The sequence below is a fragment of the Hominimerdicola alba genome, assembly GCF_900109655.1.
In the GTDB taxonomy this organism is placed as follows: Bacteria; Bacillota; Clostridia; order Oscillospirales; family Ruminococcaceae; genus Hominimerdicola; species Hominimerdicola alba_B.
This window is the reverse complement of sequence record NZ_FOAT01000015.1, coordinates 57,672-98,446: the sequence shown is the minus strand read 5'-3', so window position 1 is coordinate 98,446 and position 40,775 is coordinate 57,672. Positions and strand designations below refer to the sequence as shown.

Annotated in this window: 35 protein-coding genes (1 of these 35 only partly in view); 18 read left to right on the top strand and 17 right to left on the bottom strand. The window is 46.3% G+C overall.

Annotated elements, in window-relative coordinates:
• Positions 1 to 168 precede the first annotated feature (168 nt).
• The 10 genes from BMY75_RS14365 to BMY75_RS14320 all read right to left on the bottom strand — a co-directional run bounded on the left by BMY75_RS14365 (position 169) and on the right by BMY75_RS14320 (position 8,861).
• Entirely contained in the window at positions 169 to 1,629 is a 1,461-nt protein-coding gene (locus BMY75_RS14365; RefSeq protein ID WP_074835062.1) for a relaxase/mobilization nuclease domain-containing protein, read from the bottom strand.
• On the bottom strand, positions 1,629 to 1,973 hold the full coding sequence (locus tag BMY75_RS14360; protein ID WP_074835060.1) for a plasmid mobilization protein: 345 nt from the start codon (positions 1,971 to 1,973) through the stop codon (positions 1,629 to 1,631). Before BMY75_RS14360 ends, BMY75_RS14365 begins: the two co-directional genes overlap by 1 nt.
• A 771-nt stretch (positions 1,974 to 2,744) precedes the next feature.
• On the bottom strand, positions 2,745 to 3,608 hold the full coding sequence (locus tag BMY75_RS14355) for a sensor histidine kinase (protein ID WP_074835058.1): 864 nt from the start codon (positions 3,606 to 3,608) through the stop codon (positions 2,745 to 2,747).
• Positions 3,609 to 3,621: 13 nt separating this feature from the next.
• Complete coding sequence (locus BMY75_RS18510) at positions 3,622 to 4,020, bottom strand: hypothetical protein (protein WP_242940247.1); 399 nt, start codon at positions 4,018 to 4,020, stop codon at positions 3,622 to 3,624.
• Between the two features lie 493 nt (positions 4,021 to 4,513).
• Positions 4,514 to 5,428, bottom strand: coding sequence for an ATP-binding cassette domain-containing protein (locus tag BMY75_RS14345; RefSeq protein WP_074835051.1), 915 nt, complete (start codon positions 5,426 to 5,428; stop codon positions 4,514 to 4,516).
• 78 nt (positions 5,429 to 5,506) lie between these two features.
• The gene (locus tag BMY75_RS14340) at positions 5,507 to 6,175 is read right to left on the bottom strand and encodes a response regulator transcription factor (protein WP_074835048.1); all 669 of its coding nucleotides are present in this window, start codon (positions 6,173 to 6,175) and stop codon (positions 5,507 to 5,509) included.
• A 205-nt stretch (positions 6,176 to 6,380) separates the two neighbouring features.
• Positions 6,381 to 6,812, bottom strand: a complete 432-nt coding sequence (locus BMY75_RS14335; RefSeq protein WP_074835045.1) for an SMI1/KNR4 family protein — start codon at positions 6,810 to 6,812, stop codon at positions 6,381 to 6,383.
• Positions 6,813 to 6,829: 17 nt separating this feature from the next.
• Positions 6,830 to 6,946, bottom strand: coding sequence for an HNH endonuclease (locus BMY75_RS18840; RefSeq protein ID WP_081350571.1), 117 nt, complete (start codon positions 6,944 to 6,946; stop codon positions 6,830 to 6,832).
• A gap of 342 nt (positions 6,947 to 7,288) precedes the next feature.
• Positions 7,289 to 8,026, bottom strand: a complete 738-nt coding sequence (locus BMY75_RS14325; RefSeq protein ID WP_074835042.1) for an ABC transporter ATP-binding protein — start codon at positions 8,024 to 8,026, stop codon at positions 7,289 to 7,291.
• Between the two features lie 55 nt (positions 8,027 to 8,081).
• Positions 8,082 to 8,861, bottom strand: a complete 780-nt coding sequence (locus BMY75_RS14320) for an ABC transporter permease (RefSeq protein WP_074835039.1) — start codon at positions 8,859 to 8,861, stop codon at positions 8,082 to 8,084.
• Positions 8,862 to 9,366: 505 nt separating this feature from the next.
• On the opposite strand from BMY75_RS14320, the gene BMY75_RS14315 reads away from it, so the two are divergent.
• The 5 genes from BMY75_RS14315 (at position 9,367) to nagA (ending at position 14,881) form a co-directional block, all read left to right on the top strand.
• Entirely contained in the window at positions 9,367 to 10,599 is a 1,233-nt protein-coding gene (locus BMY75_RS14315; protein WP_074835037.1) for an RtcB family protein, read from the top strand.
• Positions 10,600 to 10,608: 9 nt separating this feature from the next.
• A complete protein-coding gene (locus tag BMY75_RS18080; protein ID WP_170844314.1) occupies positions 10,609 to 10,776 on the top strand; it encodes a hypothetical protein in 168 nt (55 codons plus the stop codon).
• A gap of 271 nt (positions 10,777 to 11,047) precedes the next feature.
• Complete coding sequence (locus BMY75_RS14310) at positions 11,048 to 12,721, top strand: DUF7832 domain-containing protein (protein ID WP_074835034.1); 1,674 nt, start codon at positions 11,048 to 11,050, stop codon at positions 12,719 to 12,721.
• Complete coding sequence (locus tag BMY75_RS14305) at positions 12,718 to 13,734, top strand: ATP-grasp domain-containing protein (protein ID WP_074835031.1); 1,017 nt, start codon at positions 12,718 to 12,720, stop codon at positions 13,732 to 13,734. The genes BMY75_RS14310 and BMY75_RS14305 overlap by 4 nt, the downstream gene beginning before the upstream one ends.
• Positions 13,735 to 13,747: 13 nt before the next feature.
• Positions 13,748 to 14,881, top strand: a complete 1,134-nt coding sequence (nagA, locus tag BMY75_RS14300) for an N-acetylglucosamine-6-phosphate deacetylase (RefSeq protein WP_074835029.1) — start codon at positions 13,748 to 13,750, stop codon at positions 14,879 to 14,881.
• A 99-nt stretch (positions 14,882 to 14,980) separates the two neighbouring features.
• Here nagA and BMY75_RS14295 read toward each other — a convergent pair whose 3' ends face one another.
• Entirely contained in the window at positions 14,981 to 15,226 is a 246-nt protein-coding gene (locus tag BMY75_RS14295) for an AbrB/MazE/SpoVT family DNA-binding domain-containing protein (protein ID WP_024857349.1), read from the bottom strand.
• A 301-nt stretch (positions 15,227 to 15,527) separates the two neighbouring features.
• Here BMY75_RS14295 and BMY75_RS14290 point away from each other — a divergent pair, with 301 nt between their 5' ends.
• Entirely contained in the window at positions 15,528 to 16,088 is a 561-nt protein-coding gene (locus tag BMY75_RS14290; protein ID WP_074835026.1) for a nucleoside recognition domain-containing protein, read from the top strand.
• Positions 16,089 to 16,607, top strand: coding sequence for a nucleoside recognition domain-containing protein (locus BMY75_RS14285; protein ID WP_074835024.1), 519 nt, complete (start codon positions 16,089 to 16,091; stop codon positions 16,605 to 16,607).
• Here BMY75_RS14285 and BMY75_RS14280 read toward each other — a convergent pair.
• The 3 genes from BMY75_RS14280 to BMY75_RS14270 are packed head-to-tail and all read right to left on the bottom strand — an operon-like array spanning position 16,600 to position 21,078.
• A complete protein-coding gene (locus tag BMY75_RS14280; protein ID WP_074835021.1) occupies positions 16,600 to 19,374 on the bottom strand; it encodes an SbcC/MukB-like Walker B domain-containing protein in 2,775 nt (924 codons plus the stop codon). The genes BMY75_RS14285 and BMY75_RS14280 overlap by 8 nt on opposite strands.
• Entirely contained in the window at positions 19,371 to 20,504 is a 1,134-nt protein-coding gene (locus BMY75_RS14275) for an exonuclease SbcCD subunit D (RefSeq protein WP_074835018.1), read from the bottom strand. Before BMY75_RS14275 ends, BMY75_RS14280 begins: the two co-directional genes overlap by 4 nt.
• 28 nt (positions 20,505 to 20,532) lie before the next feature.
• Positions 20,533 to 21,078: a hypothetical protein gene (locus tag BMY75_RS14270; protein ID WP_074835015.1), complete on the bottom strand. Its 546-nt coding sequence runs from the start codon at positions 21,076 to 21,078 to the stop codon at positions 20,533 to 20,535.
• A 221-nt stretch (positions 21,079 to 21,299) separates the two neighbouring features.
• Here BMY75_RS14270 and BMY75_RS18075 point away from each other — a divergent pair, with 221 nt between their 5' ends.
• The 4 genes from BMY75_RS18075 to ilvB all read left to right on the top strand — a co-directional run bounded on the left by BMY75_RS18075 (position 21,300) and on the right by ilvB (position 26,521).
• Positions 21,300 to 21,455, top strand: coding sequence for a hypothetical protein (locus BMY75_RS18075; RefSeq protein WP_170844313.1), 156 nt, complete (start codon positions 21,300 to 21,302; stop codon positions 21,453 to 21,455).
• Between the two features lie 629 nt (positions 21,456 to 22,084).
• The gene (ymfI, locus tag BMY75_RS14265; protein WP_074835076.1) at positions 22,085 to 22,825 is read left to right on the top strand and encodes an elongation factor P 5-aminopentanone reductase; all 741 of its coding nucleotides are present in this window, start codon (positions 22,085 to 22,087) and stop codon (positions 22,823 to 22,825) included.
• 267 nt (positions 22,826 to 23,092) lie between these two features.
• Positions 23,093 to 24,685 carry an LCP family protein gene (locus BMY75_RS14260; RefSeq protein WP_074835012.1) on the top strand — a complete coding sequence of 531 codons (1,593 nt, stop codon included), beginning with the start codon at positions 23,093 to 23,095 and terminating at the stop codon, positions 24,683 to 24,685.
• Between the two features lie 138 nt (positions 24,686 to 24,823).
• On the top strand, positions 24,824 to 26,521 hold the full coding sequence (gene ilvB, locus BMY75_RS14255) for a biosynthetic-type acetolactate synthase large subunit (protein WP_074835010.1): 1,698 nt from the start codon (positions 24,824 to 24,826) through the stop codon (positions 26,519 to 26,521).
• A 102-nt stretch (positions 26,522 to 26,623) separates the two neighbouring features.
• On the opposite strand, the gene BMY75_RS14250 is transcribed toward ilvB, so the two are convergent.
• From BMY75_RS14250 to BMY75_RS14240, 3 genes are all read right to left on the bottom strand, one after another.
• The gene (locus BMY75_RS14250) at positions 26,624 to 27,268 is read right to left on the bottom strand and encodes a potassium channel family protein (protein ID WP_074835008.1); all 645 of its coding nucleotides are present in this window, start codon (positions 27,266 to 27,268) and stop codon (positions 26,624 to 26,626) included.
• 79 nt (positions 27,269 to 27,347) lie between these two features.
• Positions 27,348 to 28,136 (bottom strand): hypothetical protein, encoded by a 789-nt coding sequence (locus BMY75_RS14245; protein ID WP_139199832.1) that lies wholly within the window; start codon positions 28,134 to 28,136, stop codon positions 27,348 to 27,350.
• A 17-nt stretch (positions 28,137 to 28,153) separates the two neighbouring features.
• Positions 28,154 to 29,551, bottom strand: coding sequence for a TrkH family potassium uptake protein (locus tag BMY75_RS14240; RefSeq protein WP_081350570.1), 1,398 nt, complete (start codon positions 29,549 to 29,551; stop codon positions 28,154 to 28,156).
• A gap of 316 nt (positions 29,552 to 29,867) precedes the next feature.
• Here BMY75_RS14240 and BMY75_RS14235 point away from each other — a divergent pair, with 316 nt between their 5' ends.
• From BMY75_RS14235 to BMY75_RS14205, 7 genes are all read left to right on the top strand, one after another.
• Positions 29,868 to 30,914 (top strand): substrate-binding domain-containing protein, encoded by a 1,047-nt coding sequence (locus tag BMY75_RS14235; protein ID WP_074835003.1) that lies wholly within the window; start codon positions 29,868 to 29,870, stop codon positions 30,912 to 30,914.
• A gap of 1 nt (position 30,915) precedes the next feature.
• The gene (locus tag BMY75_RS14230) at positions 30,916 to 32,424 is read left to right on the top strand and encodes a sensor domain-containing diguanylate cyclase (RefSeq protein ID WP_074835000.1); all 1,509 of its coding nucleotides are present in this window, start codon (positions 30,916 to 30,918) and stop codon (positions 32,422 to 32,424) included.
• Positions 32,425 to 32,590: 166 nt separating this feature from the next.
• The gene (locus BMY75_RS14225; RefSeq protein WP_074834997.1) at positions 32,591 to 38,341 is read left to right on the top strand and encodes a DUF3320 domain-containing protein; all 5,751 of its coding nucleotides are present in this window, start codon (positions 32,591 to 32,593) and stop codon (positions 38,339 to 38,341) included.
• Positions 38,328 to 38,810 carry a signal peptidase I gene (lepB, locus tag BMY75_RS14220; RefSeq protein ID WP_074834994.1) on the top strand — a complete coding sequence of 161 codons (483 nt, stop codon included), beginning with the start codon at positions 38,328 to 38,330 and terminating at the stop codon, positions 38,808 to 38,810. The genes BMY75_RS14225 and lepB overlap by 14 nt, the downstream gene beginning before the upstream one ends.
• A gap of 128 nt (positions 38,811 to 38,938) precedes the next feature.
• Positions 38,939 to 39,730: a transporter substrate-binding domain-containing protein gene (locus BMY75_RS14215; RefSeq protein ID WP_074834991.1), complete on the top strand. Its 792-nt coding sequence runs from the start codon at positions 38,939 to 38,941 to the stop codon at positions 39,728 to 39,730.
• Positions 39,731 to 39,796: 66 nt separating this feature from the next.
• Entirely contained in the window at positions 39,797 to 40,486 is a 690-nt protein-coding gene (locus BMY75_RS14210; protein WP_074834989.1) for an amino acid ABC transporter permease, read from the top strand.
• Positions 40,473 to 40,775, top strand: partial view of an amino acid ABC transporter ATP-binding protein gene (locus tag BMY75_RS14205; protein WP_074834986.1) — the 5' portion only. Its footprint extends 426 nt past the window's final position; the window shows 303 of its 729 coding nt (coding positions 1-303); the start codon lies at positions 40,473 to 40,475; its stop codon lies beyond the right edge, outside the window. The genes BMY75_RS14210 and BMY75_RS14205 overlap by 14 nt, the downstream gene beginning before the upstream one ends.

Below are 40,775 nucleotides of genomic sequence, written 5' to 3'. Positions count from 1 at the left end.
CATTCGAGGTCGAAGTAGGTTTTGACAATGTAGGTCGTATGACCGATCTTGTACTCCCTCACCGAATTCAGCTCATAGCGCGGGTTCTTCTGTTCTTCTTTTGTAAATGTTGTCTCTGTATTTCTATTCAAATAATGTTACCTCCAAGTTCTGATTGTTATATATCCATTATCTGCGTGGTTTAGTCATCTTAGGCTCCGATTTCTTCTCCACCGCAGGCTTCTCAAATCCAATGATCTGTTTGAATCCCATAGTGTCCACAAAGTATGCAGTCCCACCAACTTTGATTATCATACCAACAGCGATATTCCTGTTGGTGTTGCATATGCTCTCTAGTTTTTGAACAACACTCTCGCCTTCGGCATCGAACCAACTTCCGCTGTAAGACATCGTATAATTATCAATGGTCGGCGGTCGCTTTAATTCTGCAAGGGCAGCGTAGTTGTCATCGTTCGGAAGATATATTTCATACTTCTGCTCCTGCAAGTGCCGCAGCTTGTCCTTCTCCTGCTCGGACATTCTTGCCTTGACCTCGGTCACCATGCGGCTGATGTAGTCACCCGATGACGATTCATTGTATGTATCTGCGATGGATTGGTAATCACGCTCTTGTTGACGGAACATTAAAAGCATATCGCTGTACTGCTCGATTTGGAACGCTTCGATCTCACCAGCCTTGATACTATTTTCTATTTCAGATATCTTCTTCCGCACGGCGGTCAGTTTTCCCTCGACATCACCTATTGAAGTGATCTGCTCGGAGTTGATAATATTCAGTTGTTGACTAAGATTCTCCCAATCGTCCTGTACCTCTTTGGCGAATTTCAGCTTGCGGGTTTCATAGCTGTACTCCTGCATCACATCGTCGATTATCTCATCAAGTGACTTGGGTGGCTTACGGTTTGCGATACTTTTTTCAATTCTTCTCGCAAGTCGAGATTCCTCGTACCTTGCTCCAAGAGTTTTAAGGCGGACGGCTCGTCCTTGTTCAGGGGCTTTCACAGATATGAACTTGCCGCGCTTGATAGTGTATCCTTGTCCCTCAAGAGTTGATAGCAGGTCATCGAGCGAAGATGCTGATTCAGCCAACATATCAATGCGAACTCTTATGCGTTCTTTCCAAGAATCCCCAAGCTTGCGGTGAAGCCATTCTCCATATGACATCGAGTTCGGTTCGTGGTCGGGCTGAGAACGAAGCTGTTCCATAATACCGATACCATGCTCCCGGCAGATGCCGTCCGAAGCATTGCGGATATCCCAGAGCGTTTTCCACTTGCTGTTGAACTTTTTTCCCGACAGACTGTAAGGGCATAGTAACACATGGTTATGAATATGGTCTTTGTCTGTGTGGGTGCATACCATAGCTTGATAATCCTCACCGAAAGCCTTGCGCACCCATTCCATACCGATAGCGTGAGCTTCATCAGCAGAACATTCCCCATGCGCAAATGACTGAATGAGATGAAATGCTTTAACGGGCTTATTACCTTTGGTCGGCGGCTTGGCGTTGAGCTTTTTGCGCGAGTATCTTTCGTAGGTCATAGTGAGCTGCTGCATGGCGGTGTCAACGTCCGTTTCGAGGTTCAGCCCGGTAACGAGTGTTCGCTCTGCCGTTTTTTCGGGGTTCATTATGTAGAGCAGCCTAGCGCGGAGTGAATTGTGGATAGGTAGGCTCTTGATGTATGGCGTAGTTCGTCCCTCCATTTCATAAGGCTGTTCAGATCTTCCTGTGTGATACATTCGGTGATGTTTGCGCGGTGCGCGATCTGGTTCACATTATTCCCGACACGCCCGAGAGCAGCCAGCAGGTCACTTGACATTTTCGCATCGACATTCACGATCTTACCATGCAATGCCATGTACTTGATGTATGTAGCAGTCTTCATGCCGCACTCAGCCGCTTTTCGCTCGACTTCTTTCCACTCGTCAATTGTGAACGATAGCTGTTTGTACTTCCTGTTTTCTAACTTGATAATATCGACCTCCTCGATGATGTTGTAAAGATTGTGCGGTACTAAAAGGGTCAGGGTTCCCTTTTAGCCAATTCTGCGGGTTTCAGAATTGAAAAATATCAGGTGACAAAGCATATGCTTTGTCAATGCTTGCAAGTTCATAAATGCATATCCATTCGTCCTGCTGTCCTCGGCAGGGAGACACTATAATTTCGATAATTACGATACACCGATGTGCTGCGCCTGCGACATTATTGCAAAAATATAACTTGTCGTTGAACGTGCTCCTTCTATAAAACAGTTGCTCGGATACGGCGAAGTATATCTGAACAGGTAGCTCGATGAAGCTGGCGAGCCTTCCAAACGAAATACCAAAGGGTGCAAATCAGATCATCGAGTTATTTATAGAATATGCTTCCCCCTTTCAAATGTATATCACATCAGCAGCTCGCTCAGATGGGCTGGTGCGAACTAATCAGGAAACTGATATGCCTTGCATTTTTGTTACCCATTATCCTCCTCTCTAATATATAATATAGCACGTTTGTTTGCTCTGTGCCATATATTTCAAAATCCGAATTTTTTCTTGATAAGGGGTCTGAAATTTCATATATGAAGTGGATAGCGAAAAACAATAATCAGCATAAGGGCTTTGCAGGTACGAAGAGCCGTTTGCTTTGCTAACAGGCAAACGAAAATGCCCCTCAGAGCCGCCCGTAATTATTATTGGGAAAATTTTATCCGTTGAGATAGAAAGACGGCACAGAGAGTGTTCTCTATGCCGTTGCAGTATCATAGTGTGATTTTTATTGTCAGCCGACTGTTATCATAATCTGCCGTTATCGTCCCGCCCATACGCTCCACAAGCGTCCGTGCGATAGATAGTCCAAGTCCTGTGGAATGGTGTGCAGCTTCAACTGTATAAAATCGGTCAAAGAGCTGTTCCACCTGAACGGAGGACAGCTCTTTTGCTGTATTTGCGAATGTTATCTTGCCGTCTTCTGAAAGCGTGATCTCAAGATCGCCGTCACTGTATTTCACAGCATTATTCAGCAGGTTGGAGAATACTCTTGTGAGATCGGACTTATTTATTTTTCTTATAACACGAGCATCGGAAATATTTATATTCGGTGTGATGCCCTTTTCTGTCAGCACAGGATAAAAACTGCCGATACTCTCTGCAAGCACCTGATTGACATATACTTCCTCTGTCACTGTTTCAACATCTTCCGATACTATCACAGAGTAGCGGAAAAGCTCCTCGGTCAGCTGTTTCATACTTTCGGTGCGTTCTTCGATCGCGCTGAGATATTCCTTTATCTCAGATATATCATCGGTCTTGCGTATCATATAAAGATTTCCGATAATTGCTGTCAGCGGTGTGCGTATATCGTGTGACATATTCGTTATCGCAGTTTTAAGCTCTGTATTGCCCTGATGATATTGCAGATACTCCTTTCGCAGATCATTTAGCTGCCGATTCATCTGTATCGCCAGTTCACGCATACGGCGGTCATGACTTGTGATAGTGATCGGTGTATTGGTATCAGTTGTAAGTCTGTCCTGAATTACCTCGGCGATCTCTTTTGCGGATCTTCGCATGATCAGTATTTTACATACAAGCAGAATGTTCAGAATGACAAGACAGACTATCATAAATATGACTTCCTTATTTCAGATTCTTTTTCTTAAAGATCACCGCACCGCAGAGCGTAATGAGTACTGCTGCTATACACATTGATATTTCGGATCTCACCATTTCCGAATAATGATCTTTCTCATATCCATGCAATTCTTCAAAGCTATTTGTACAATAGCAGTATGACATAAATGAATTTACGGATACATTTGGGTTACAGTCGTATATCACCGTTACGACGCTTCGCTGAATACCACGGAGATAGTTAGGGTTATCTTCCTGCGTTATTTTTACTATATCCTCCATATCCTCGATGCCGGTCACATCTCCTGCTACCATAAAATAATCCCCGTTAGCCTGATGATATTTGGTGAGAAATTCAGGTTCGTTGAGCACATCTACAGTGGTATAGCCGATAAAATTGACCATGAAGATCAATATTCCTCCGATAATAGCGGATGCGGTTCGGTTCGCAGTGATGAAGCATACAAACACGAGCATAATACTGATAGAAATGTAAGCTGTAAATATCAGCGCCAGTGAAAGTATCATATGTGCCATTTTTTGAAAATAAACAATATGATAAGCAGCCAAAGGAATGGCTGTAAGACAAAACATGACGGTTGAGATCAGGGCTGTTATAAGCAATTCGGAAAGATAAACGGTATGTTTTTTGTGTCCCGTATATATCTTATTCCTTATAACACCCGCACTGAATTCCGTGCCGGTACTCATAATGCATAAAACTGCATTTGCAATAATACTGAAAATGAAGTATATGTCATCGGGACAAAAGATACCATCACTATCACTGACATCTACTGATGTAAAAACATACATGAGTCCGCAAATAAGTGATGCAGCAAAGCATATATAAGTCAGAGGGCGTTTCACGTACCTGTGGATCCCTGCATTGATCAGGTCAAGCATTTACAACACCTCCCACCAGTGACAGATAGAAGCTTTCGAGGCTTTCATCATGTTCCTCAAACGAAAGCACCTCGCAGTTTTCCTTTGCAAGGGCAAGGGTGAGATGAGTGATGTTGGGTTTTGCGTAGATATCGGCATGGGTATCATCGATAACACTGTATTCCAGCCCCATATTGTCAAGAACTTTAGCCAGTATCGCTGTACTGCTGACAGTTACTCGCATACACTTTCGACATAAAGCATCTAATTCATCGGCACTCATCTCTCTGATGATCTTCCCCCCGTCGATAAATCCGTAGTGTGTGGCTAGTTTTGAAAGCTCATCAAGGATATGGGATGAGATAAGCACTGTAATATTTTTCTCACGATTGAGCTTCAGTATAAGCTCTCTTATCTCCACGATACCCTGTGGGTCAAGACCGTTTACAGGTTCATCAAGCACAAGCAGATCCGGGCTTCCGCAAAGCGCAACTGCTATCCCCAGCCTCTGACGCATACCGAGGGAAAAATTCTTCGCTTTTTTCTTTCCGGTTTGTTCAAGTCCGACCATTTTCAAAATATCGTCAAGTCCGTCAAAGTTGGGAAGTCCAAGTGTGCGGTACTGCAGTCTGAGATTATCCTTCGCTGACATATCAGGATATATGGAAGGCGTTTCCACCACAGCACCAATACGTCTGCGGGCTTTTGTTATCTTGCTGTCAGTATGTTTTGTACCGTAGAGAGTGTACTCACCGCCTGAAGGTTCCTGCAATCCGCAGATCAGACGTATAAGTGTTGTTTTTCCTGCGCCGTTCTTTCCCACGAATCCGTATATAGCACCCTTCGGCACATTCATTGTCAGACCGTTCAATACCTTGTATCGTCGGTAAGATTTGCACAGACCAGTTGTTTTCAGAACATATTCCATAGGTATCACCTTTCCTTTCTGAAAACAGTATATAATAAAATGGTTAAGAAAACAGTAAAGATAATAGTAAAGAAAAAGTTAAGATTTCGCAGTCAGCATGAAACCTATTCCCCATACCGAAGATATGTAATCTCTGCCCGTGATGGCTTTCAGCTTTTTACGGAGATTGTAGATATGTATCTTCAGTGAATCTTCCGTACAGTCGGGGGTATCCATGCTGATACGGTCTAATATCGTCAGCTTTGCGACCACCTGTTCGTGATTGGTCATCAGCAGTTTCATTATGGCGAATTCCGTCCTTGTGAGCTTTTGTTCCTTGTCACACGCGCTGATCATATGCTTGTCTGTATCAAGAGTAATATCATGATATCTGATGAGAGCATTGTCGGCAGACCTCTCGTTTTTGCGAAGCTGGACGGTTATCCGCGCAAGAAGTTCCTGCATATCAAAGGGCTTTGTGATATAATCTGCTGCACCGCCTATAAGCAATTCGACCTTGTTGGTCACATCGGCTTTTGCACTGACAACTATCACGGGGATATCCTTTATCTGCGGAAGAAGCTCTTCGCCTGATAATCCGGGGAGCATCAGATCAAGTAATATCAGATCGGGCTTACTGTGAGATAAAAGCATAAGCGCCTCAGTACCCGAATAGGCTTGTGATACTTCGTAACCCTCAGCTTTCAGAGCTTTTGAAACAATATCATTTATATGTGCATCGTCATCTATGATCAATATATTCGGCATAAGTCCACCTCGTCTCTTTTTATTATAACATTTAATGATTTGGATTTCAAGTAGTGGAGATTTTTTGAAAAATGGAAACAGCGATGTGCAGCCGGAACTTATACATCGCTGTTCATATTTTTATAATTTTCGAATTTGGTTCTGCTTGCTATTTGGGTTACTTTATGGTTACTTGTCACTATGTCTGTATAAAAGCGTTTTCGGATCACTCGATTTCCTTCAAACCTGCAATGAATTCAGAAAAACTATCGGCTACATGTTCAATGCTTAATGTTTCATGGTCAATAAAAACAATGTGGTCATTCGTTTTGTCAAAGCATATTTTGTTACCAAATGGATCGTTCGCAAATACAACATACTGATCTAACTCGCCATTTTCTCCCCATACATTGTGTATGATCTGATTTGTTCGCCATATATTTGTACGATCATCCTTATTAAATGAAAGAAGATTGTTAAAAACTCTTGATACAATGCTGTTACCTTGTTTGTAGCGAAACTTTTTTGATTCTGGACTTGCGCCGTTATAAATTTTTATAACTTCTTTGAATTCAGCAGAGAACAGATAACCGGCTTCATTTTCAAACTCAATTATAAGCTGTTCAGATAATAGTGGTTTTATACGTACCCAATTCATATTCCATTACCTCCAATTTATCTTGCACTTGTTCCGCCGCCCCATATTTTACGACCACCGATATATCTGGACAAATCATGTAGTTCAGAATCTACAAGCTCAAATTCTTCATCATGATGCCATGTATATCCCATGGCGAATTACTCATAATTGATAACACAAAAAAAGTTAGTATATCATGTTCAATTTCGAATGTCAATTTATAATCACATATTTTAGGATTATATACTTAATATTGTTAATCTACCGAATTACAACAATATAAATTATATTCGCATTTTACATTTAGATAAAATATATTGATTTCGAAACTTTGGGCATAAAAACAGCCACACACGAAGATGTGGCTGTTGATCCGCTGTATCGTCTGTATCAATTGTTTTGGTATGGATAGATTACTTCTTTGGCGCTAGTCAGATAAAGCTCTTTTCCTTGGCAGTATACGCAGGGTTGTTGCACTGCATCTCGTTGCTATATCATTTCGTCTTTTCCTCATAAATGGCTGCAACTTCATCGATGTCACCTGCGGCGATGAGTTCGCCGTGTTCAAGAAGTATCGCTTTGTTGCATATCCTCTTTACCTGATCAAGGGAATGGGATACGAACAGTACCGTAACGTTGGACTTGAACATACTCATGATCTTGGCTTCACTTTTTTTGCGGAACTTTGCATCGCCTACGGAAAGAACCTCGTCAAGTATCAGTATATCGGGTTCGATCTGGGTCGCTATGGCGAATCCCAGCCTTGTTTTCATACCCGAGGAATAGTTCTTTATGGGAACATCTATGAATTTTTCAAGCTCTGCGAACTTAACTATCTCATCGAATTTCTTGTCCACGAATTCCTTTGAATAGCCAAGCACTGCGCTGTAAAGATAAATGTTTTCGGCACCTGTGTACTGAGCATCAAATCCTGCACCAAGTTCAAGCAGAGGTACGATCCTGCCGTGTCTGATAACTTCGCCCTCGGTAGGCTTGAAAACTCCTGCTATTACTTTCAGCAGGGTACTTTTGCCCGCACCGTTCAGACCAAGGATACCAACTCGGTCACCCTTTTCAACTTTGAAATCCACATTTTTAAGCGCCCAGAATTCGTTGTATTTCAGCTGACCTTTCAGCATTTTTATCACGTATTCTTTAAGGCTGTCAAGTTTTTCCTGACTGAGATTGAACTTCATGCCGACGTTCTTGACCTCTATCGCATATTTAGACATTGAGTTTTCCTTTCATTATGCCCTCTATGCAATCATGCAAAGAGGGCAGATGTTTTTATATATGAAGAATAAAATTATCCTGATGCTTTTTGAACATCAGCACGCCGACGATGACGGAAAGTACACTTATTGCCGCGGGCATTATCACCCATGCGGGGGAAGCAAACATATTCTCACCGTAGACCGCACAGCGGAAATCCTTTATTATCGCATACAGAGGATTCAGTTTGAAAATCCACTGATTTGCACCGAGTTTATCCGGGTCATAGAAGATAGCGCAGGTGTACATTATAAGCATCAGCGCAACGTCCCAGAGATATTCAAGGTCACGGAAGAATACCGACATTGTGGAAAGTATCATGCCTGCCCCAAAGGTGAGCAGGAAAAGCATAATAAGTGGTATGATAGCTGTGAATATCCATAATGTAGGCTTTACTTTGAAAACGAACATAGCGCCCACAAGCACTATCAGCGATATCGCAAAGATCACAAAGTTGAAAAGCACGCCCGAAAGCGGATAGATGTATTTTGGTACATATACTTTTTTTATCATGCCGGCGTGCTGCCTTATTGATTTCATTGCGTTTTTGGTTCCTGTTGAAAAGCAGGTGTAAAGCAATCTGCCTGTCAATATGTAAACCGGAAAGCTCTGATCGCCTTTTTTGAAAAATTTGCCGAACACCAGTGACAGCACACAGGTAGTCAGCAACGGTTCAAGAAGCGTCCATAAAATACCGAGATATGAGCGGCGGTATTTGAGCTTGATGCCCTTTTTTACTAATTCTTTCAGTAAAAATCGGTATCTTTTGAAAGTATCTATCTGTTCTTTAAACATATTTTACCTCTCGATCGGTCATGCCTGCGGCACAACATCTTTATATATATTACCATAACGGCATTTTATTGTCAACTATTTATTCTCACAAAAAAGCCGTGGCACTTCGGCGTTTTTTGTGGAAAAATAGGCGTTTGTAATAGCTGTGCTGACATCTTACGGAATAGATATTTCATACTTTTGCAGGTCAGTTCGTTGGTTCGCAGAAAAATTTATAACGTACAGTATTGACAAATCTGATATCTTCGGGTATAATAAGCCATGTCAGCAGGACAAAGATAAAACTACGAAAGGACGGTGAGTCAGATGAAAAAGATATATCAGTTTAGTGAAGCAAACAACATAATAATTCAGGAGACTCGCCGGTGCATTCAGCGTTAAGCTGGAAAAATTAGCATACAGGGTGTGTTTCCTTATGGGAACACACCTTTTTTATTTATGCTAAACGACATATTGAATCGCACACGGCGTAAATAAACAGTTGACAGACACAAAGGAGATAAATATGTTTGAACTTAACGGAAAGTACGGCACAGCAAAGGTCTTCACCGATATTTGCGATGAAACTGCCGTATCACAGATAATTGAGCTTATGAACCAGCCCATGTCCCAGGGACAGAGGGTGCGCATAATGCCGGATGTCCATGCGGGTGCGGGCTGTACTATCGGCACTACCATGACCATAACCGACAAGGCAGTACCTAACCTTGTGGGTGTGGATATCGGCTGCGGAATGGAAACAGTAAAGCTGAAAGAAAAGCACATCGAGGTACAGCAGCTGGATAAGCTGATATACCGCGAGATACCATCGGGTTTTGATATAAGGAAGAAGCCTCACCGCTTCAATAATAAGATAGACCTTACCGAGCTTTACTGCTTTGAGCACATAAATCACGATAAGGCGATACACAGCCTTGGTTCACTGGGCGGCGGAAATCACTTCATTGAAGCTGATAAGGGCAGCGACGGTGCTGTTTACATCGTTATACATTCTGGGTCAAGGCATCTGGGTCTTGAAGTTGCGAAGTACTATCAGGAAGAAGCGTACAAGCGTCTCAATGGCTGTGCAAAGCCCGATATCAATGCGCTTATAGTTCGGCTGAAAGAAGAGGGCAAGGAAAAGCAGATACAGACCGAGATAACCAAGCTGAAAAACACCAAGCGCACTGATGTACCTAAGCAGCTTGCATATACCGAGGGTGAACTTTTTGAGCAGTATATACATGATATGAAGATAGTTCAGCAGTTTGCCATGCTGAACCGTCAGGCGATGATGGACGAGATTATCGACGGTATGAGCCTGCACGTAAGGGAACAGTTCACCACCATACACAACTACATCGACACAGATAATATGATACTGCGAAAGGGTGCGGTATCGGCACAGGCGGGAGAAGTTCTGCTGATACCCATAAATATGCGTGACGGCAGCCTTATCTGCAAGGGAAAGGGAAATCCCGACTGGAATTATTCCGCGCCCCACGGTGCAGGCAGGATACTGTCCCGCTCGGCGGCAAAGGCTCAGCTTACGCTGACGGAATTCAAGCGTGAGATGAAGGGCATATACAGCACCTCGGTAAGCTCGGCTACCCTTGATGAGAGCCCCATGGCATACAAGAGCATTGATGATATCGTGGGAAATATAGGCGATACCTGTGAGATAGAGGATATCATCAAACCCATATACAACTTCAAGGCAGGAGAAGAAGAGGGACACGGACGTTCGCGAATGAGATAGGAGGAAATCATGGAAGAGAAATTCATACCCTATGAAAAGATGAGCGCCAAAGAGCGCAGGAAAATAGACAATATGAGCCGCAGGACATGGGGTGGGACAGTACCCGTAACAAAGAAAGTGCCCAGCGGGAAAATATACACAAGAAAGCAGAAACACAAAGCGGGCTATGAGATATAGCAGGCTGATAGTCAGTGAAGTACCACGATGACCGAAAGCAATAGGAGTTATACGAACTACCTGCCCAAAAATGCGAGCGTATGCCACCGTATGCATACGCTCGTTTTGGTATGCGAAATGATGCCGGTTGCATGAGATCGTACAGCTATGTACAGCCATAGCCACGGGCTTTATACCCGCAGTATTATCCGAATAAAAAATATTTACTTTTCTTAAAATATATGCTATAATTTTTATGTTTGAAAAACGCCATTAATAGGAGGATCGGAGAATGGGAAGGAAAGGCAGCATGATAAGGAACGTGCTTTTTTGCGTACTCGGAGTGATAGAAGTGCTTATGTGTATCGCCATAACAGGAGCTACTATTGCGCCTGCTAAGGGCAGCGACCCTATTGAACCGATCACTGCTGCCATAGCTATGATAATCACATTCGCTTTTCTATGTATGATAAGCTTTGGCGGTCTGGTGAGGGAGGCGGCTTACAAAAGGCTGAATCTCACAAGCAATATGCTTATGCGCTTATTTACGTTGGGAACCGGTTTTACAGCGCTCTTTTGGTGCCTTGAAGATGATGTTCACCCTTATGAGGCGGTAGCGGGTATGCTGGCGCTGTGCATAATTCTTGGGATAGTGGCTATACTGGTTGGCAGAAAGGCTGACAAGATGTCACCTGATAACAGCAGTTCTTCCCGTGTACATATCGATAATTTTGAAAGTGATAAAGCTGAGTGGCACTGGGACGCTGCGGCTAAGGAGTATTACCGCGGCAGTGTTCCCGAAGATATGTCCGACAGCGACAATGACAGGATATACGAATATGCCTCGCTGCCTATGGCGTATTATCTGCTGTGGCTGCTTGACAGGGATATGGTCAGCAAGGAGTTTTACAGCCTTATCCCAGCGGACGTAGTTTCAGCGGTAAAAGATGGCAGAGAAAGCCCTGTTCAGCTGCTTATGTGTACCGACTACTGTTTTGGCAAGGACATGATAAGCGAAGACGTATATAATTTTACCAACGTTTATTACTGGGGCTGTTTTCAAAAAAGTGGTCTTACCTATGGCTATGATTATGATTCTCTGTATGAGAGCTATATGTTCGATTATTTCCATATTGCGGGTGAAGACCGCAATTACTATGTGAACTCCTATTCAAATGATATTCGTGAAAAGCTGGAAGAAGTTCTGGACAGGCGTTTCAGGGAGTACAGAGATGGCATGGTCGATTCGGTAGAAAGACCCGGCTCGGAATTCTCTGAAAGATATGGCTGGGAGGTCTATATTTCTATGTGCAAAGGTGCGGATGATAATGACCTTGAGCGCTGTATTGCAGATTTCAAGGAGCCTTCTGATGATAAATTTGAGAAGATAAAACAGAGTATTCTGAATCACGCTGTATATTGTTACGGTGAATCGGAAGATTACGATGAGGAGCTTTTCCAGCTGTACAACGCTTACAACATTACGGTTTACCACAGCGAAAATGGTGAGCCTGCCTACACTTTGAGCGGAAGCTGTGATTATGACGGTGATGAAATGTTTAATATTACGGTGCGCGGTGATATCGTATATTTGCCGCTGCTGGAAGATGATGAGATACCACCGTATTCGGAAAAGATGGAAAGAGTTCTGGCGCTTAGAGATGCAGATATTTCAGTGGGCAGGAGCGTTGCGCTGATACCCTTTATTTTCGGCGGGACACAGGGGGTTGAAAACACTGTATATATGCCTGCGGTATGTGCGGATATAAAGGAAGAATGTGACAGCAGGATGATCTGTCTGGTCAAGCAAGGTATGGAACTTGACTATAAATGCGAGCCGAAATACAAGGATGGCAGGGCAGTGGGATTTACTGTTTCAGCCAAAGACAGTTCTGGCAGAACGGTATTTTATGAAAAAATAGATATTGAAGAAACAGCAAATTATCATCAAGGAGATATGGCATGAAAAACGGCAAGAGAGTAATATGGTTCAATCACTGGTTCAGCCAGGCTTATAATTTTATTGAACTTCTGAGACGAGATGAGCGAAACTATATAATCGCCACGGCTAAAAAGCCCGATTTTGTTTTCGGCGCGGCGGCAGATGAAAGGTACATCGAGCCTAACGGAGTAAACGGTGAACAGTATGTTGAATGGGCGCTGGGATTCTGCAAGGAGCATTCGGTGGACGTATTTTTCCCGAAACGCTGGAGGGCGGCGGTAATAAGCCATATGGATGAATTCGCGGCGATAGGCACCCGTGTTACTGCTGACGGCAATACCGAACAGAACGATATGCTTGACAGCAAGATGAAGTCATGTATTTTTATGCGTGAGAATGATCTTTGTGCTACGCCCTACATGGAGCGCATAACCACTGTGGAAGGTTTTGAGCGGGCGTATGCGGCGGTAAAGGAGAAGTACGGCAGGGAGCATAAAGTCTGCGTAAAGGCTGACCGCGATGAGGGCGGTATCACTTACAGGCGGCTTTTCGATGATGATGCGCCGAAGTCCATGCCAGAGGATATAAGCTATCAGTCATACCTCGCTGACCTTAAAAACCGCAGCAGGATATATCCCACGGTGGTGATGCCATATCTCAGCGAACCCGAGATAAGCATCGACTGCATGAGGACGGAGAGCGGACTTATCGCTGTGCCGCGCTGCAAGATCGACAGTCATATCACCGCTCTGCGCTTTGACAAGGAATTCATCGATACAGCAAAGCGGATCTCGGAAAAAGCTATAATCGATTATCCTTACAATATACAGCTTCGTCCACTGAACGGCGAACACGTATTCATGGAGATAAACACCCGCATGGCGGGTGGCTGTTACAAGGCTGACGCTGTGGGTGTGAACTTTCCTCAGCTGTCAGTAAGCCATGCTTTCGGGGATAAGATAGATACCGAAGCCATACTCAGCGGTCTGCATGATGTGCGTGTGGGCGAAGTAGCGGGCTTCATAGTTATGCCTTAGGCGGTGGCTGAAAATGCTGATAAAGAACGGTCTTGTATTTACTGAAAAATGTCAGTTTGAACCTCTCTCGGTGCTGACGGAAAGCGGGGTCATAACGGGGATTCTGCCTGCTGATGCGATGATAAAGTACGGCGGTGAGGTGGTGGATGCTTCGGGCTGTTATGTTGTTCCTGGACTGACGGATATACATTTTCACGGCTGTGCGGGGCATGATTTTTGTGAAGCTACGGTGGAAGCAATCGGACAAATAGCTGAGTTTGAATACTCGCAGGGGGTGACAACGATCTGTCCCGCGACTATGACTTTGCCCGATGAAGATATCGATGAGATACTCCGTGCGGCAGGGGAATACTCTAAAAATCCAGTCGATGATGGCAGGGCAAAGCTGATAGGCGTTCATCTGGAGGGACCTTTCATTTCTCCCGAAAAATGCGGCGCTCAGAAAAAAGAGCTGATACAGCTGCCTTCAGCTGAAAAACTGCGTGCATGGCAGTCGGCGGCGGGGAACCTGATAAAGCTTGTGACCATCGCTCCCGAAGTTGATGGGGCGATCGAATGTATACGTCAGCTTTCGGAAAGCATAAGATTCTCCCTAGGGCATACTGCCTGCGGCTATGACAGTGCAGTTGAAGCCTTTGGGGCGGGGGCAGATCACATAACGCATATGTACAACGCCATGCAGCCTTTTAATCACCGCGCACCCTCGTTGATAGGTGCGGGATTTGACACTGAGGGAGTGTTCGCCGAGATCATATGTGACGGAGTACACGTTTCAGAAACTGCGGTAAGAGCGGCTTTTGCGTTGTTCGGTGATGATCGTATCATACTAATAAGCGACAGCATGGAAGCGACGGGTATGCCCGACGGCGAATATCAGCTGGGGGGACAGAGGGTATCGGTGAAAGGAAACCGCGCTGTGCTTTCGGACGGAACTCTGGCAGGAAGCGTGACACCACTTGCGGATTGTCTGCGGAAAGCGGTAAAAATGGGGATACCTCTTGAAAGTGCCATTAAAGCCGCGACTATCAACCCATGCCGTTCCATAGATGAAGACAAAAATTACGGCAGAATATCTGTTGGCAAAGCGGCGCATATCCTGCTGCTTGACAGGGAAGATCTTTCACTGAAAGCCGTATATACCCAATAAAACAAAAGACCCTTCGGCAGCGAGCCGATGGGTCTGATTTTATGCTAGTTCTTATGTTGGATCCGATTGCATAGTATTAAGCAGCGGGTGTTCCTGATATTACTTAGCGCCCTTGATCTCGGAAATGCAGTTTGTGCATATGGACTTGTCCTTGTAGTCAACAAGGTTCTCGGTAGCGCCGCAGAAAATGCATTTTCTCTGATACTTTTTGAGGATGATCTTGTCGTCCTCGGTATAGATCTCGATAGAATCCTTAACAGCGAGGTCAAAAGTTCTTCTGAGTTCGATGGGAAGAACGATCCTTCCCAGGTCATCGACCTTTCTTACGATTCCTATGGATTTCATTTTTCTCAATTCCTTTCCCCGATAGATTTTCAGCCGACTTAGACTGACTGTATATGATATATACATTATAGCAATTTGAACAGAGTTTGTCAAGTAAATTTGAACGGTATGTCAATTGTTTGTCACGCAAAAACCGTTTTCAGCATTATGCACATCAAAATATTACTAAACGGAATATTTGCAGCGTGAAAAGGTATATTTTTACTTGTAATATTTGTAAATTTTCCCAAATCAGGAAAAGTAAATAATCGATGAATGAATTTAAATAATTGAATTAAAAATCAGAAAAAGGGGTGGTGAAATGCTGGCATTTGTAGTGGCGGTAATGCTTGTTTTATCCGCAGTTATGGGCTTTTTTGAGGGTTGTTGGGCAGAGATCTCCGACGCGGCGATGGGACAGTGCGTTAAAGCAGTTGAACTGGGTATATACCTTGCAGGTTCAATGGCGCTGTGGTGCGGATTAATGCGCGTTGCCGAAAAATCGGGGCTGACACGAATTATCGCGCGGCTGCTTTCTCCGCTGATAAGACTTATCTTCGGCAGACTAGACACAGATTCAAAAAAAGCCGTAAGCCTTAATCTCACAGCGAATCTGCTGGGGCTGGGAAATGCGGCAACTCCCACGGGTATAGAAGCTGTACGACGGCTTGAAAAAAGCTCACGACCAAAACGGAATACCGCCCTGATAACAGTTATCAATACCGCCTCGATACAGCTTATACCTGTCACGGCAGCTGCACTGCGTTCCGCACACGGATCATCTGCGCCTATGGAGATACTTCCCGCCGTGCTCGCGACCTCGGTTTGCTCGGCGACGGTGGGGATAATAACCGCATCTATCCTGTTTTCGGAGGAAAAATAAATGACCGTTACAAACATGACTGTCCCGATCATTATCACGTTCATATTGTTGTTTGGATTATTTAAGCGAACCGATGTGACAGGGGATTTCACTGCAGGGGCATCCGTAGGCTTGAAGACCGCCGCGGAGCTGATACCGATACTGGTGCTGCTTATGACCGCCGTGGGAATGTTCGGCGCATCGGGGGCTTCGGCACATCTGGCGGGGCTGATATCACCTTTGGCAGAAAAGCTTGGCTTTCCGACTGAGTGTATCGAACTGGCGCTGTTGCGACCTGTTTCGGGCAGCGGTGCTATAGCCTCTCTTGATGAATTGTACACCCGAATTCCCCCCGACAGCTTTGCAGGCAGGACGGCGGCGGTGCTGATGTCTTCCACAGAGACAACATTTTATACTATTGCGGTATACTCTGCCGCTATGAGAAAAAAGCTAGGCAGCCGCGTGTTTATCGCAACTGCCGCAGCAGATATAACAGGGTTCATATTGTCGCCTTTGATGGTCAGATTACTGGTCAGGTGATTATCTTCACGGAACTGCCCAGGGACTTGTCCTTGGTGACCACTATCTGCCTGTCGATCTTCTCTTTGAGTTCGGGTACATGGGAGATTATGCCCACAAGCCTGGAATTTTCAGCCAGACCGTTCAGCGCTTTTATTGCCTGATCGAGGGTCTCATCGTCCAGTGTGCCGAAGCCCTCATCGACGAACATGGAATCTATCCTTACGCCGCCTGAGGACTGCTGTATCTCATCGGAGAATCCCAGTGCCAGCGCAAGCGAAGCCATAAAGCTCTCTCCGCCCGAAAGCGAGCGTATGCTTCGGATACTGCCTGTGAAATGGTCGTTTACGTCAATATCCAGACCTATTTTCGTGTTGCCGCGGCTGGCACCGCTTCGGATAAGCTCGTACTGTCCGTTGGTCATCTGTAAAAGTCTGACATTCGCGTGAGCGAGTATCCTGTCAAAATATTCCATCTGTGCAAAGACTTCGAGAGTAACACGCTGTTTGCCTGCAAGAGTGCCGTTAACGGTGCTGTTGAGGGCATTTTTGATGCTGTATTCTCTGATGAGTGCGCGGTTGTTTGCAAGCTCAGAGCGTATCTTTTTAAGAGTGTCCTCAGCGGAAGACAGGCATTTTACGGTCTCGTCACGCTTATCAAGTGCGGATTTGGTGCGCTTTGCACACTCTTTCATCTCTTGGTCGAGAGCTTCGCAGTCGGGGCGCTTTTTTCGCTTTGTCTGCTCTTTGAGTTCGCTCAGGTGTCCCGAAAGTTCTGTGCGCTTCTTTTCAAGCTGTGCCAGTTTGTTATCGGCATTGGATATTGCCTTTTCGAGGGCTGTCTGCTGATTTTTCAGCGCTGAGATATGCTTCATCGCTTCGGCTTTGTTGGCGCATGGCAGAGCATCAAGCTGCTTTTTTGCAGCAAGCTTTTTTTCCTCTGCCTTGGCGGTGAGCTCTCTCAGGCTGCCCTGCAAAGCCGAGATATTTTGGCTGTTATCGGCGATGCGCTTTTCAAGCTCTGCCGATTCCTGCTCGGCGGAAGTTTTTTGCTTTGCCTGATTTGTCAGCTCTTTATGTGCTGCTGTCAGCTTTTTTAGGGCTTCATTTATCTTTTTGTAGTCTGTACGCGCGTTTTCAAGGGCTTTTTCAGGTGTACAGCCCTCTGCATATTTTCCCGCATGAGCCATAGCGGATTCCACGGCTTTTTCGTGCGCCGACTTTGCCGCCGCATGATCCGATGCCGCTTTCAGGGCTGTATTACGAGCCTTGTCCAGCTCAGCGGAAGCCTTGTCAACGGTCTGCTTGTCGGGGGCTTTATCAGATATTGCCGCCTTTTTCGGGTGATGCACCGAGCCGCAAACGGGGCAGGGCTTGCCCTCTTCAAGCTCTTTTGCCAGCAGACCTGCCTGCTCTGCCAGATAGAGGCTGAAAAGCTGGGAATAGTTCTTTTCAAGTCGCTCCATTTCCTGCTGTGCAGATTCGTAGGCTTTGAGGGCTGACTGCTCTTTTTCCTTTAGCTTGTCCGCTTCGGAAAACTCCACACCTATGGCTTTAATATGTTCCAGTTCGCCGCTGAGTTTCTCGGCTTTTCCCGATGTTTCAGCAAGCTTTGCGCCTATATCTCCCAGGTCGGCTATGAGCTTTTTAAGTTCCTCACGTTTTTTGGTGTCCGCCGAAAGCTGTTTGTTGAGGTCTTCAAGTTTCTTGCCCTCGGTTGCAGCCGCTTTGCTGAGTTTTTCGGCTTCTTTCAGAACTGCTTCCGCGTCATCGTAAAGCTGAAGCTGTTTTTCTTCCGCGGCTATCTGACCTATCAGCGCCTTGTGCTCGGGGAGTTTTTCGTGCATGGCTTTAGCATCTTTTTCGGCTTTTTCCAGCTCGGGCAGAAGCTCCTGCATATCCTTTTCGGACTGTTCAAGCTTGTCGAAAAGCTCTGTCAGCTTTTTGCCGTTTTCAAGGGCGAGGGCGGCTGTTTTGTGCTGTTTGTCCGCCTCTTTATATTCATCTGCCGCTTTTTTAGCCTCGGATTTTTCGTATTCTAGGGCTTTCTGGCAGACCTCTTCAATATCCGTATCTGCGGCAGATTCGGGATTCTGAGCCGCTAAATTTATCTCTTCACGGTATGGGTCTTCCGCCCCGAGCCTGATATTTCCCAGCAGAGAGCCTATTTTCAGCTCCGAGTCTTTGTAACTGCGGTACACGGCGTTGGTTTCTTCTTTCAGTCTTTCCTGAAGCACCCTGTATTTTCCTGTGGAAAAAATAGCGCTGAGTATTTTGGTACGGCTGTCGGTCTTGGTGTTCAGAAGTTCTGCAAAACTGCCCTGAGCTATCATTGCTACATTTCGGTACTGTCCGTGGTCAAGCCCGAGTATGGATTTTATCTTGTCATTGACCTCGCTTTCGCCCGATGCTATGGGCTTTTCCTGACCGTATATGTAGAGCTCGTTGGTGGTGTTGAGGTCTGTTTCACCCTCGCCGCGCTTTTTGGGTATCTTCTGGCGCGGTTCGCGGTGGACGAGGTACTTTGTTCCGCCGTAATCGAAAAGCAGTTCGGCGTAGGTGATGACTCCTGCTTCAGCGTACTCGCTTCTGAACATATTTACAGTTCTGCTGTCACCGCTGGCTTTGCCGAAGAGGGCGTAGCATACGCCGTCGAATATGGTGGTCTTGCCTGCGCCTGTATCTCCCGTGATAAGGTAAAGACCCTGTCCGCCCAGCTGGTCCATATCTATCTCGGTCTTTTCGGCATAGGGACCGAAAGCCTGCATTGTAAGTTTCAGCGGTCTCATAAGCTTCCTCCCCATATCTTGTCTATCATGTCTTTGATGTATACCGACTGTTCCTCAGTCATCTCGGCTCCATTCTGTTCTTTGAAAAGCTCGGCTACAAGCTCAAAAGGAGTTTTGCTGTCGGTATGCACGGCGGCTGTAACTTCGGATATCGTTTGGGTGCGCCTGTTGTCAAAACTCAGCTGAATGATATTGTGGTAGACAGTTCTAAGCTTCTGCATTACGTTTGGTATGTCGGTATCATCTGTAAGGGTGATGAAGAAAAATCCGTCAGTGTCGAGTTTTTCGTAGAAACTGCGCTCCATCAGCTCGTTATATTCTCCTCTCAGCTCCATGACATCACGCATGGGCACGAGGGGGACGGTGGTTATCACGGTATCGCCTTTTTCTCGGATATCGGCTATCGTCACCGATTTTTTATGGCTTATCTCAGAAGCCGAATATTTCAGCGGAGTTCCGCAGTAGCGTATATTTTTGCCTATATTCTGTGGGCTGTGGATATGTCCCAGCGCAACGTAATCGAAACCCTCAAAGACCTCAGAACCGATATTATCCAGCGTACCTACCGAGATATACTCCGAATCGCAGGTAATTGCGCCTGTGATGAACTGATGGCACATCATTATGCAGCGCCTGTTTCTGTCGATGCCGCTCTGCTCGATGACTGCGTTCATCATATCGGTATAGGTCTTTATCTCCTTATTGGGACAATAGCCGCGCACAAAGGAAGGCTTGATGAATGGGACAGAGCAAATATCCAATTTTCCGTACTCATCCGTGACAGTCAGCACACCGGGACTGCCCTCATAGCAGGCGCATATGTGGATATCGGCATCAGCCATTATCTCACGTCCGTAATCAATCCTTTCGGGGCTGTCATGATTTCCGCTGATGATGTAGACAGACAGCTTGTTCCTGCGGAGTTTTGTGAGAAACTCACCGAACAGCTTGACAGCTTCTGCCGAGGGTGCGCTTTTATCGTAAATATCTCCCGCGATGAGTATGCCGTCGCAGTTTTCAGCCGAAGCGATATCTGCTATCTGCGAAAGAATATGGCGCTGATCTTCGATGAGGGTATAGCTGCCCAGCCTTTTGCCCAGATGAAGATCGGAAACGTGTGCGAATCTCATTTAAATCCTCCTTTGCAGAAAATGCAGACTACTTGTTTTTGTATACTATCTTGTCCTTGAGGTCAACCTTATCGTAGCCCCATTTGAAGCCGATATATGTCGAGAGGGGGAAAAGCCCCAGATAGGGGAGTATCAGCAGGAAAACTGCGGGGCTCATATCCTTTATGTAAGCAGAGTGTGCAAAAATATCAATTATCGGGAAAAGGCAGGCATTGGCGATCTTGAATGCGGCAAGAAAATCAAATGCGCCGCTGAAATTTGATACCGCAAGTATAACAGCAGTCAGTGCAAATGGAAGCATAGCGATAAGTCCCGTTATAGCACCGAAATTTCTGCCGACATTATCGCCGTGGAGAGTATCTGCATTGGCGGCTTTTGCCCCTTCTTTCATGCCAAAGTCCGCAAGTATGCACACTACGCACATTATACCCATGAATCCGAACATAAGGTTAGCGAAGAGACCCATAGCCTTAGCTACCGCCCAGAAAAAAAGCATTACGAATATTCCGAAAAACTCGGTTTGAAGCCCTTTAAGCAGACCGTATATAAGGGCAGTTTTTCTGTTATATTTCATTTGATTCACTCCTTGAAAGATGTGGCACCGAAAGCGTATACAGTTTTGAAATTCAGTTTCGGCGCTTAATAAATGTATTATAGCATAAAACGAAATTCAATACAAGGGCTTTTTTGAAAGCTTTTATATATAGTACAAAAAAATGTACAAAATCAATTTCAGGAATATTATAGGAATATCGGTACATACTATTATTAATATAAAGGAAAGGAGCGTTTTAAATGAACGATAAGGAAAAACGACCTCTGCCCGTTGACCCTGTTGATGGCACACGCGTTTATATGCCCCTTGGCAAGCGGTTTTCGGTGGGTGAGGAACTTGGCGAGGTAAGCTTTGAAAATCAAAGCGATGATATCAGCGGAGAAATCGGCGAATAGATTCGGGGTTGCATAAAAAGGATATCCGTGGTATAATACAATAGACTTGGCACGGTTGATCCGTGCGGCAACACCCGATAACGCCTGCTGAACAGATAAGGAGAATTGCATAATCAAGGAGGATAAAAATGATTGAGTATTATGACAGAAACGGATGCTTGATTAAAGAGGGCTCATACTTGCTATATGATAACTCAGAAGATTATTTTAACTGTGGAATAGCAAAGATAGTAGACAATCAATTGTGTTTTATCTATGCGGATGGCATAGATGCAATATATATAGATAAGTTCAGAACACCTCTGTGTGAGATAGATTTATCAAAAATACAAATTCTGGATATAAAAATATTTAACGCAAGTTTTGGTAATCTAAACGGTGACATACGTTACTATGACAGGTTTGGTTTATTGATAAGAGAAAAAATGGGGCTTTTTATCGGAGATGACTCTGGTGGAAATGGCGGTCCTGTAAAAAAAGAAAATAATGATTTGGTATTTGAGTTTGGAGCGTATTTTGATCCAACTTATGTATCTTTATCTAAATTACAGCATATTGCTATGACGGTCAATTTGATACCCAAATGTTATCTTAAACAAGCTCAGCGCAAACCGAAAGGACAGGATATCATGGGAAGGATAAAAAAAGCCGCCATAGTAACAGGCGGTTCGGGCGGGATCGGCGGCGCGGTCAGCAGAAAGCTGGCGCAGGCGGGCTATCTCACGGCGATAGGCTATAATAAAGGGAAGGAAGCGGCTGAGGCGCTGGCGGCTGAACTTAGGAGTGCGGGCTTTACAGCTGAGGCTTTTAGGTGTAATATTGCTGATGCGGCAAGTACGGCGGAGTTCCTTGAGGCGGTGGAAAAAAGCTTCGGTGAGTGCGAATTGCTTATAAATAACGCGGGCATAGCGGATATCGGGCTGTTCACCGACCTCACCGATGAACGGCTTTACGAGATAATGAACACCGACCTCTTGGGGCATATGCGGCTGACAAAAGCTGTTCTGCCGCATATGATACGCAGACATTCGGGAAGTGTGATAAACATATCCTCGGTGTGGGGTGAAAGCGGTGCTTCATGCGAGGTGGCTTATTCGGCGGCAAAGGCGGGGCTGATAGGCTTCACAAAGGCGCTGGCAAAGGAGTGCGCTCCTAGCGGAGTGCGGGTAAACTGTGTAAGCTGCGGTCTTATCGATACTAAGATGAACAGCACCCTCTCCGCCGAAGACCTGAACGCTGTCACCGATGAGATACCCATGGGTCGCATGGGCACCCCCGATGATATCGCGAATGCTGTTATGTTTCTGGCAGAGGAATCTTCCTCCTATATAACAGGTCAGGTACTGCGTGTTGACGGCGGCTGGCTGTAAAGTATCATACAAGTACACCATGCGCTGTTCTGCTGAAAAAAGCAGGGCGGCGCTGTTTTTATGCCCTTTTGTGAGAAAGAAAAGTAAAAATTCGGTGAAATAGTAATGAAAAAAGCCCGGGGCGGTTTGACAAATGAAGGGTTATACTATATAATAGTGATATTCGTGAAAATAGTTATATAAAGCGGAATATGTTCGGGTAATCCCATATTTTTCGGGAAAAGCAGGACATATCCCGTTTAGGTGTAAAAATGTAGGAGAGCGATTATGGATAGAGATGAAAAGTTCCGTCGCCCCGCAGATCCCTATGAGGAAGAGTATCAGCGACAGCTGGAAGAGATCTCACGGATCGCAGGAGATACGGGGGGCGAAGTAGACCTCAGCATGGGCAGTGCTGATGATGTGTTCGCCTCGGAATATCAGAGGTACGGTACACCCACGCAGATGGGCGGTCAGCCGTACGGAGAAGAATACATGAACAGGCAGTATGCACAGGCGCGTACAGGCGGCGGAAACAGACAGCCATCGCGTAGTAGTGCTTCACGTCAGCGCAGAGAGGATAACGGCGGAGGACAGTATTCCCGCCCGCAGGGAAATTCGCAGTACGGCGCTGAAAGCCCGCGGCAGAATTATCCCGAAGATGATATGAGGGAAAGACGTACATCCCGCGGCGGAAGTAATGATGGTCAGAGGAAAAGACCTGCCCGCGGCGCAGAGGGAGAAAGAACAGGCGCTAACAGGTCAAGGGAAAGAAGAGAAGAACGTCCCGCACAGCGCAGGGACAGGAGCAGCGGACAGCCTGCTAAGAAAAAGGCAGAGCGCCGTGAAAAGCCCCATGCTTCCGAAGAACTTCGCTTTGGAACGCGCAACGGCGGCAAAGTTCCCGCACACGAGACAAGGCATCCAGTACGCAGTTTTTTCAGGACGCTGATAATACTGCTTCTTGTAATATTCATCGGCTTGAATGCACTGCTTTATTACTATATCACCCTTGTAAACCGCAGGGGGCGGGGAGACCGTTCATTCACAGGCGGCTCCATGGACAGCAAGAGTGTTACGAATATCCTGCTGATAGGCTCGGATACCCGAAGTGAAAAAGAAAACGGCAGAACGGACAGCATGATACTTATGTCGGTGAACAAAGACAAAAAGACCATCACCATGACATCTTTCATGCGCGATATGTATGTCGAGATAAAGGGCAGGAGAACAGGCGACGATGATATCGATGTATGGGACAAGCTGAATTCGGCTTATGTTTACGGCGGTGCTGAACTGCTTATGGATACCATCGAGTACAATTTCGATATATCGGTTGACGACTATGTTTATGTGGATTTCTTTGCGTTTATCGACATAGTTGACTCCATTGGCGGACTTGAGATCGACATCACCGACGAGGAAGCCGCTGGCTTGGAAGACCCTCTGGGTGAACAGAACAAATATCTTAAACAGCCCGAGGATACCGACTGCCTCGACCACGGCGGAAAGCTTCTGCTGAACGGTAATCAGACCCTTGCATATGCAAGACTGAGATATGTCGGTAATGCGGATTTCCAGCGCACCGAGAGACAGCGTGAGGTCATTAGCAAGATAATAGCTAAGGTGAAATCTTCCGACCCGCTGACGATAAACCGTTTTGCAAAGTCGGTATGCTCCAATCTTTCCACGAATATGAGCCGTGCCGAGATGATGCTTTCGGCTTATAAGGCGATATTCTCGGTGAATTACCAGATGAAGACCCTGCGTATCCCCGCTGAGGGAAATTACAGCTTCGGTATGCACGGAGACCAGTCAACACTTGATGTTGATATCGAAGCCTGCCGTGAACTTCTCAGAAGCGAGATATACGGCGGATAAAAACCAATAAGCACTTTTGCTTTGATACGGCGGAAGTGCTTTTTTGTGCCTTTGTCACCCCTTGACAATCAGGTATAAATATAGTATAATAGATAATTAGTTACAGAATTTTTTCGATATCAAAAGGAGAGATCGATCATGCAGCTTAACGGTTCAGACGTTATCATAGAATGTCTTGTTGAACAGGGTGTTGACACTATTTTTGGTTATCCGGGCGGTGCAGTGCTGAATATCTATGACGCACTGTATAAGAATTCCGACAGGATAAGACACGTTATCACAGCCCACGAACAGGCAGCCTGCCACGCAGCTGACGGCTATTCCCGTACCACAGGCAAAACAGGCGTTGTTCTGGCAACTTCGGGTCCCGGTGCGACCAACCTTGTTACCGGTATCGCTACTGCTTATATGGATTCAGTGCCTATGGTAGCTATCACAGGTAATGTTACCAGAAATCTGCTGGGTCTTGACTCTTTCCAGGAAGTGGATATCTGCGGCATCACCATGCCTGTTACAAAGCACAACTATATCGTAAAGGATCCCGAGAAGCTTCCCGATATAATCAGAGAAGCTTTCCGCATAGCCAACGAGGGCAGAAAAGGTCCCGTACTTATAGATATCCCAAAGGATATAACTGCGGCTATGATAGAGTATGAGAAGAAGGAACCTTTGAAGTCTGAATACAAGGATCCCGATACTTTCGAGGCTGAGATAGCAGAGGCTGCCGAACTCATCAAGAAGTGCGAAAGACCTTTCATCTACGCAGGCGGCGGTGTGGTATCCGCTGATGCAGTTGATGAGATGAAGGAGTTCGTAAGAAAGTGCAACGCACCTGTTGCACTGTCGCTGATGGGTCAGTGCGCTTATGACAATACCTCCGAGAATTACATCGGTATGCTGGGTATGCACGGAACAAAGGCTGCTGCAAAGGCAGTCAGCGGCTGCGACCTTATGATAGTTCTGGGCTCGCGTTTTTCTGACAGAGTTCTCTGCAACCCCAATACTTTCGCTAAAAATGCACATATAATCCACCTTGAGATAGACCCTGCCGAGATAGGCAAGAACATCGAGGTATATCACCATGTTACCGGTGATGTCAAGAAGGCTATCGCAAGGCTGAACGAACTTCTGCCCGATATGTCTCACCCAGAGTGGTTCAATGAAGTTATGGGATGGAAGAAGAAGTATGCTCTGCATATGGTACCTATCGAGAACGAGGACGAAGTTCTCCCCGATCAGGTCATTTCTGCACTGGACGACCTCACCGATGGCAAGGCTATAATCTCCACCGAAGTTGGTCAGCACCAGATGTGGGCTGCACAGTACTATGATTTCAAGTGCGCAAGAAGCTTTGCTTCCAGCGGCGGACTTGGTACTATGGGCTACGGTCTCGGCGCGGCTATCGGCTGCAAGATAGGCAACCCCGACAGAACAGTTGTAAATATCGCAGGCGACGGCAGCTTCTTCATGAACTGCAACGAGCTTTCAAGTCTTGCTAAGCACAAGATACCTCTGATAGAGCTGGTATTCGAGAATGACGTTCTCGGTATGGTTCGCCAGTGGCAGAGACTGTTCTACGGCAAGCGTTTCAGCCAGACAAATATCGAGCGTGGAACTGACTTCATGAAGCTTGCAGATGCTTTCGGCATCGAGGGCGTTCGCATAACCAAGAAGGACGAGATAGTTCCTCAGCTGAAAAAAGCTCTTGAATATGCAGCAGCAGGCAGACCTGTTCTCGTAGACGTAGTTATCAACAAGGACGTTAACGTTCTCCCAATGGTACCCGCAGGCGCAGATGTAAGCCAGCCTATCATGGAGATAGACCTTGAAAGCTAAATAAAAGTTTTAAAGCCCGTGAGCAAAAAACTCACGGGCTTTTTGTGTACAAAAAACAGGACGAGAGTATAACGAACTCTCGCCCTTGACAATAATTTTGAATTACTTCCGCATTTTGCGTATGTTCTCCATGGTGCCCATTACAAGGAGTCTTTCGTCCTCGGTGAAGCGGTGGTCGATGGTCGCCATCTTGAAATCGTTGTCCTGCTTTACTGCAAGCACGTTGATGTGGTACTTCTGGCGGACGTTGCTTTCAAGCAGGTTCTTGCCTATCCAGCTTTCGGGAACGCTTATCTCATAGATAGCGTATTTATCGTTGAGGTTGAAATAGTCGAAAACGCCCTCTGAACCGAAACGTACTGCGAATCTCTCGGCGGTCTCTTTTTCGGCGTAGATAACTTCGTCAGCACCGTTGCGCAGCAGGAATTTCTTGTGTATGTCACGATTTGCTCTGGCGAAAACATAGTTCGCGCCAAGCTCGTGCATAAGGCAGGTGGTTTCGAGTGAAGCCTGGAAATTATCGCCTATGGCACATATGCACACATCAAAATTGTTTACTCCCAGCTCTTTAAGGAACTGAGCGTCCGTAGCATCGCCAATGCGGGCATCGGTTACGTATTTGAGTACGGAATTTACCCTGTCCTCGTTGATGTCTATTGCCAGAACCTCATTGTCCATGGCTGTCAGCGACTTTGCCATATGCTTACCGAAACGTCCCATACCTACTATAAGAAACGATCTTGCCATATTTATTCTCCTCTTGATTATACTTTTCCTTACTTCGTTGTATCAGATCAAATGCCCACAAAGCCTTGTTGCTGTCAGCTTAACCCTGCGTTTCAGCGCTGGCTTCAAAGGTGTAATCTGTTATGATGTGGGAATTATTCAGGTATTCTGCCCTGAATCCCTTTTCTGTATGCTTACATTTTTCATCGAAAAGCTTTTTCAAATCCTGCCCGCCGATGGGGAAGCGGTATTCTTCACCGTTTTCATCGATGCAGATCATATAATTTATGTAGCCTTTAGTGTCATCGTAAAAACTGATCTTCTCGATGTTTGAAACCGTAAGTATCTCATTTTCGGATATATCGCGGTATATCTCCGTAAGCTTGCCTGCTTCGGGGAAATAAACGTTCTTTTTGTAAATACTGTTTATTACGATGCCGATGACAAGTGCGGTTATCAGTATGAAAGGGATGATCAGCAGCCAAAATTTCTTATTAGCTTTCCTTTCATTCTGACATTTCAGCTCTGCAACTTGCTTTGCCCAGCTGTCTTCCATTTCAGCGATACGCTTATCTTCTTCGTCAAGGGAAGCCAAATACGCTTTGTTATTTTTGTATGATGACAGAAAATGAACCGCTAATAGTTCAAGTGTCACGATGACTGCGATGTATCTCAGCAGTTTGCTTATTGTTATGATCAGCAGATAATTCGCTGTGCTTTCTGCCGCACCTATAAAACTAACAGACTTCACATTCGCCCAGAAAGCCATGGCATAACCGATGACATAGAAGATCGCAAGTAAAAATAACAGACGTTCGGTTTTTGATCTCTTTTCTTTGCTGCTATCTTTTTCAGAAGAGATCATGTCATTCTGTTCAATTGTTTTCATATCGTTTTCCTCTTTTATCAAAGCATTATCTTCTCCTCGGGCAGCTGACTCTTGTTTGATGCATAGTTATTATGCAGCGATACTATAAAGGTTATGCCGCCCACACGTCCGAAGAACATTATCATAATAACTATGAATATGCTGATATCGGAGAGGGAAGTAGTTATTCCCATTGAAAGTCCTGTGGAACTTATGGCACTCACAAGTTCAAAAACAACGGGCGTAAGTTCAAGACCGTCAACGCCTGTTATTATCATGGCTGAAACTGCTACCAGTACCAGATAAAGTGTGGTTATGCAGCTTGCATTGCGCACAGTGGTATCGTCAACACGTCTTCCGAAGAATTCAACGCTCTTTTTCTTTCTGAATACGGTGGATATAGTCATCATCATGACTGCGAAAGTAGTTACCTTGATACCGCAGGCGGTAGATCCGGGAGAACCGCCGACGAACATGAAGCATATCAGCAGCATGATGGAAGTCTGTCTGAGATTTGCCACGGTAACGGACGCAAATCCTGCGTCACGTCCGGAAGTCACCAGCATAGAAGAAGCGATGACCTTTCCGCCATAGCCGAGGTCGCCCATAGTAGCGTCATTGTGCCATTCAAGCAGTGCCATATCCAGCATACCGAACAGATAGAACAACACTGTGACCACGAGTATGATCTTGGTCTGGGCGGAGTATTTTTTGATATGGTGCTTGTGGGTGACGATATCAGACCATGTAAAAAATCCGATGCCGCCAACGACCAGCAGTATGATGATAGGGATATTCAGGATAACGCTGTCGTTAGCCGTTATCAGCGAACTGCCCGGTTCAAAGTAGCCCATAAGGTCGAGTCCTGCCGTGCAGAATGCGGATATGGAGTGGAAAAGGGAGAAATAAATGCCCTTTGCCCAGCCCAGCCGCGGCACGAACCAGAAACACAGTGCAGCAGTTCCAAGAGATTCAAACAGGGCAGTACCTTTGAGTATAAAACGGGTCATCTTGACAACACCGCCGGAAGATACGCTGCCTATGGATTCTCTCATGGTGGCACGCTGTTTCAGACCGATCTTCTTGCCCATGAAGCTCAGGGCGAAAAGTCCGATGCTCATGAAGCCGATACCGCCGATCTGTATTATTATAAGTATGACTATCTGGCCGAAAAGCGACCAGTAAGTATAGGTATCGTGAAGTGTCAGACCTGTTCCGCTCAGTGCAGAGGTCGTTGTGAACACGCAGTGATTCAGCGGTGTGCGTACTCTCTCCGTAGTGCTTATCGGCAGACAAAGGAGCAGTGCACCAACCATTATAACTATAGAATAGCCGAACATCAGCGACTGCGTGAATGACATCTTTCGCAGGATACCATGTTCAAATATATGGGGCAAATGAAGGTGTTCCCGTTCATTCAGTTTTAATTTCATCATTTGATCTATCCCTTATTAAAACCTGATAAGCAGTTTGTTTGATAAAACAGTGTCTACATAGCTAATATAGTCTATCATATTTTTATGGATAAAATATGATATTTAGTGAATATTTCATTAACAATGTGAGCTTTTCACGCTGAGAAGATCTTTTCATAATGGCATCAAAAACGATTTTTATTGAATTTTTTAAACTTAAAGCAGAAATTATATTAATTTGGTCGAAAAAACTATTGTATATTGCAGAAAAGTGTGGTATAATGTTAATTAATAATGATTGTAATTAAATGATCGTAGCATCGGAGGTGACAGGCTTTTGAAAAGGTTCATATCTGCAGCGATATGTACGGCTATGCTGTTTTGCCTTGCGGGCTGTGAACAGGAAGAACCTGATACTGTTTCCGAGTTCGAGCCTGCACCTGAATTTTCTCCTCTGACTGAGATAAAAGAAGGCAGGAAAAACATATACCTTATTATAAAGACCTTTAACAGCGATTACTGGGATGTGGTAGTCGATGGTGCTAAGGCGGGCGGTGAGGATTTCGACTGCAATGTATATTACAGCGGCTGTAATAACGAGAGCGACTGGGAGTCACAGTGCAGGCTGCTGGAAGAAGCTGCTGAAGCGGGTGCCGATGCTGTGCTTTTAGCGCCAAATGATTCTGTCAAGCTTTCCGCTGAGATAGAAAAGGTCTATTCAAAGGGCATAAAGATGGTACTGGTAGATACCATCGCGATAACCGACAGCTACGATGTATGTTTCATGACAGATAACCTGATGGCAGGACAGCTTGCTTCTGCGGAGATGATTGAACAGCTTCACAAAAAAGGATACAGTGATAATGACACTATCCAAGTGGGCGTTCAGGTGTGCGCAACTGCCACACAGACGATAAATGAACGTCTTGCAGGTTTTTTGCAGTTCTGGTCAAACTATGCCCCTGATAACTGGACGGTCATATCAGACATCAAGTTCAATGAGGGCGATATCGACAGGGGCTGTCAGTGTACAAATGATCTGCTGAACAATTATCCCGATATAAAAGGTGTGTTCGGCAGTGATAATGTGTCAACTACTTCTCTCGCGGCTATTATCAAGGAAAAAGAGAGAACGGATATAGTAGTTGTTGGTTTTGATCATTCACCCGAGATATCTGAGCTTATCAATTCGGAAGAATACACTGCTTCATCAGTGCTCCAGAAGCAGTTCAATATGTCTTACGACGGCGTAAAGACGGCTCTTGACCTGATAGATGGCAAAAAGATGGAGCAGAAATTTGTGGATACGGGAATAATAGTTGTAAATTCCAATAATCTAAACGATCCCGAGGTTCGGGAAACGCTGGATCATAACAGAGGATAATATGAACAATACGATCACCGAGACAGGTGAGCTTAAACGAAGCGGTTCATTTATCAGGATGATGATCGTATATTTCGTTGTCTGCCTGATAGGTATGGCAGTGATGATAGTATCGATCAATGCGCTGATGAAGGAGCATGATAAACAGCTCACGGGTCAGATCTGCGATCTTGTCGCGGAAAAGATGAACAATTCAATTAAATATATGACGACCTCTGCGCAGAATATGTCTTCTATGCTCACCGCACAGAAGCACAGAGATCTTCAGGCTCTTTATGATGAGTTTGCGGATCTTGAGGGCGACGGCTATGTAAGTATGGGACTGATCGACGACAGCGGAAAGGTATACGCTTCCGAGCAGCAGCTTGCCGAGTTTGAGAAGTGGCACCTTATTGAAACTGCACATCAGGCAGATCCTGTTTCCATATCTACACCTTACCGTTCGGGATTGACGGGAGAGCCTGTTATTACACTTTTTGCAGATATGAAATATGGATCTGACAGAAAAGGCTGGCTGTTCCTGACATATCCGCTTAAAGAGATACAGAATATGGCATCGACTGAGACCCTTGCGGACGAAACAGAGATATGGCTCATGGATACCGATTCGAACAATGTTATACAGTGTTCCGGCGGAGATGAGCATGGCAGCGGAAGCTGGGCAAATGCTATGCTGATATTTGAGCGTAATATCGACAAGAGAGATGTGGGCAAGTACAGCGAATGGATGCAGTCCATGAACAACGGCGAGCGTTCGGCGGGTGTGGTGTACAGGATAGGAAGCGTCAGCTATTCACAGGTATATGCTAATATCAATTTCATGCACGGCTGGAACGTCGTTGTAAGGATACCCAGCAGCGCCATGTCATCGACAATGGAAAAATTCAGGGGTGTAGTTATACTATATATCCTGACTCTGCTGTTTGCGACGGCTATAATGTTCGTGCTGACACACAGGCGCGATGTTGCTGACAGAGAGATACTCCAGAATCTCTCGATACATGACCCTCTTACAGATGTTATGAACAGAAGAGCGCTGGACGTAGCGGCGCATAATTATTTCCAGAATACGCTTAAGCCCGAATGTGCGGTGCTGTTCATAGATGTGGATTACTTCAAGCAGGTAAATGACAGCTACGGACACGACGCTGGTGACAAGGTGCTGGTGGAATTCGCCGCACTGCTCAAAGAGCTTTTCGGAGATATGGGTCTTATCTCACGTTACGGCGGTGACGAATTCCTTATATTTATCAAGAATGCTGACAAGCTTAAGATAGAATCAAAGGTCAGCGACCTGAAGCGCAGAGTGCATGACATCAAGCCCATTACCATCAAAGAAGGCGATGATTTCAGCGTGAGCTGCAGCTGCGGCGGTGCGCTGTGTCCTCGTGATGCAAGGGATTTTATTAAGCTAAAAGCCTGTGCGGACCGTGCTCTCTACAGGGTCAAGGATCGTGGCAGAGATGACTACGGCTGGTATGACGGCAAGAAAAGCTCGGAAGAAAAGTAAATATATACAGGCACTTTTGTTGTGAAAACGGCAGAAGTGTCTTTTTTTGACAATAAATTGTTGACATTTTACAAAAACAATGATATAATATAAACCAGATATAATCTATTTTGCGGTCGAGGTCATAGGGACTATGGCATTTTGTATCGGCCGAAAGGAGCGCTTTATGGAAAAGCTTGTTACTTTTAGCGCAGCCATGACTGCGCATATAAATTATGCGATGCAGCGCAGTGCTGTGCCTGTATTCCGCAGTATAGTCATGACGAATACTTCGGACATAACGCTGAAAAACGTATTTCTGAGACTTGCGTTTGAACCCGATTTTGCGGAGGATTACGAATCTCCTGCCATAGACCTTGAACCGAATGTTCCCGCTGAGATATCCCCGATAGAGGCGGTGATGCGCCCCGAGTTGTTTTTGGCGCTTAATGAGAATACTGAGGGGTATGTCCGCATTGAAGCCGTTTCCCGCACTGATGAGGGCGAGGAGATACTCGGCAGAGAGGTGAAGCAGCTTGAACTTCTGGCATACGATACCTGGACAGGTGTGAACTTCATGCCTGAGATGGCGGCGGCATTCATAACACCGAATCACCCAGCTGTGCGCGAGGTCCTCTCAAAGGCGGAGGCTATACTTGCACAGTTATGTGGAGAAAGCGGATTTACGGGATATCAGAGCTGTAATCCCAATATCGTGAAACAGCAGATAAATGCTATATACACCGCTCTGGTGCAGGAGAATATCACCTGCACAGCGGCTGCGGGTTTCGATAAAGCGAACAAGGTCACTATGCCCGAGAATGTGCTTTCACAGAAAAGCGGAAGCTGCCTTGACCTTGCTGTACTGTTTTGTTCCTGCCTTGAAGCCGCTGGTCTGAACAGCCTGCTTGTAATGACTTCTACCCACGCTATGGCGGGCTGCTGGCTGGAGGAAGACACATTCCCTGACAGCCTGCAATACGATATCACCGCACTTACAAAGCGCATGGCAAGCGGTGTTGACGAGATATCTCTTATAGAGTGTACTGATTTTTGTACAGAAAATAGCACCGATGCCGATGCTTCGGCTGTACACGCGGCTGATACTCTTGCAAAGGCGGCAGATTTCTGCTTTGCAGTTGATATACAGCGCACCCGTGCCAGCGGCATAAAACCTCTGCCATCCAGGGTATTTGATGAAAACGGCGTATGCATGGCTGAAGACTACGGTCTGCCCGAAAGAGCTTACGGTTCGGTAGGGGATATAGCTTTTGATACGGCGGCTAACGGTCAGCCGAGGGAAGTTACAAAGCAGATGGTCTGGGAGAGAAAGCTTCTCGACCTTAGCCTGCGCAACAGCCTGCTGAATTTCCGACCTACTTCCTCGAATGTTCAGCTGATGGTGGACAGCATAGCTTCGCTTGAGGACGAGATAGCCGCTGATGAGATATTCAAGATAATGCCTGTGCCAAGCGATTTTAAGATGGAAGCGGCGGAGAGCAAGATATATGAGACGGAAACTCAACGCGAGAAGATATCCGAGATAGCTTCGGGCGAATTCCGCTCAAAGCGTCTGCGCACTTTCCTCACAGAAGCCGAGCTTGAAAAGACCATGAAGAAGATACACCGCATGGCGAAGGTCAGCATGGAGGAAAACGGTGTAAATACCATTTATCTTGCGCTGGGATTTCTGCGGTGGTACGAAACTGACAAGAGCGAGCGCCCGCGTTATGCGCCTCTGGTGTTGGTGCCTATCGATATTATTAAAAAGGTACAGGACAAGAGCTTTTCCATACGTGTTCGTGATGAGGACACTCAGGTGAATATCACCCTGCTGGAGATGCTGAGACAGTCCTTTGGCATAGATATCAAGGGTCTCGACCCTGTTCCCGAGGACGAACACGGCGTGGATATACCGCTGATATTGAGTACTGTTCGCAAGGGTGTTATGTCCCGCAACAGATGGGATATCGACGAATATGCATTCATCGGACAGTTCAGCTTCAACAGGTTCATAATGTGGAACGATATCCGTAATCGTGCTGACGAACTGGCACAGAATAAGGTGGTGGCGAGCCTTATCTCGGGAAAGACCGAGTGGGAGGGCAGTGATATCACGGTGTCGCCTAACGACCTTGACGATATTGCTCCTGCCGACCTTGCTGTGCCTGTGGCGGCGGATTCTTCTCAGCTTGCGGCGGTAGTGGCTTCGGGTCAGGGCGAGAGCTTCGTTCTGCACGGACCTCCCGGCACGGGTAAATCCCAGACCATCACCAACATGATAGCAAACGCCCTCTATCACGGACGTTCCGTGCTTTTCGTGGCTGAAAAGATGGCGGCGCTGTCGGTAGTCGAAAAGCGTCTTGCAAAGATAGGGCTGGGTCCTTTCTGTATCGAGCTTCACTCAAACAAGGCGCAGAAGCGTGCCGTTCTCGATCAGCTGAACGAGACCCTGAATGTTGGTAAAATCAAAAAGCCAGCGGATTATCAGGCGCAGGCGGATAAGCTGAAAGCCCTGCGCGCCGAGCTTAACGGCGTTATGGATGAGATACACAAGCCCCGCAACTACGGTATTTCCATGTATGATGCGGCGGTAAGATACGAGCAGAACCGTGCTTTTGAGGGCAAGCTTGCATTCACCGATGAGCAGGTAAATGCTATGAAAGCTGAAACTTACGGCGAATGGCGTGAACTTGTTGACAGCCTTGCAAACCTCGGCAGACAGTTCGGCGGTGTGGCTGATTCTGCACTTAGGGTCTGCCGACTGACGGAGTGCGGTCTGACCACGGGGGATGAACTTCGGGCGAAACTAAACGAGCTGGACGAACAGCTTGCAGAGCTTCAGAAGTGCGAGAGCGAACTTTCTGCACTTGTTGGCGGAGGAAAGCTGACATATGAACAGCTTGCTTGGCTGGCGGATATCCTTGCAGATGCATCAAAGGAAGGCTTTATCCTGCCTGCGGTGTTGACAGGAAATAAATGGGATATGCTGAGACCCTCGGCTGAAAAGACGGTAAACTCCCTTGATGAACTTCGATCGGGCAAAAAAACCCTTGCTGAGACCTTTAATGACAGCGTGTACGGCTATGATGCGGTCAAGGCGCAGGCTGAGTGGAAAGAGGTTCAGGCAAAGTGGTTCATACCCAAGCATTTCGGCAGTAAGCGCCTTGTGAAAGAGCTTGCCGCCCACGGTAAAAATGCGGGTGCGGTGACTAAGGAGAACATCAGCGACTATTACGAAAAGCTGACAGCAATCGCAAAGCTGAAAACCGAGATAGCTGACGGTCAGACTGCGGTGCAGGAAGTTTTCGGGGCGCTGTGGCAGGGCGAATCTACTGAGCCCGAAACGCTGAGAAAGTCCCTTGAAAAATCTGTGGCTATACGCGAGAAACTGGCAGGCTCACCCTTTGATGCGGCGCAGAAGACCGCGCTTGGCGCAAGACTCGGTGCTGGAGAGATGCCGTCATATAAGAATGATAAGCTCAGAAAGGTGCTTGATGAACTGAGCGGAAATTTCAGGATAGATACTGCAAATATGACGGCGGGAACTACCGAGGATATCCGCGAAAGGACTGCGGCACTCGTTGGGGAGATGCCTCGCCTGAAAGACTGGTCAGTGCTCATGAGCTTCTGCGAAAAGCTGGATAAGGCAGGGGCTGCCAATATCAGTGAAGCATATCTGGGCGGAAAAGTGGACAGTAGTGAACTTCTGCCCGCATTTGACTGCGGTATAGCAAAGGCTGAGGTCAGCTGTACTGTTAAGTCAAGCAAGGCACTCTCGGGCTTCACGGGAACACTTTTCGAGGACACTGTGCGCCGACTGAATGAAGCTCATGAAAGCTTCAAAAAGCTGACTATACAGCAGCTGGCGGCTGAACTTTCGGCTAAAGTGCCAGCACCGGGAGAGGGTGCTAAAAGCAGTGAACTTGGCATTCTCCAGCGTGCTATCAAGAGCGGCGGGCGCATGATGAGCATACGCAAGCTGTTCGACAGTATACCCAATCTTCTGCGTAGGATATGCCCTGTAATGCTGATGTCGCCCATCTCGGTGGCGCAGTATATCGATCCGTCTTACCCGAAATTCGACCTTGTTATATTCGATGAGGCTTCTCAGCTGCCCACCTGTGAGGCTGTGGGCGCTATCGCCCGCGGTGAGAACGTGATAGTTGTGGGCGACCCCAAGCAGATGCCTCCCACAAGCTTCTTCTCTTCAAATCAGGTTGACGAAGAGAACTATGATAAGGAAGACCTGGAAAGCGTGCTGGACGATTGCCTTGCACTCTCAATGCCCCAGAAACATCTGCTGTGGCACTACCGTTCGCGCCACGAGAGCCTTATCGCATACAGCAATTCAAAATACTACGAAAACAAGCTCTATACCTTCCCCTCGCCTGACGATCAGGTCAGCGAGGTCAGCTGGGTGAATGTTGAGGGCTTCTACGACAAGGGCAGCACCAAGACGAACCGAGCAGAAGCGGAAGCGGTCGTTGCCGAGATATGCCGCCGTTTGCGTGACCCTCAGTTGATAAAACATTCTGTGGGCGTGGTAACATTCAGCCTGCCTCAGCAGAATCTGGTGGAAGATGTGCTTGCGGACGCTTTCCGCGCAGAACCTCAGCTTGAAGAGCTTGCAAACACCATGTACGAGCCTATACTCATCAAGAACCTTGAAAATGTACAGGGCGATGAGCGTGATGTGATACTGTTTTCCATCGGCTACGGTCCCGATAAAGAGGGCAAGGTCAGCATGAACTTCGGTCCCCTGAACCGCGACGGCGGCTGGCGCAGACTGAACGTAGCAATATCCCGTGCAAGGGAGAAAATGGTGGTATATTCTGTCATACGTCCCGAGATGATCGACCTTTCACGCACACGTTCGGAGGGTGTTGACGGTCTTAAAGGATTCCTTGAATTTGCCGCAAAGGGCAGGTCTGCACTGCCTGTACGTGCTGGTAGCGGAAGTCTGGGTGCAGGCTTTGAAAAGCTGGTGGCTGCCGAGCTTGAACAGCGTGGTTTCAAGGTGAAGTGCAGTGTGGGTTGCTCCGATTACAAGGTCGATGTGGCGGTCGCTGACCCCGATGACGAGAACACTTATATACTGGGCATTAACTGCTGCGGAAGAAAGTATTACGAAAATGGCACCGCATACGACCGCACAGTTTCGCAGCCATCGGTACTGAAAGGCCTTGGCTGGAATGTCATCAATGTTTATATCCTTGACTGGCTAACAGACAAGAACAAGTGCATAGCCGCTGTGATAACTGCGATAAATGAGGCTGTTGAGGCTAAGAACGCTCCCGAGCCTGTTGAGGAAGAGCCGCCTAAAAAGGCTGAACCTCTGGTATTTGAGCGTGAGGAACAATCGGCACTGGCTGATGAGTGCGAGGAGTATGTACCTTTCATACCCTCTGTGCAGGGCAAGCCTGAGGAATTCAACGAACTGGCTTCAAACAGGATAGCCGAATGTATAAACACCATTCTCAAAGCAGAAGCGCCCATCAGCAGGGAAGTTCTGCAAAAGCGGGTTATGACTGCCTGGGGTATAGCAAGGCAGAGCAATCTGGTAAAGGCGGCATTTGATATCGCACTGGAAAAATCATGCGGAAAGGCGTTGAAGTCGGGAGATTCCGAATTCATCTGGCGTGATGATCAGTCCCCTGAAACCTATACATCATGCCGCGCTAAGTGTGCACCAGAAGTCCGCCGTGATATCAAGGATATCCCGCCAGAGGAACTGGGCAACGGTCTGATACTGATACTTTCAAGGCAGATAGCTATGCAGCGTGAAGACCTCATGCGGGAAACGGCTCACCTATTCGGTTTCACGAGGGTGACTCCCGCTCTTGAAGTAGCTGTTTCTCTGGGTATTAAATCTGCTAAACAGCGTGGCAGGATAGCTTTTGAGGAAGACGGAAAGGTGAGATATGCAGAGAAATAAGGTATTTCTGTCGGCGGGCATCATCGCTGTGCTGGCAGTAGCCGCAAAGGTTTTTCTGCGGGTATACAGGATAGCAGGCAGCAGCATGACTCCTACCCTGCATGAGGGCGACCTTGTGGTCTGCGTCGGGAGCAAACGACCTGAAAAAGGTAAAATAGCCCTTATCCGCCGCGGTAATGATGTTATGGTAAAGCGCATAATAGCCATGCAGGGGGATAATATCCGCATTGAAAACACCGGTGAGGTCTTTCTGGATGGCGTTAAACTCGAAGAACCCTATCTCTGCGGAAAACTTACTCCAGAAGTGCCGATATCTCTGACTGTACCAAAGGGCTGTATCTTCGTTATGGGCGATAACAGAGCCGATTCCGTTGACAGTCGCTCTCAAAGGATCGGATATCTGCACAGGCATGCTGTTCTGGGCATAGCTGTGGTGGCCATCACTCCCTCTGGCTTCCGTAGCTTATGAATATTTGAATTTAGTTGACAAAAGGCAAAAAATAATTGCAAAAATTATTAAACTTCTTCTAAAAGGTTGAATATCGAAATTTTGTGTGCTATAATAGCAAAGTGAAACTAATGAAAGGATATGATCTAATGAAGAGAATATTTGCAACAATGGCAGCGATCGTTATATCGGCAGCTGTTATGACTGCCTGCGGTAAAACCGCAACTGAAAATACAGTACATTCCAAAGCTGATCTTGAGGGTAAGACTATCGGAGTACAGCTGGGTACCACCGGCGATTCTCTGGCCAGTAATCCGGAAGTAATTAAAAATGCAAAAGTTGAGAGATACAATAAATATGCAGATGCTGTGCAGGCTCTGAAGCAGGGCAAGGTGGATGCGGTAATAATCGACAGCGATACTGCTAAGGAATTTATAAAAAAGAATGATGATATCGAGCTTCTTAGTGAAGAATTATCGGAAGAAGAGTATGCTATCTGCATGAATCTGGACAATACTGCTCTTCAGGTCGAGATAAACACAGTTCTAACTGAGTTTAAGACTGACGGCACGCTGGATACTATCAAGGAGTATTACGACGGCGCGAACGCGGGCGAGAACAAATTCAAAGCCGATCCGAATGCAGATACCAGCAAAGGCAAGCTTGTAATGGCGACTAATGCAGGATTCCCTCCCTATGAGTATATGGAGGGTCAGGAGATCGTAGGATTTGATGTTGATATGATGACTGCTGTATGCCAGAAGCTGGGTTATGAGCTTGAGATCGATGATATGGAATTTGATTCCATTATCCCTGCTGTACAGTCGGGCAAGGCAGATGTAGGTGTTGCAGGTATGTCAGTTACCGAGGACAGAAAGAAGAACGTTCTGTTCAGCACACCTTATACTAATACTCGTCTGGAAATAATGGTCAGAAAGTAGTATCTCTGTATAAAAATATCGGGCTGTCCCCGAACGTGGGACAGCCTTTGAAATTTGGAGGAAAAAATGGGTTTTATAGACAGCTTCAAGCAGAACTTTATTGAAGCGGACCGCTGGAAGTATCTTTGGGATGGTCTGCTGACCACTCTGGAGATAACAGGAGCAGCAGTTCTGCTGGGATTGTTTCTTGGATTTATAATAGCTATCGTAAGGTGTACATATCTTAAAACAGGCAAGATGAAGCTTGCGAATATACTTTGCAGGATATACCTCACGGTAATACGCGGCACCCCTGTGGTAGTTCAGCTGCTCATCATCTATTTTGTTGTGTTCGCCAGTGTGAACATTTCAAAAACCTTTGTGGCGATAATCGCATTCGGTATAAACTCGGGTGCATATGTGGCTGAGATAGTACGCGGCGGCATAATGAGCATCGACAACGGTCAGATTGAGGCGGGACGCAGTCTGGGTCTTAATTACAGGCAGACAATGACATATATCATCATGCCTCAGGCGTTGAAGACAGTTCTTCCCGCACTTGCCAATGAGTGCATAGTGCTGCTGAAAGAAACATCTGTTGCAGGTTATATTGCTATCGCAGACCTTACAAAAGGCGGCGATATCATCCGTTCACAGACCTTTTCCCCGTTCTTGCCCCTACTTTCTGTGGCAGCGATATATCTGGTGATGGTCATGTTCCTGACATTCCTTGTGGGTAAGCTGGAAAGGAGGCTGTCTGCAAATGATAGACGTTAAAGGTCTTAAAAAGAGTTTTGGTGAGATCGATGTCCTCAAAGGCATCGATGAACATATCGAAAAGGGCGAGAAAGTCGTTATCATCGGACCTTCGGGTTCGGGTAAATCCACATTCTTACGCTGTCTTAACCTGATGGAGAAGCCTACGGCGGGCGAGATACTCTTTGAGGGCAAGGATATCACTAAGCTGCACGAAAAGGAGATAGACCGTGTCAGACAGCGCATGGGCATGGTTTTCCAGCATTTCAATCTTTTTCCACACCTGACCATCAGGAAGAATATCACTCTT

What these genes read in the sequence shown, in the direction of transcription:
- ymfI (WP_074835076.1), top strand. Translation starts at nt 22,085, where the DNA reads ATGGGAAGGATAAAAAAAGCCGCCATAGTAACAGGCGGTTCGGGCGGG.
- BMY75_RS18840 (WP_081350571.1), bottom strand. Translation starts at nt 6,946, where the DNA reads ATGGGATATACATGGCATCATGATGAAGAATTTGAGCTTGTAGATTCT.
- BMY75_RS14295 (WP_024857349.1), bottom strand. Translation starts at nt 15,226, where the DNA reads ATGAAATCCATAGGAATCGTAAGAAAGGTCGATGACCTGGGAAGGATC.
- BMY75_RS14275 (WP_074835018.1), bottom strand. Translation starts at nt 20,504, where the DNA reads ATGAGATTCGCACACGTTTCCGATCTTCATCTGGGCAAAAGGCTGGGC.
- BMY75_RS14285 (WP_074835024.1), top strand. Translation starts at nt 16,089, where the DNA reads ATGACCGTTACAAACATGACTGTCCCGATCATTATCACGTTCATATTG.
- lepB (WP_074834994.1), top strand. Translation starts at nt 38,328, where the DNA reads ATGCAGAGAAATAAGGTATTTCTGTCGGCGGGCATCATCGCTGTGCTG.
- BMY75_RS14340 (WP_074835048.1), bottom strand. Translation starts at nt 6,175, where the DNA reads ATGCCGAATATATTGATCATAGATGACGATGCACATATAAATGATATT.
- ilvB (WP_074835010.1), top strand. Translation starts at nt 24,824, where the DNA reads ATGCAGCTTAACGGTTCAGACGTTATCATAGAATGTCTTGTTGAACAG.
- BMY75_RS14355 (WP_074835058.1), bottom strand. Translation starts at nt 3,608, where the DNA reads ATGATAGTCTGTCTTGTCATTCTGAACATTCTGCTTGTATGTAAAATA.
- BMY75_RS14310 (WP_074835034.1), top strand. Translation starts at nt 11,048, where the DNA reads ATGGGAAGGAAAGGCAGCATGATAAGGAACGTGCTTTTTTGCGTACTC.
- BMY75_RS14280 (WP_074835021.1), bottom strand. Translation starts at nt 19,374, where the DNA reads ATGAGACCGCTGAAACTTACAATGCAGGCTTTCGGTCCCTATGCCGAA.
- nagA (WP_074835029.1), top strand. Translation starts at nt 13,748, where the DNA reads ATGCTGATAAAGAACGGTCTTGTATTTACTGAAAAATGTCAGTTTGAA.
- BMY75_RS14250 (WP_074835008.1), bottom strand. Translation starts at nt 27,268, where the DNA reads ATGGCAAGATCGTTTCTTATAGTAGGTATGGGACGTTTCGGTAAGCAT.
- BMY75_RS18075 (WP_170844313.1), top strand. Translation starts at nt 21,300, where the DNA reads ATGAACGATAAGGAAAAACGACCTCTGCCCGTTGACCCTGTTGATGGC.
- BMY75_RS14215 (WP_074834991.1), top strand. Translation starts at nt 38,939, where the DNA reads ATGAAGAGAATATTTGCAACAATGGCAGCGATCGTTATATCGGCAGCT.
- BMY75_RS14270 (WP_074835015.1), bottom strand. Translation starts at nt 21,078, where the DNA reads ATGAAATATAACAGAAAAACTGCCCTTATATACGGTCTGCTTAAAGGG.
- BMY75_RS14325 (WP_074835042.1), bottom strand. Translation starts at nt 8,026, where the DNA reads ATGTCTAAATATGCGATAGAGGTCAAGAACGTCGGCATGAAGTTCAAT.
- BMY75_RS18510 (WP_242940247.1), bottom strand. Translation starts at nt 4,020, where the DNA reads ATGGTCAATTTTATCGGCTATACCACTGTAGATGTGCTCAACGAACCT.
- BMY75_RS14260 (WP_074835012.1), top strand. Translation starts at nt 23,093, where the DNA reads ATGGATAGAGATGAAAAGTTCCGTCGCCCCGCAGATCCCTATGAGGAA.
- BMY75_RS14335 (WP_074835045.1), bottom strand. Translation starts at nt 6,812, where the DNA reads ATGAATTGGGTACGTATAAAACCACTATTATCTGAACAGCTTATAATT.
- BMY75_RS14290 (WP_074835026.1), top strand. Translation starts at nt 15,528, where the DNA reads ATGCTGGCATTTGTAGTGGCGGTAATGCTTGTTTTATCCGCAGTTATG.
- BMY75_RS14345 (WP_074835051.1), bottom strand. Translation starts at nt 5,428, where the DNA reads ATGGAATATGTTCTGAAAACAACTGGTCTGTGCAAATCTTACCGACGA.
- BMY75_RS14365 (WP_074835062.1), bottom strand. Translation starts at nt 1,629, where the DNA reads ATGAACCCCGAAAAAACGGCAGAGCGAACACTCGTTACCGGGCTGAAC.
- BMY75_RS14240 (WP_081350570.1), bottom strand. Translation starts at nt 29,551, where the DNA reads ATGATGAAATTAAAACTGAATGAACGGGAACACCTTCATTTGCCCCAT.
- BMY75_RS14305 (WP_074835031.1), top strand. Translation starts at nt 12,718, where the DNA reads ATGAAAAACGGCAAGAGAGTAATATGGTTCAATCACTGGTTCAGCCAG.
- BMY75_RS18080 (WP_170844314.1), top strand. Translation starts at nt 10,609, where the DNA reads ATGGAAGAGAAATTCATACCCTATGAAAAGATGAGCGCCAAAGAGCGC.
- BMY75_RS14230 (WP_074835000.1), top strand. Translation starts at nt 30,916, where the DNA reads ATGAACAATACGATCACCGAGACAGGTGAGCTTAAACGAAGCGGTTCA.
- BMY75_RS14210 (WP_074834989.1), top strand. Translation starts at nt 39,797, where the DNA reads ATGGGTTTTATAGACAGCTTCAAGCAGAACTTTATTGAAGCGGACCGC.
- BMY75_RS14225 (WP_074834997.1), top strand. Translation starts at nt 32,591, where the DNA reads ATGGAAAAGCTTGTTACTTTTAGCGCAGCCATGACTGCGCATATAAAT.
- BMY75_RS14320 (WP_074835039.1), bottom strand. Translation starts at nt 8,861, where the DNA reads ATGTTTAAAGAACAGATAGATACTTTCAAAAGATACCGATTTTTACTG.
- BMY75_RS14245 (WP_139199832.1), bottom strand. Translation starts at nt 28,136, where the DNA reads ATGAAAACAATTGAACAGAATGACATGATCTCTTCTGAAAAAGATAGC.
- BMY75_RS14315 (WP_074835037.1), top strand. Translation starts at nt 9,367, where the DNA reads ATGTTTGAACTTAACGGAAAGTACGGCACAGCAAAGGTCTTCACCGAT.